The sequence below is a fragment of the Bacillus sp. FJAT-42376 genome (genome assembly GCF_003816055.1).
In the GTDB taxonomy this organism is placed as follows: Bacteria; Bacillota; Bacilli; order Bacillales; family Bacillaceae; genus Metabacillus_B.
The window spans coordinates 1-56,915 of sequence record NZ_CP033906.1; the positions used below are offsets into that span (position 1 = coordinate 1).

Below are 56,915 nucleotides of genomic sequence, written 5' to 3' on the forward strand. Positions count from 1 at the left end.
AGATTCCACGTCACCATGGACACCCTTGCGTTAAGCTAACTGCTACTTCTGCCTTCGCAGTTCGGGACTCCCACCCTATAGATTACACCCATGCCAGGCGCACAAAATAAGAGCAAAGCCGCAGCTTTGCTCTTTTCTATAATTCTTCTTTCTTCCCTGCTGTTAAGCGCGGAATCAGGATGAGCAGGATTAGGAGCAATCCAATTCCGATGATGGCGATGTATAGGATGGTAAGGCTGGATCCTTTTGTTTCTGCCGCCGCATCGGGTTCGAGTTCCTGGCTTCCGGTGTTTTGGAAGAGTTCTTCTTCGCTGTCCATGAAGAGCCCGGCTTCGACGGTTTGGACGGCAACATTGCTTACTTCAAATTGGTTTGGAGTGTAGGCAGTGAATAGTTCTTCCAGCTGCTTTTCTGTTTTATTGGGGTCCGGGGATAGATAGTCCAGATTCTTCAGTTCTTCCGGCGCGTTGTATTTCTTTTGGTATAAGGTTTCTTCATGAAAATAGTCGGTTTGCTTTTTGATTTCTTTCTTTTCATATACGTTTGGTGCAATGGTGTCGATATCGGGCGGATCTGGCACTTGTTCTTCGGCCTGGACGGCTGGTGCCTGGATGAGAAGGAGAAGAGCCGTTAACAGGACGGCTCTTTTTCTCATTTTTTTCGTTTGGTTCATTGTGTTCCACCTCATCAGGATTAGGCTTCGTGCGCTTCGTCTCGGGAGGCGCGGTTGTCCATGATGGCTTGGATGATGAATGGGATCAGCGTGACGAGTATCAGGATTCCGCCTAGTACGAGGACGCCTTCTGTAAATTGGTTGCTGGCGTCTTCCTGGATGGAGATGTAGACGGCTGAGATCGGATCGCTGTAATTAAAGTTCGGTACGGTCAGGGCAAGGAGCGGACTCACGAAGTAGGCGGTGAGTGCTACGCTTGCGAGCATGCCTGGTGTGTTGCCGAATAGGAAGGCGACGCGGATCAGGCTGGATGCTGTGAGCAATAACAAGATCGTAAAGATTGACCATTGGATAGCGCGGTCGTCAGCCAGGGAGTAGATGCTGGTTCCGAATAGGCTGATGAGCAGGCCGACGATGACGTTGAGCAGGATGAAAAGGGTTGCCCGCAGCCAGAATGGTGCTGTTTTGAAATAGACTCCGCTGAAGTAGCCGATGAGCAGGCTGCTTAGCAGAACAATGACAAGGATGACGACCGGCGGTACGGTTTTGGCTTTTTCGATTGGTTCTTCCCCGGAAATTTGAATCGGGTTCGCCAGGTGATCGTAAACAAATCCGTTATCCTGGCCGTCTACTCTTGCATTGCTGAGTACTTTGAAGACTTGGTCTCTGGATAGCTCGGTTGCGGCTACGTTGGCAGCCCATTTATTGTTTAGTTCGTCGGATTTTTGCTGGACTTCGTCTACTTTTTTATAGAGCTGGTCTGTGTTGGTGAGGACGTTTGTCTGACGCTCTCCAAGTGAATCCATCAGGCTGTTCATTTGTTCGATAGTGCCTTTGATGCTTTGAGTTCCGGATACGAGTCCTGTGCCGCTTGCAGGAACCTGAGATGGACCGGCTGATACATCAGGCTGCCCCGGTGCCGTTCCCCCCTGCAGCTGCTGCATGAGCTGGTCTGCGTTCGCCTGAACGGCTGTCAGGTCTTCCATCATGGCGTTTTGCTGTGTGTCGATGTTTCCGCTGTACTCTGAGATGAAGTTGGTGAATGATTCTTCGAGTTTTGACATTTCAAGCTGGGCGGATGGGAAGTTTCCTTGCATCGCATCTGTCGCACTGCTCTCTTCTTCTGTCGGAGTGAGTGCGGTTTTCATTTTTTCGTTTAATTCTTCGTTTGCCAGGACTGTATTTTTGATAGTGCTGTCTGTGCTGTTTAATCCATTCAGGGTTAGCTCGTATTGGTCTAATTTTGCATAGTAGGTGAAGACCGGTTCAATCGTTCCTTTAAGGATTGGTTCCCTGAAAATCGGCTCGAGCTTCTTTTTCCGTTCTTCGGAAAGGTTGGATGCGCTGAGTATAGCCTGTTCTTTTTTCTTAATGGCATCCGCGATTGGCTGAACGTTGCCTTGCAGGAACAGGATTTGATCGGATAGACGCTTAATTTCTTCTCTTAGTTTTTGCGTTTCTGTGATAATAGAGCTGTTATCCGCGAGAAGTTTCTCGTAGTCTTTTGCCAGCTGATCGTATTTCTTTTGCCATTCCTGATTATTGGCATCTTTTGCGGCTAGCTGTTTTTCAATTTCATCCGCTTTGACCGCAAGCTGGCCGAGGCCGTTTGCTGCATTTACCGCTTCATTCGGCTTCGGATCCGGGATGGCATTTAACGAATCCTGAAGCTGTTTCGCCTGTTCAGCTACTGCTTTTAGCGCGTTTTGCTGATCCAATAGACTGCCGATTGGATTTGGATTCGGCTGCTGTTCCGGCGTATCCGGGTTCTCAGGGTTATCCGGAACCGGCGGTGTACCCGGTTCGGTAGGTGTTCCTGGCGTGCCCGGTGTACCAGGTGTTCCAGGATCCGGTGTGTTCTGCAGCTCTTTTCTTAAGTCAGCAAAGCCGTTTTCAAGGGTAGTCAGTGTCGTTTCATCCATTGATCTTTTGTATAAATCGAGGTATTCGGACTGGACCGCTTTTAAGTCGTTCATTTGGCGTTCCATCTGGCCCTGGAGAATACGGTCGATTTCACTTGCATTGTCTGTTCCTTCCTGGAGGGTTGCCTGAATGGCGGACATTTCATTGTTGATTTGTCCAACCTGTTCATTAACTTGCTGGAAGGAGGTGGAGCTTCTTTCTGTCTGATTGGACATGCTCTGCTGGAGACCGGTGATGGTCTGATTTTGAACCTCTCTCATCAGTTCCATCTGTTTTTGCTGATACTGCTGGTATTGGTCGGTATACGCTACAAAGGATGCAAGGTCTTTTTGAAATTCTTCTGCGTTTTGAGTGCGTTCTGGCGCGGATTTTGATGCATCTTTCATCGTTGCCTGAAGCTGCTGAAGCATTTCCTTCTGATAATCAATTTCGCCTGACAGGTCTTTAGAGCTTGGTTTATAAAAAGCGAACATCGTTTTTTGGAACTGGTCCTCTTTATCGAGAATCTGATCGAACTTTTCTTTCACATCGTCCATTTCCTGGGCAATAGAATCCCAGTAGAAGACAGCCGTTTTTTTGTTAGCCTCTTCAGTGGCGTCATCAATGGTACGGAGGACCTTTTCTTTGTCTACGGCTGTCAGCTGTTCTTGGACTTTAAATTTGAATTCCGCTTTTGACGGCTGGGTTTCTTCATAGGTCAGAATGTTTGTTGTGAAGTCGGAAGGGACATAGATGATGGCATCTATTTCCTTGTTCTTCATTTCGTTTTCAGCGGCACCGCGGCCGAGCTCTTTCCAGTTGTATTCCGAGTTTTTGCTCATGACCTGGATGATGTTGTTGCTTAGTTTATCTTTTTCGTCGCCTGGAAACGTATCTTCATTAACGACAGCAATCGTTCGGGTTGCTTTATCCTGTACCTCCATCGGATTCTGGCCGATGGTCTGGAAAAACAGGGCAGGGACGGCAAGGATGAGAATGACTGCAAGGACCATTTTCACCATGTGTTTGGTTTGTTCCGTCATGAATAGATCTTCCTTTCAATTGCGCTTAGAGGAATTTGGATTTTCGTCACTCTGCCATTTTCCGCGTAATAGCCGAAGCCTGCGTTGATTTCCTCTTCTTTCCGGTCATATGGAAGAGTCAATATCGTCTGCTCGGATTTTTTCATTAGGATAATGGCTTGACGGATTTGTTTCAGCTCAGATGTCATTGTATCGTAGCCTTTTGATATTTCAGCATTGCTACCGGCGACAAGGATGTTGAATCCAAGGTGGCTGAAGTTTTTCATGAACTTCACGATCCGGTCATGGATGAGCGAATCGGTTGCCTGCAGGAATCGCGCATAGCCGTCGATGACGAGCAGCAGCGGTGTGAATGATGCTTCGCCTGCTTTTCCGGCATTGATGGCTTCCATGTACTGCGCTTCCCTTTCGGTCATGAGTGCTTCTACATAATCGAGCCATGCTGCAATGCTTTCTTTTGACTCTACATAGTCGATTTTTTCCTCTGCCGCGTAGCTTGACAGTCCTCGGTCAATGGAATCAAACAGAGCGATCTTTTCTTCCTGCTGGCCCATTACAGTGTTTATGATGACTTTAAGCACATTCGTCTTCCCTTTTTGCGACTGGCCGATGATGAGGCAGTGCTTGTTTTTCAGAAGGTTGAGATGGACCGGCTGCACCTGTTCCTCGTGAAGGCCGATTGGGATGATGCCCGGACGATGATGGCCTTCGATGTATTGCGAGAAGGTAATCGTCGAAAGATCGGTCGGCAGCATCGGCACCGGTTTTGGACGGGTATAGCTGCTGTATTTTTCCACGAACATTTGAATATCTTCTTTCAGCTGATCGAGCAGTTCATAATCATTCGCTCCATCTGCCGGCAGAAGCATTTGGGCAAAGTACGTATGCTCCTTCTTAATGAAGGCGCGTCCCGGAATGGCTTCCATCGCGTATGGCGGACGGCCGACAGTGGCATGAAGCTCAGAAGCGTCCAGCATATAGTGCGCGATTTTCGTCTTGAGGTTACTCATGATGGAATGACGGACGGCGTTTGCACGCGATGCCGTGATGATCATATAAATTCCGAGAGACTGGCCGTCCCTTAAAATCTGGTTCAGTTCGGTTTCGAGGTCATACATTTCATCTTTAATAATGTCGAAGTTATCAATGGTGATGAAAATGACCGGAAGCTTATCGCCGCTCACGTTGTTGTACATTTTGATGCTGCTGACTTCCTGCTGCTGGAACAGCCGTTTTCTTTTTGAAAGTTCGTCTTTAATAATGCTCATGAACTTTTCGATTTTTCTGGACTGATCGACGAGGAAATAATCCGCCGTGTGCGGCAGCTGGCGCAATGGCAGCAGCGCTCCGTTTCCAAAGTCGAGAATGTAGATATGAAGTTCTTCCGGACTCATTTTGGACGCCATGCCCATCAGTAGGGTCATAGCGGATACCGATTTTCCGTATCCGGATGTTCCAAAAATTCCGATGCTTCCGTCGTCAATCATGTTGTAGGCAAAGGCCGTTTGGCTTTGCTTTTCCGGTTCGTCGATGATGCCCATCACAATCTCGCCCTCTTGTTCGGACATGTGCCCGATTCTTGAGATGCGGTCTTCAAGCGGAGGCAGCCACGGACTTGGCAGCTTTTGAATGCCGAGTTTCTTTTGGGTTTCGGCGATTTTTTCAACGACGACGTCGATTTCGGTTTGGACATCCCGCTTCTTCTCTGTTGAAGCAGAGACGTCTGAGAGTGGGACAAATCCAAGATCGGTGACGAGCGCGACCTCGTCTTCGCCCTCACGCGTTTCTTCGTTGTAAGGTGCCCCGCTCCAGGCGGACTGGAACAGCTCATATACTTCGTTGTTTCCGACCTGCAAATATCCTCGGCCGGTTACGGTAATGGCGGCTGCGTCCCCGTTTTTCAGGATTTCTTTACTGTCGCTTGCGTCCTGTACTTTAAGAGCGACGCGGAAGCGGGCGTTACTCCAAATCTGGTTGTCGATGACACCGCCCGGCTTTTGGGTCGCGAGGATCAAGTGAACACCCAGGCTCCGCCCGATCCGCGCGGCAGAGACAAGCTCGCGGATGAATTCCGGCTCTTCGCTTTTCAGCTCGGCGAACTCATCAGAGATCAGGAACAGATGCGGCAGCGGGTCGCTTGCCTCACCCTTTTTGTACAGCTTCGTATAGTCGTTAATATGATTGACGGTGTGTTTATCAAACAGGCGCTGGCGGCGCTTCAGCTCGCTTTTAATGGAGGCAAGTGCCCGTGCGCTGAAGTTTTTGCTGCCTTCAATGTTTGTAATCGTTCCAAGCAAGTGAGGCATGTTTTTAAACGGCTGGGCCATTCCCCCGCCCTTGTAGTCGATTAAAAGGAACGCGACTTCATGCGGATGGAAGTGGGCTGCGAGAGATAAGATATATGTCTGCAGGAATTCACTTTTCCCCGATCCCGTCGTTCCGGCGAGCAGTCCGTGAGGGCCATGGGCCTTTTCATGCAGGTTCAGCTCGACGAGGTCTTCTTTTCCTTTTAAGCCGATCGGGACAGCGAGTGATTTGGCCGATTCTCTTGTCAGCCAGTTCTGTTCAATCGGAAGCTCGTCCACTTCCTTTGCCTGGAACATGCCAAGGAAAGAAACACTGTTCGGTATGGAGTTCGTCATACCGGTCAGGTGATCAAGCGTCCGAAGTGTTCTCGCGAAGGTTTCGTTCGTTTCAAGTGAGTGCTGGTCGAGATCGAATGGAATCTGAACGGCTTTTTTCTCCTGGATGAGAATGTCCCCTTCTTTTTCATTCACGTAGCGGATGAGCGTATGGATATGCTCTGTCAGGCTTTCTTTATTTTCCGCTGCGAAAATAGAAGAGATTCCAAGTTTTTGATGCTCGCCTTCCAAGTATTCAAGAATAATATGATCCGCAATCAGCTGCTGATTCGTGACAATAAAGACGATATGGGGGGAGAAAAAGATGCCTTTTTCATCCTTTTGAATATCGCGTTCGCGGATAAGCTCGTATAAAGAAGATAATAGCTGGTCTCTTGTCTGTTCATTGTAGATCAAGCCTTTTGCGTAGGCGTGAGGCAGCTGGAAATGCGGCAGCCATTTCACCCATTGCCATTCATCGTATTCCTTTTCATCAAAAATGAAGACGAAGCGGAGATCATGGTAGCTGTGGAAAAAAGCAAGCTGGCCAATGAGCTGGTGCAGCTCTTTTTTGACCGTTTTTTCTTTTCCGATCAGTCCCATTGCTCCTTCATTCAGATTGACCGGGATGGGAACCGGGCCGACTTCCTTGTACGTTTTTTCAAGCTCCTGGGACTGTTCGAGCAAATCGTCAATTTCCCTGTTCGCAAGGTCGGAGCTGCTTAAAGTGACGGTGTAGCTCGAGGGACTATTTCCATGACCGATCCGCAGCTGCAGGAAATCCTTGCTGTCGATGGTGCGCTCCCAGATCCGGTCGGAAATGTCCTGGGTTAAGTACTTCATTTTTTCAAAAGATGGAAAATGGTAGCGAAGGACCTTCTTTTGACGCTCAGACAGCTCTTGAAGCTCCTCACGGGAACGTTCGAGGTATGCTTTATACACCCGGACACGGCGCTCTTCCCTTTTTTTGCGCAGCTTGCGCTCTTTGAAGTATTGAGTGGTGGAGGTGATCAGCGTCATGGAAAACATAGCGACCGTGATGATGATGTAAATCCCTCTTGGCTGAACGAGGGCGACGATCCCCATCAGGATCAGCATCACGAGCGGAGGAAGAACGATGAGCCAAAGCCCTCTGTTCGTATCCTCAGTTTCCTGAACCGGCATGTTCAGGCTTACCTTTTCGTCCGGGAGATCATAAATCATCCGCGGTGTTCTGCGGTAGGCCGGGTATTTCTTTTTCATTTCGCTTTCCGGCTTTTCAACGGAAGGAAGCGTCGTTTTCAGTTCCTCCATATCGCTGACAGCCACAATATCTTCATCTATAAAGGTAATGGTCATGAAGCCCCACAGCAGAATATCCCCGATTTGCACATCTGTTTTTTCGGCGATGCTGTGGCCGTTTTTGTACAAACGCTGGCTGCCCGATTCGAGTGTCCAGCCTGTACCGGCCTTCACGAGTCGAAACCAGCCGTCTGAAGCGGGACTTGAGCTGGATACCGCTGCATTTTCTTCATTTGAGAATAGAATTTCATGCTCATATCCGGTGAACAGCTGCTTCGGATCAGCTGCTTCAGGAGTAAGGCATATAATGAGGCTTTGTCCGTTTTCCTCCCAGATATAGGAACCCTTTTCTGCAAGACTGCCCTTTTTTTCTCCATTTAAATGGATGGAAAATTCGCCTGTCTCTTCCTCTCTTGCAAGCTCTAAAGAGCCTGAGGAAAAAGGAAACGAGCGAACCGTGAGTGTATCACTGTAATCCGGTCCGATGGTCAGGGAGCGGGTTGTCGAATCTGAAATAGAATATGGCTGATAAGTCCGCTGATAAAAGACCCATAACGTGCTCATGCGAGGATCCCTCCTTGGTTTATGCCCATATAAGGCCCGCCTCCCGGTGGGTGAGGCGGACCTTCGTATTATTTCGGGTTAGTCTGGCCTGCCGGCGGAGCGGCCGGCTGTTTGCCCGCTGCCGGAGCTTGCGGCTGTTTCGGTGCGGCTGGAGTTCCCGCTGCCGGAGCTGCTGGCTGCTGAGGCTTAGTTTCAGCAGCTTCTTTTGCCTCTTCTTCTTTTACTTTATCGAGAGCCTCTTGTTTTTTCTTTTCCTCTTCCTCGGCTTGTGCTTTTGTTTCTTTTAATCTCTTTGTATTATCCGCTATTTCGGATTCAAGTTCTTTAATTTTTGCCTGTCTTTCTTCACTTTTCATCTCTTTATCGGCTTGAATGTCAGCCTTGTACTGGATAAGAGCCACCGTTATGGTGAATGGATCTCCAACGTTCCTTGCAATTTCAAGTGCCTTTTCACTTTCCCCGCGTCCCATTCTGATAAAGAACTCATAATAACGGTTATCCGTTCTTAAAGTCAGGTCCTTGCGGATGTTTTCCTTCTGTTGGTCCAACACAAAATCCCCCGTTACTACGTAGGAATGTGCAAGCTGGTATTTAACGATATCCGGCATATCCTCAACCTTATATTTCTCCAGACCGTTGATGACATCACTGTAATTGCTCGTCTGGTAGTCCTTTCCGCTTTGGACATATGCTTCCGCCCTCGGCTGAAGGAAAAATACAGAATAGGCGGTATAAATAATGGCGGGAATTAATAGAATGAGAAGCCCAAGGCCGACATAGCGGAACGTTTTCCACTTCTTCTCGGGAATATGTACAAGACTGCGCTCTTTTTCTTCCAGAAGGACAATTTTCCGGCTGATCAGCGCGGACAATTCTTCGGTTGTTTTCGTATCAAAAATCTCTTTAACAAGGGTGGATACCTGGAGTGTGTCGTGAAATTTGATGTATTGCTCAAATGTGAATTTCTCATCTACGGCTGCGGCAATCACCGCTCTTACTTCATGCCAGATCCGCTCTTCATCTTTTTCATACGGCGGGAGGCTTTCTTTTACTCCATAATGCAGGAAGGAAGGAGCCAAGCCTTTTGTGAGCACCAGATTATCCGGAGCCACGATTAAATGAAGTCTAGGGTACGTGTGGGATTTGACCTTCTCCACAAGCTGGTGGGCAAACACCCAGCGGCTGTGGCGGTCTTTTTTGTGAAGCTCGCTGAAATTCTGGTAAGACTCGGCAGGTTTTACTTTAATATTCAGTTCATCTTCCGTCATTTCAATCTCTCTATGAATATCCTGGTCCATTTTTGTGAGCATTGATATTTCAAGCGGATCGTCCAGCTTGATTTTCTCCTGCTGAAAACGAAATGTCCGTTCCAGCTTTTCTTTCGTGATCGTGCATTCCAGCTGCTGTTCCAAATAATCCGGATTCTTTTCTGCCATGTGCTCTGGCTCCTTTACAGTATTTCAAGTCGATCTCCAGTCATAATGCCGCTGATCCCAAGCTGATAATCCCCAGGAATCACCATGTGCTTGTTTGGAACGCGGACCCAGTGCCCTTCTCGAGGTGGGTCAGAAATGCATTTAGCCTGCCAGACGATATCAATCAGCTTCTTGACGGAATGATAGTCTGATAGGCGAAGGTCAAATACTTCTCCAGTATAATGTTTTAAATCTACGGTCACTTCGATATACATGCCTTTTCACCTCAAAAATGAAGAAGCGCCATAATCCGCGAAGAAAATGGCGCCTCCTAGCGTCCTTGCTGGATTAACTGGTTTAAAATTAGCCGCGGATTTGGTTTGCGATATCCTGGTCAGCGTTGCGCAATGCATCAGCTGTTTTGTTCAGCTGCTGGCTTACTTCCGCTAGCATTGTTTCCATTTTCTCAACAGAAGGTCTTAGCGTTTCCCACTGCTCGGAGAATGCTTCACTCGCAGAACCTTTCCAAAGATCACGAAGCTCGTCCATTTTTCCGTTCAAACGTGTAATCTGCTGATGTACGTTTTCACTCTCTGCTTTAAAATCGTTTGATTTCACTACAAGTTCTTCTGGTGTTACTTTAATAAGTCCTGCCATTTTTCAACATCTCCCTTACCTGAATTTACTTTAATTGTAAAATTAAACAGCCCCTAATTTCAATTGATACTTAGAAATTAGTAGAAAATTGGTTAATTCTATCTACTTATACCCGAAATTGGAAGTAATAAACCAGTTAAATAGAGTAAATATTTCTTATGTTAATTTCTTTTTTGAAACTATTGGCTTATTTCAACAGAAAATTAGGAAATCTATTATTTTCTAGTATGTGGAATTTATATTACGAGAATGACATTTTTCTACAGGAATTGTTATTTATTTAATACAGTTGTTATATTCTGGACATTCATCACCACCTGTATTTTTATCCCTAACCAAAGAGAAATTTCCCATGAAGCTAAGTAATTAAACCTATATTTGTCTTTTTTGTTACCTATTTACACTTAAATAAAAAGCTCTGTTAAACTTGGCTGTTGATTGCAGCTAGCAGTCGTTCGCTTTCCGCTCCAATCAACAGGTGTTAAAAATCAACATCAGGCTTTAACATAGCCAAACAAAAAAGAAGAGACTCCCGTCTCTCCTTCTCTTACTTTGTTTTAAATTTTTCCACTTCTTCTTTCAGTCCTGCTGCCAGGTCAGCGAGATGGCTGATGGATTGGCTGATTTCTTCCATAGAAGAGAATTGCTGCTGGGCGCCGGCTGCGACTTGCTGGGTGGAGCTTGCGGATTCGCTTGCGATGCCGGCCATTTCTTCGACGGAGGCGGTGACTTCTTCTGAGCTTGCCGACATTTGCTCGGCTGTCGCGGAGACTTCCTGAATCTGGGCGTTCACGTCGTCAACTGCTTTCAAAATCAAAGTGAAGTTTTCTCCGGTTTCTTTCATTAAATGAAGACCGCCTGCCGCCTGTTCTTTTTCTTTGTCCATTTGGGTGATCATGATATCCGTTCTTTTCTGGATGGAACGGATGAGGGCCGTGATTTGCTCGGCTGACTGCTTGGAGCCTTCTGCCAGTTTTCTCACTTCATCCGCCACGACCGCAAATCCTTTGCCGTGCTCGCCTGCGCGTGCCGCTTCAATGGCTGCATTCAGTGCAAGCAGATTGGTCTGTTCAGAAATTCCCGTGATGACATCGACAATTTTATTAATTTCTGCCGATTTGGCTCCGAGCTCTTTTACGAGCGTGGTGGTCTCTTCTACCGATTGATAGATTTCATCCATTTGCTTCACGGCTTTATCAATATACACACTGCCTTTTTGCGTCTGGACGGCGGCTTCTGATACAGAGTGGCTTACGGAGGATGCCCGTTCTGCCACATGCTGGACGCCTGATGCAATTTCCTGGATTGCCTTGGCTGTTTCTTCTGTGCTGACCATCTGCGTCTCTGCCCCATCTGACAGGCTGTCGACGGATTGGGCAATCTCTTTTGTAATGGCGCTCACCTGAACGGAGTGCTCCTGAACCTGCTCTGTTGACGCAACAAGAGTCTTGGAAGAATGCTCTATTTGGGTTAAAAGACTCCTTAGTGAATCAATCATGACATTGAAACCGGTCCCGAGCTGGCCAAGATCATCTCTCGATGTCACGTTCACTTTTTCTGTCAGATCCCCTTCGCTTACCCGTTTTGCGACCGCTGACAAATTGCGGATCGGCCGGACGATGGAGCGAATGGTAACATAGTTAAAGGCCGTTCCGACTATAATGAATAGTGCAATAACGACGATCATATTGATTAAAATCGGTTTTGACTGATCGGTAAACTCCGATGTATCAATGGTTCCAAGAATTTTCCACCCGGTTTGATCATTCGTTTCAAACATCATTGATTTTTTTGAACCATCAAAATCGTAGGTGAAGCTTCCTTTTTTCGACTGATAAATCGGATTGCTGATGGTTTTGTCGAGCGTTTCACCCGGCTTCAGCGTAGGGTGGACGACCACTTTGCCATCCCGGTCTATAATACTCGGGTAGCCTTTGTTTCCGATTTTTGTTTCCAGCACGTTTTTAGAAAGTACCCCCAAATCTATGTCCATGGCCATTACGCCGCTTCCATCGCTCAGCGAGCTTGCAATGGTCACGACCATTTTGCCTGTCGATGCATCCTTATAGGGACTTGTGATGACGGCCTCGCCTTTATTTTCCATCGCTTCTTTGTACCAGTTTCGTTCCGCTGGATTGTATCCGCCGGGGAATTCCGTTTTAGGGAAAGCGTACATAGACCCTTCACTCGTTCCTATATACGTAAGCGTGACTTCCTGAAAGGCATTGCTGATGTTGCCTAACCGCTCGTTCAGGTAGACTTCGTCTTTAAAAGCGCTGCTGTTGAGTGTCTTGGAAAACAGCTCCACAACATCGCGTTTGTTTTGGAAAAATTCGTCCGTCAGGCCGTTAAGAAGGGTAACCTGCTCTGCGGAAGCAATTTCGATTTGATCCTGCACTTCATTTTTTGCTGCCAGGTAGCCAAAAATTCCTATTGATAGAGTAGGAATGAGCAGCAGCACAAAGGAAAAAATAATTAAACGATTGCGGATTTTCATATTTTTAAACATAAGCATGCACTCCGATTCTTGATGATAGCGTACATGCTATTTATCGGATGGAAGGACGTAAAGTTGAGTTAAAAAGCCGGACTTTCCTTTGGAAAGTCCGGCTTCTTCGTTTAGCTATGCTTATATTTTTTCCGTCTCTTCACGTACCAGACAATCACCATGATCACGAGAATGGCCAGTACGGCATAGATGATATTGGAATAAACACTCATGTATTCGCCAATCTTCGGCCATGCCTGACCGAGCTTGGCGCCGAGTACCACGAGCAGTGTATTCCAGATCAGCGTCCCGAACGTCGTGTAGATCAGGAAAAGCCAGACGTTCATATTGGACATCCCGGCCGGAATGGAAATCACACTTCTTACAAACGGAACCATCCGGCAGAAGAAGACCGTCCATTTTCCGTATTTATCGAACCAGGCATCTCCCCGGTGAATTTCTTTTTTGGAAACGAGCAGGATGTGGCCCCACTTGTCCACAAACTTCTCCAGCTGTTCTACATCGAGCAGCCTGCCTACATAATAAAGAATCAGGGCACCGAGCACGGAGCCTGCCGTAGCGGCTAAAATGACTCCCGGTATCGTCAGTCCCGCTGTCGTTGTCATAAAGCCCCCGAACGGAAGAATGACCTCAGATGGAATCGGCGGGAAGACATTCTCCAAAGCGATCATTAAAAAGATTCCCAAGTACCCAAACTGCTCCATAAATTGCGTAATCCAGTTTTCCATGTATCCACAAGCCTCCTGTTTCAATCTACCCGTCCCCGAAACCAATAGTACGGATGGGAGCCCAAAAGGTTTCATATTCTCATTAAAAGACTTCCCGAAAAGAAGATGAAGCAAACCAGACACGCGCGGGCGTCCTGCTGCAAGATAGGGAAACATGAAAAAACCAGCCAAGGCGGCTGGTCAAGTGAGGGGGGATCGAGGCAGTTTGTGATTTTTTCTAATGAAGGGAAATGGAGGGGAAAATCAGGCTTCCTGTTCGGCGAGCTCGCGCGGGCGCCCGCTCATGAACCGTACCGAGTCTGCGACCACTTCGGTGACATACACCATTTTGCGGTCGGCATTTTCGTATTTGCGGGACTGGATTCGGCCGGTGACCCCGATGATGGAGCCCTTTTGGCAGTAGTTGGCGGTGTTTTCAGCGGTTCTTCTCCAGAGGGTGCAGTTGACGAAGTCGGTTTCAATCTCACCGGCATTGTTTTTGAAATTCCGGCTGACGGCGAGGGTGATATAGGCGACGGCCGCCCCGTCTTTTGTATAGCGGATTTCCGGATCCTTAGTCAGTCTTCCAACCAAGGTTACGTGATTGATCATCCTGATTCTCCTTTCTTCTTGGATTCAATCGTATTGTAATCGAAGAATACAGAAAGGGAAAATCAGGGAAAAACAATTTTCAGCGGGTATTTTGTAATCATTGCAGCTGATTCCATTGGATCAGGACATTTAGCGGATCTATTTCCCGATTTTCGTAAAACATAAGAAAAATGCAGCGCTGTGTTATAATGGGAAAAACGACTGGATAACAATGCGGAGGTGGATGATGATGAAGACGTTTAAGCTTGTTTCCATGAAAATTGCACGGAATGATGAATACGGACGCCATTATGATGAGATTCCTTTGAAGGACGGACTTGTGATTAATAAAAAAGACGGCGAGAATGACTGGCTGCTTGAGTCGCTGATCAGCCGCGAGCACCTCGGCCGTTTTCAAAAGCTGATGACAGACAATCAGGAACAGACACTCGTGGTCACCATTTCCAAGAAGACCAATACACCCGCCAAGCTAAAAGCGGCAGTGAGCAAGGTGGTAGAGCTTGAAAATGAACTGATTTCCGTTTTATTTTCCGGAAAAATGGCAGCAAACCGGCCGTTCGGCAATGCGGAGAAAATTTTAACCGAGCTTCTGGATGAGGGATTGGATGGAGAAGATCTTCTTCAGGCTTTTTCTGCCCAGCTTCATAAACAGCAGGATCAGCAAACGGTATCCTCTAAATAGAAAAAGCCAGTCCCCGGTGCGGCTGGCTTTCATTTTTTAATCCATTCGATCCTTTTTTATCTGTTTTTCTTTCTGCCGTTCCTTTTGGCGGTTCATTTCATCCGGATAGCGGCCGTGCTCCATGCCTCCCGGAACCATATTCCCGTCCCTGAGCTCCATGTTATAGCTCTCCTGCTCAACCGGCGGATTTTCATCCTTTTTTTCTTCAGGATCCGGATCGTCTGCGCATCCCGCCAGAACTGCCGTAAGGGTAAAACCGATTAGAAGACCGTATACTTTTTTCACGCTGCATGCCCCTTTCTTGATATTCTCAAGATTTAGCATGCCCATCGGAAAAATCCCCCATACGAAGGAGGAATGAGAATGAAATACGCAGCTGCCCTTTTAGCCGGAGTCGCCGTTCTATTTGCCGGAACGAAAAAAGCGAAGGCCCCTGTTAGAAAATAAGATTTTTTAAACGGATGTCACGCGCCAGGCTTCTTCCACTTGAATTAATTCTCCTGTACCCCATTGATCTTGTTCATTTTCCCAGCCCGTTAACCGCAGAAAACGGTTTGTGTTTTCGGAAAAGGCCAAGGTCCCGCCAAGCATTCCCTTGGCTCTTTGAGATTCATCAAAGCGGAAGTTCTCGTTCTGCGTAAAAGCCGCATGAATCGATCCTGCCTTCCTCAGCATCGCAACAGGGTCGGGAATACTCTGTAATTCCTGATACAGGCTGATCTGTATGGAAGTATAAGCAGCTTCTTGCTCAGAGCTTGCAAAAATCCGGTCATGTACCTCTTCCATGAAATGCTGATAGTCTGTCTGACCTGCCCAAAAGGAATAAATGCAGGCAGTCAATGGCTCGTTCTTGCTCCAGCCCCCTAACTGCCCTAAAAACCCCTTTACTTCTTTAAGCGGACTCCATTGTTTTTGCTGCTAAAAAAAGGCTTCCTTGCAGCTTTCTTCTACCTTGCACGTAATCTTCTTTATCATCATGCTTACATCCCCTGCCCGTATACAAAATAAAAACGCAGGCTAGGATGCCGGCGTCTCTTTTCTACTCTTGTTTTTCCCCTAGGGCAAACATAATTTCCGCTTCGCAGACAACTTGGCCTTCTACAGTGGCGGTCGCTTTCCCTTTTCCTAGGGCACCGCGGGAACGGATGATTTCCACTTCAAGACGAAGCTGGTCGCCCGGCTTGACCTGCTTTTTAAATCGGCAGTTGTCGATTCCTGTGAAGAACGCGAGACGGCCCCGATTTTCTTCCTTTTTCAGCATCGCTACTGCTCCAACTTGCGCAAGTGCTTCTACAATTAACACACCCGGCATCACCGGGTAATCAGGAAAATGTCCATTGAAAAATTCTTCGTTCGCCGAAACGTTTTTGATTCCGACAGCGCGAGCGCCTTCTTCTACTTCAAGGATGCGGTCCACCAGCAAAAACGGGTAGCGGTGAGGAATAATTTCTTTTATCTGCTGAATATCTAGCATATGGAGTTGGCTCCTTTCGACTTCTCTGTTTATGTATACGGCAAAAGGAAGGGAAATCCCTTCCTTTCGCTTACAGAGTATAGACTTATTCGGATTTTTTTTCAACTAAATCCACAATGTGCTGCCATGTAGAAGGCTTGAGCACGTCGATGGGGTTTCCATCTCCTATTACCCCATATCCGACCATCGCCCCAGTAATGGCCGCTATGATGAGCAGGACAAAAACGAGCACTAAACGCAGCCAAATTGGAATGAGCCGGATCCGGATTTTCCGGACTGCTTGTTCCTCTTCTCTTACAGGTGCGGCGCTTTTTTCTTTTTGCTCCTGCTTGTATTTTTCGCGGGTCATGGACGCGTCTTTGGAGGACATAGTGAAAACTCCCTTGACTTCATTAGCGGACTGAGTTGATTAACCCCAGCATCTGATCGCCGATTGTGATGGATTTTGCGTTAAATTGGTAAGCCCGCTGTGAAACGAGCAAATCGGTCATTTCCTTTGAGATATCGACATTCGACATTTCGAGAGCACCTTGCTCAATCGAAATTTGTCCGCGCTGTCCGCCCGTTAAATTCGTAACAGCGCCTTGATCATTCGGGTTCACGAGTGTATATAGATTTCCGTTTGTCTGAACAAGCGACTGCGGTTTATTAGCCTGGACGATTCCCAGGCTGAACGTTCCGGCGGGCCGGCCGTTTCCGTCAAGAGCCGTCACGGTTCCATCCGCGGATATTTTAATGGAGGAAGCCGCTCTGTCCAAAACAATCGGCTCATCCTTTTCATCCAGAATCCTTTGGCCATTTGCATTCACAAGACCAAGCCTGCCGTCTGCCTCAGCCGAAAGATAAAGCGCCCCATTTCTTGTATAGCGGGTTTGTCCATCTGCATCGACTTTTAAAAACTGACCGGGCTTCGTAAAGGAGAAATCCAGATTCCGGTCTGTTTTTTTAATCGTTCCCTGGCTGAAGACCACATTCTGCATCAGCTGGGCTCCGACGCCCTGACGGATTCCGAAATCCGTTGACCGGCCGATCTCTTTGCTTAGATCCTTTTGATTGTCATATTGCTGGCGCACAAGTTCACCAAAGGATGTCTCGGTCCGCTTAAACCCTTGAGTATCCACATTGGCTATATTATGCCCAATTGTGTCGAGCTGCTTTTGCACCTGGTTCATCGTATTGGAAGCGGTAATCATGGAGCTTAGCATTTCGTGTTCCTCCTCATTAGCTTAACCGGCCAATTTCATTCACAGCTTTATCCAGGCTTCGGTCGTATGCCTGCAGCACCTTCTGATTCGCTTCAAATGAGCGGTAGGCGGTCATCATTTCCGTGTAGGAACGGGCTGTATCAACATTGGAGCTCTCGACGAATCCTTGCTTAATGGAATATTGTGCGCTCCCTGCCGCCGGAGGCAATATCGAATTATCGGCTGTTCTGAACAGACCGTTTCCCTCTTTGACAAGATTGCGGACATCCCCTGCAAAACGGACGTCAATCTGAGCGGTTTCCTGATTGCCAATCCGGACGCGGCCGTCAGACGTAATCTCGTAATCGCTCCCTGTGATGGTAATCGGAGTTCCGTTTGTGGAAAGAACAGGGACACCCTGCGCTGTAAGCTGATTTTGATCATTGAGAGTAAAATGGCCGTTGCGTGTGTAGCGGATGTCACCGTTTGGAAGACTGACAGAAAAAAGAAGAAAGCCTTTCATTCCGGTTTCTGCATTGTTGGGCACCGCTTCTTCTATAAGAGCAATATCGGATGGCAGACCCGTTTCTTTTACATCACCTTGTGTAAACTGGGGGACAAGTTCCTGAACATAAGCACCTGTATTCAAAGAGCCGACTGGCGTCTGGGTTCCAAAATTCATGGGGTTCTTGGTTGGAGCGTCTTTTCCTTCCATTCTGCTGAGCAGCATTTCCGGAAAAGCACGGATGGCCGCCTGGTCTGATTTATAACCGGGCGTATTCACGTTGGCAATGTTATTCGACAGCATCTCTGTCCGTTTCTGTTGCGAAAGCATGCCGGCCGCAGCCGTATAAAGCCCTCGTAGCATATTCCACCTCATATCGGCGCATTGGAAGCGCCTTTTTTCCTATTTCTATTATAAATGACAATTCCATAAAACTCCTACTTTATTTTTTTCGACAAATTGCAACAAATTTTTACTTTAACCCTTCAAAAACCGACAAAATGTCGTATAATGTATGTGGGACATATCCTATATGTTCCCCTTTCAAATTGTGTTTGGTTCAGGATTTTGTTCCCGCTTAATCCCCGAACCGCATTTTAGGCACCAAGAGGCCTTGCTGATGGACTGGATCAGTGAGGTGCTCGGGTGTCTTTTTTTTGGTGGGTGGTTTTGGGGTGGCTTCGGCGGTGTACTGTTTTTTCATTGATTTATACTGGGGTTAATTGGTTTGCACTGGCCTTGGTTTGCTTTGCACTGACCTTCGTTTGGTTTGCACCGGCCTTCGTTTGCTTTGCACCGGCCTTCGTTTGCTTTGCACCGGCCTTCGTTTGGTTTGCAACGGCCTTTGTTTGCTTTGCACTGACCTTCGTTTGGTTTGCGCCGGCATTCGTTTGGTTTGCGCTGACCTTCGTTTGGTTTGCGCCGGCATTCGTTTGCTTTGCACCGGTCTTCGTTTGGTTTGCACTGACCCTCTCTCCTTTAAAGCAGCGGGGGTCAGAGGGAAGGTTGCTTTCTCTCATGACAATGGCAGGGTTGGGGCAGATGGGGACGGAGGTTTAGTGCTTTATCAGAGTGGGGGTCAGTGCATTGCACTGACCCTCACTGCGCTAAAGGAACGGGGGCCAGAGGACGAAAGCAGCAATGTGTTGATATCATTGGACCAATATAAGGCAGGGACGGAGGTTTAGTCCTTTACCAGGGCGGGGGTCAGTGTAAACAAACAAAACAAAACAAAACAAAACAAAACAAAACAAAACCAGCCGCCACAAAAAACCCGATATCCCATTTCCCACCCAGCACACCCAATCATTGCAAAATACCCAAATTTGAATATAATAATTTTAGCAGTTATTTTTTTTATCGGAGGGAGAAGCCGTAATGGTGACATCTGAAAAACATACTCGGTTTATTGTGGCTGGTTTGCTACTTGGGATTTTTATGGCGGCGATGGATAATACCATTGTTGCGACGGCGATGGGGAAGATTATTTCGGATTTGGGCGGGCTGGATATTTTTGTTTGGGTGACGTCCGCTTATATGGTGACGGTTATGGCCGGGATGCCGATTTTCGGGAAGCTTTCGGATATGTACGGCCGTAAACGGTTTTTTGTTTTTGGTTTGGCGGTTTTTATTTTGGGTTCTGCTTTGTGCGGGATTGCTCAGAATATTGTGCAGCTTAGTATTTTCAGGGCGATTCAGGGGGTTGGGGGCGGTGCGCTTCTGCCGATTGCCTTTACGATTGTGTTTGATATTTTTCCACCTGAAAAGCGCGGGAAGATGACGGGGCTTTTAGGGGCTGTGTTTGGTTCGGCGAGTGTGTTCGGTCCGCTTTTGGGGGCTTATATTACCGAGTATATTAGCTGGCATTGGGTGTTTTATGTGAATGTGCCGATTGGCATTTTGTCTTTGTTCTTCATTATTCGCTTTTATAAAGAGTCTCAGAGCCACAGGAAGCAAAAAATTGATTGGACGGGGGCGGCGACGCTTGTTGTGTCGGTGGTGAGTCTGATGTTTGCACTTGAGCTCGGCGGGAAGCAGTATGCCTGGGATTCTGTGCAGATTTTAGGGCTGTTCGGGATTTTTGTTGTGGCACTCGCGGTCTTCTTTTATGTGGAAAAGCGTGCGGAAGAGCCGATTATTTCGTTTTGGATGTTTAAGCGGAGGCTGTTTGCTGCATCCCAGATTCTCGCTTTTCTTTATGGCGGGACGTTTATTATTTTGACTGTGTTTATTCCGGTTTTCGTTCAGGCCGTTTACGGCGGATCGGCGACGAATGCAGGGCTTATTTTGACGCCGATGATGCTCGGATCGGTTGCGGGAAGTGCGATTGGCGGTATTTTCCTCACGAAAACGAGTTTCCGAAATTTGATGATTGTTTCTATTTTTTCTTTTGGAATTGGGATGTTTTTGCTCGGTACGATGGAGCCGGATACGGCGCGCTGGATGCTGACGATCTTTATGATTTTGACGGGTTTTGGGGTCGGATTCAGCTTTTCGCTGCTGCCGACATCGTCTACTCATAAGCTGGATCCGCAATTCAGGGGTTCGGCGAACTCCACAAACTCGTTTGCCCGTTCTCTTGGGATGACGCTTGGTGTGACGATATTCGGGACGATTCAGAGCAATACGTTTACGAGTGAACTGAAAAAAGGATTTGAAGGAATGGGCGGCGGCGGATTTTCCGGGGATCCAAGCTCTGTGTTCCAGGCTGGAGCACGCGACAGTATTCCGCCGCAGATTTTGAATAAAATTGTGGAGGCAATGTCGTCTTCCATTACCTATGCTTTCACGCTGGCGCTGATTCCGATTGCGATTGCCGTTATTGCCGTATTTTTGATGGGGAATGAACGGGTTGAGGTTCCCTCTGTTGCAAAGGAAAAGAAAGCTGCAGCACAATAAATAGGAAGCACGAGTTTTACTTCGTGCTTCTTCGCAATTGAGGTGGCCTTACAGAATGAGTGTTAAATTAGTGATTTTGGGATTGCTGCTGGAGGGGGATAAGCATCCTTACGAAATTCAGCAAATTATTAATGAACGGCAGATGAAGCATTATATCAAGCTTGCGAGCGGTTCGCTGTATTATGCTTTTGAAACGTTAGAGAAGGATGGATTTGTCAGAGTGGTTGATGTGATCAGCGATACGAACCGCCCTGAGAAGACAATTTATTCGATCACGGATTCGGGGAAGCAGGAATTCGAAGAGCTGTACTTTCAGCAGCTGCTGAAAAAAGAGCATATGGACCGTCCAATTTATGCGGCCCTTTCGTTTACGTCTTATATAGACCAGGAAAAACTGCTCGGTGCACTGTCAAAGAAAATAGACGAAACTGATGCGTACCTGGCCAAGATGAAAAGGCTCTATCAAATAAAAAAAACCGATCATACCATTGCCCATCTATCCATCATCATGCGGGTTATTATGCATTTAAAAATGGAGTTAGCCTGGTTTCGGAATTTGCATCAGGCGGCTGAAGAAGGGCGATTAACAGAGACGGACGAAACGTATTTTGAGCGGATTGAATCGCTCTTGGATGACGTGTAAAAAAAAGAAGCAGCTGCCTGCTTCTTTTTTTTAGCATATATTCTCCACTTCTCCGCCGGGAAGCGAGATGAAGGAAAAGTCATTGTCTCCGTACAGCTCCCAGCCTTCGAAGGCGGCACTGTTGTGAAAGATGTCCAAGACGGCTTCGTTGTCGGTTGTAATTCTTAAGATATCGGCTTCTTTCCACCAGCATATGCTGTGGATTTCATGGCCGGCCAGAAGTTCGTTCAGTTTGTCCAAATAGTCTCCGGATGTGTCTGCGGTTTGGAAATCAGTTTGGCCGACGATGATGCGGCCGTCTTTTTTTAGGCGCCACGGGCATTCTATGACGAGACCGCCGTTCGAAAAATGCAGGATTAAAGGAAGGGGCTTCCCGTTTTCAAGCTTGGTTATGGTTTGTCCTTTAAAATAAGGAAAATCAAGGCTTTCGTTCATGGTCTCTCCTCCGTTTGGCGTCATCCTGTTCTTTCTCCTTATCAATCGATAAGTAATATGCAAAATAAATCTTTAGTTTTTTGAGGATAATCCGTGCAGAATGACTTCTGTATATAATTTAGCCCGGTGATCAAGGGGCATTTTTTCCGGCAGCGGGTGGCTAAGCATGCTCATCAGCATATGGGTATACGAGGATGGATCGGTGTCCAGCCTTTCCGGGTCTTTGACGGTACCTTCGATTGCTGCCCGTTCAAATATCGATGAAATCGGAAGCTGGTAGGCAGCACTCCAGCTTTGATGGATCATCCGCTGGTCGTCAGGCGTCATCTCGTATTCGATGTCATGAAACATTTGGCTCAGCTTCTTCGGCTGATGCATTAAAATGTAGCGGATGACGCGGAATAGAGAGTCTTCGAGTTCCGGATGACGTTTAATGATCCGCTCGAGCCCCATTTGCATTTCGTATAGGTAGTTCTTTACGACTTCCATGTAGAGGCTTTTTTTATTGGGGAAATGATGATAAAGGGCTGGCTGAGTAAGGCCGCATGTGTCCGCAATTTTGCGGGTGGAGATGGCGCGGTACCCGAATTCCATGAATAAACCTTCCGCTGCCTTGATAATGTTTCTCCGTGTGTCCCCTATATCGGCTGCGGCATTTTGTTTGGGTGCCATTTCTTTGCCTTCCCTTCTGCTGCTTATCATATGATAAGATTGTAAGCCTTTGTTTTACCCGGTGTCAACCGCTATCCAAAAAATGGCTTGATTCTGTAATTGAATCAAGCCATTTCGTTTAGATTAATTTTCTTTTTGCGAGACGGTCGACGTTGTCGAGCATAATGCCTGTTCCAATCGCTACACAGTCCATTGGGCTGTCAGCCACGAGCACGGGCACCTTCAATTCTTCAGCCATCAGCTGATCCATTCCATTGAGCAGGGCTCCGCCGCCTGTGAGGATGATTCCGCGGTCAATAATGTCTGCGGACAGCTCGGGAGGGGTGCGCTCGAGGACGCCTTTTGCCGCTTGTACGATGACCGAGACCGATTCTTTAAGGGCCTGTTCAATTTCTTTGGATGTGACTGTAATCGTTCTTGGCAAACCGCTTACCATGTCTCGGCCGCGGATTGCAATTTCTTCCTGACGTGCGCCTGGGAATACCGTTGCCACTTTAATCTTAATATCTTCAGCCGTACGTTCTCCGATCAGAAGCTTGTACTCCCGTTTAATATGATTGAGGATTTCACTGTCGAACTTGTCCCCCGCCATTTTAATGGAAGAGGCGGTGACAATATCGCCCATGGAAAGCACAGCAATATCCGTCGTTCCACCGCCTATATCCACAACCATATTTCCGCTTGGCTGGAAGATATCCATGCCGGCCCCGATAGCGGCCACTTTCGGCTCTTCTTCCAGGAAAACATTTTTCCCACCGCTTTTTTCAGCTGCTTCCTTAATCGCTTTCTGTTCAACAGATGTGATGTTTGTCGGGCAGCAGATCAGCATGCGCGGCTTGGAAAAGATGCCTTTTACATTGAGCTTATTGATGAAGTGCTTCAGCATCGCTTCAGTCACTTCGAAATCTGCGATGACTCCATCTTTTAACGGACGGATGGCAACGATGTTCCCAGGCGTACGTCCAACCATTCTTCTTGCTTCTTCTCCTACTGCCAGCACCTTGCCGGTATTGCGGTCCATTGCGACGACGGAAGGCTCGTTCAGAACGATTCCTTTCCCTTTAACATGTATCAGTACATTGGCTGTACCGAGGTCAATTCCTATGTCCCTTGCAAACATTCTTCCGATTTCCTCCTTGCAAATCACGATTCCCGTGTATATCCATAATTGCACCTAATTACATATTGTATCACATAATGCAAATAATAGGTGTTATTTGGTAAAGAATCTACACATTTTTCAGGGGGTTGGATTTACAAAAAGATTCCGTTATTTCACCGTTTCTTCTTGAAGAATGTCTTCCTTGCGGTACTTCAATTTCGTCGCTTCTCCGCCTCTCAAGTGGCGTATGGATTTATGATAATCCAGAATTTCCTTTACCTCTGCTGCCAGTTCCGGGTTAATTTCAGGCAATCGCTCTGTCAAATCTTTATGGACAGTACTTTTGGAAACCCCAAACTCTTTCGCGATTACGCGAACTGTTTTTTTAGTCTCCACGATATACTTTCCAATCTTGATAGTACGCTCTTTGATGTAATCGTGCACACCACTCGACCTCCCTAAAATGGATGTGAGAAGTGTGAAATGAGACCCGCATATTAAGAGACATCAGCTGCTGGGATGGAATGTACTCTAAAGATGCTTCCGCTGGTGGATTCACAATAAACAGCCACGATCCTCACCTCAAACACTCTCTTTGTTAGGTTTGTAACATTCTATTAGCTTGGTTGCAGTAATATGCTAAAAAGTCAACAGGGACAAGGGATTGCATGAAATTTTCTGTTTGCTGCAAGAGCATATGATAAAGAATATGTGAAAGTTATGGGAATTTAGAATCGGATTTTCGTTTTTGGACAGAAAAAAGGAGCAGCTTTGAGGGCTGCTCCTTCGGGTATGATGGACTTTTATTTTAGTTTGAAACTTCGTCCGCCGGATACACAAGGCCAATCTGACGGCGGGCCAGGTCCATTATCTCCAGGGTGATCAGGGAATTTTCAAACGTATTCACACTGGATTCCGTTTTTCCTTCACGGATTAAGCGGGCAAATTCTTTCGCTTCATCAAACATGGTGTTCTCTTTTTGTTCCACATTGATGTCTTCTGTTTCCCCGCTGCGGTACTGGATGCGCACGTTTTCCATCGTGCTGAATTTATCAATAACGATGCTGCCCTCTTCCCCTTGAATTTCAGACGGAATATAGGAGTCTGTAATCTTGGAGAACATGACGACAGCGTCGTGTTCATCATATTGGAACAGGATGCTTCCTTCGCCGTCCACACCGGATTCAAGAAGGTGAGCAGTCGCCTGGATGGAGTTCGGTTTGCCGAACAGGGCGACCATAGGCGCGATGCAGTAAATGCCGATGTCCATCATGGAGCCGTTCGAGAACTCAGGCTTAAAGGCGTTCAGGATGTTTCCTTCTTTATACGCATCATAGCGGGATGAGTATTGGCAGTAGCTTGCTACGTAGCGGCGGATTTTTCCGATTTTGTTCAGGTTGCTTTGAATGGATGCGAAGTTTGGAAGCAGCGTTGTTTTCATTGCTTCCATAAGCAGAACTCCGTTTTCCTGAGCCGCTTCCATCATTCTTTTAAATTCTGCTGCATTCGAGGCTACGGGTTTTTCGCATAGCACATGCTTTCCATGATTCATGAGAAGAATGGCTTGCTCTGCATGATGGGAATTCGGGCTTGCGATGTAAACGGCTTCGAATTCAGGGCTTGCGGCAAATTCTTCAAGATTGGTATATGTATGCGGAGCACCGTGCTTTTCTGCAAATTCTGCTGCGCGTTCTTCTGTACGGGAATAAACAGCGGCAAGCTCCAGATCACCGGTTTGCGCGGCAGCGTCCAGAAATTTTTCTGTTATCCAGTTGGTTCCGATTACTCCGAAACGTATCATGTATCTCTCTCCTTTGACATTGGTCATTCCGAATTCATTTTACCATACCGCGGACCGGAAATAGAAAAGCCCGCCTGATACGGGGGTATCAGGCGGGCTTTCTTAAAGTGATTCAGATTAAGCGTTTTTAGAAGGAACGGAAGCTTCAGACTCTTTTGCCTCTTCTTGCTTCGCATCTTTCTTTTCCTGCTGCGGTGCAGCTTCTGTTTCTTTGCTGGCCGCTGCTTCATCCGAGATGGCAGTAGCAGGCTTTTCAAGAAGGTTTGCAGGGTTTAATGCTTTTCCGTCTTTACGGATTTCAAAGTGAACGTGTACGCCGTTCTTTTCATCTAATAGATTTTTCCCGGCCTTACCGATTACTGCATGCTGTGCGACTGAGTCGCCTTCTTCCACTGCAACTGATGCAAGAGATTGATAGACAGTTGTTACGTTATTTTCATGCTGAATTTCAACTACGTATCCGAGAATCGGATCTTTTACGGCTCTCAAAACAGTTCCGCTGAGAGAAGCTGTCACGTCGAATTCCTTACCGTCCTTTTGCGCAAGGTCAATTCCTTGGTTAGGACTGTACGTGTTATTATAGGATACGAGTGCCGCTTCTTGTTCTTCTTTGGATGCTTTGGCGTCATAGAATTTTTTCACGACTTGGACGGATTCTTTGTTCAGTGCAGGCGCTGCGATATTTTCCACCGGCTTTGATACTTCTGCTGCCTCTTTGCCCTTTTCTGTCTGGGGCTTGCCTGGCTGCTCGCCTACCGGATTCAAATCACGGGATGCCTGGTACCATAGAACACTAGTTAAAATCAAAGCTGCACTGACTAAATAGATTGCCGGAAATACCCAGCGTTTTCTAAAAAACTGCTGAACCTTTGATTGTTGAGAAGTACGATTTTTTTCTTCCTCTCTCATCTTCATCACCTCAGCAATCATTCTGAACACAATTCTGAAAATATATACACCGCCCGAAAAAAATTTATAAAACGCTTAGTATGCTCTAGTGTTTTCACATTATGCAAAAGAAAAGGATGTTTTGTTTATGAAGAAATTCCTCTACTGGGCACTGACCATTGCGCCCATCGCTTATATGTGGCTTATATGGGAGCTGTCGAGTATTCCAGGCGATCCAAATGCTCAGGATACGTTTGCAGCGGTATTTAAGGATTCCCTCCATTTCATCGAGTTCGGCATCTTGTTCTGGCTGTTTGCCTTCGCTCTTGCGGTTCATGGAAAATGGACGGCCGGCACAAGCATAGCCGTGGTCGCGGTTTGTCTGGCCTATGGGGCGATTGATGAGATTCATCAGATGTTTACGCCGTTCCGGACATCTACCTGGTATGACCTGTTTAAGGATGCCGTCGGAATCACGGTTTCCTATATCATTATGAGGGTTACTTATTTTGCATCGCGTAAATCACGGATGCACCGCTTTTTTCAAAGGCTTGAAATGCTTGATCGGAGGAATGGAATGTGAAACTTAGAGTGGCTCAGCGAGAAGACTTGAATCGAATTGTCGATATTTATAATACAACGATCGAATCCCGGATGGTTACGGCAGATCTAACGCCAGTTACCTATGAAAGCCGGGAAAAATGGTTTGACGACCATACCGGGAATTACCCGCTCTGGGTGGCAGAGGATGAGGCAGGCACAATCACGAGCTGGATCAGCTTCCAGCCTTTCTACGGGAGGGAAGCCTATAAGCATACGGCGGAGGTCAGCATTTATATAGACCCTGCAAACCGCGGAGCCGGTCTTGGAAAACAACTGCTGCAGGCCGCTCTTGATCAATGCGCTGAATTGGACATCCAAACCCTGCTCGGATTTGTGTTTGGCCATAATGAACCAAGCATCCGGCTTTTTGAACGGTTCGGATTTGAGCGGTGGGGCACTCTTCCGAATGTGGCGAACCTTGAAGGTACGGAGCGGGATTTGGTGATTTTGGGGAAACGGGTGGGATAAGAAATAGGCCGGTCTGGTGAGGACCGGCTCTTTTTTATAGGGGCGGGAGACGCGCAGAAGCAGAGCGGAAATCTGCTTATTAAAAAAACAGCCCCAAAATGAGGCTGTGTTCTATTGCTGTGCAGTTAATTTTGTTAAAAACGGATCGGCTGCCGCGAGTGTCGTTCCATTATAGTAGTAGCTGACGATGTCTTTATATGATTTACCATCCTGCGCCATAAAGTTTGCCCCGTATTGACTCATGCCGACTCCGTGCCCGTATCCTTTCGTTTGGATGACCACGTTGCCGTCTTTCAGGGTCCATGTGAAGTCGGTGGATTTGAGCTGAAGCTTATCACGGACATCACGGCCGGTTAAGGTTTTGCCGCCGATTTCCACTTTTGCGACACGGTGGCTTGAAGTCCGTTCCGTCACTTTTCCGACTGAATTTGCGCTTGTGAGCTTAACGCCTAATTTTCTTTGAAACTCGCCGACGGTGAAGATCTGCTGGCTGTAGTATTTAGGTGATTCTTTGTCCCACGTGCTTTTTACGCTTCTTAAATATGGAATGGCGTTTGGCCAGTAATCTTCCGAGTTCTCGGTATAGCCGTTGCTTGTTGAGAAGAAGGAGGCCGTAATCGGCTTATTCTCGTACGTGAGAATTTGACCGGCAGTTCCAGAGACAGCGGCCAGCACTTTTTCCGCACGCCATTTATAATCCTTCCCCCATATCTTTTTCAATTCTTCCTTGTTCCGGTAGACCTGATGGATCACGGTATCCGTGACGTTTGCCTTCGCACCTGACGGCGTTGAAATTCCATTTCCTGCTGTCAGCGATTTGACAATGACCGTTCTTGCCGCAAGGGCCTGCGCTTTTAACGCCTCTTCTTCAAAGTCAGCCGGCATTTCGGACGCGACCACTCCAAATACATAATCCTCAAGCGGCACATTTTCTACCTTTTTTTCTGCTGTCCGGTAAACCGATACGGTCACATTTGATTTCGATTCGAGCGGTTTCTCCTGTTTTTCCTCCTGCTTCAGTTCCTCTCCCAGCTGTCCACTTGACTTGCTGACAAACGGGGAAACAAGCAGAGCCGGAATCATCAGAACGATAACAAAAAGTCCGGCTAGTACGACCAATAGCGGTTTCATAGATTTCATCCACTGAGCCTCCTGATTGAATGATGCGTATACTCCATCTTATGGGCTTGGACAACCTTTTATGACTGTTGAAAGACAGATAGGGAGACTTGCTAAATTCGTGAACTCATGTTTCAAACACGAGCCGGGTTATAGAGGAAGTTCGCGAAAATTGTTTCCCGTCAGACAGGAATGAATTTCCTTGAAAGAAGGTATACTGGAAGTGATACCTGCTGAGGAAGATTCGGAGGGTATTGGTTCGTGTTTGATTGAGGAGTTGGGCGTCTGGATGAAGGTTTTGCGGGTTTATTTGAAGGTTTTGCAGTCGGAAAGGCGGTTCGGTGTGGTTGGTTCCGGTCTGAGATCAAGGTATTGCTGACTTTTTACATCTAATTGCTGACTTTTTTCATTAATTGCTGACTTTCCTGACCTAATTGCTGACTTTTTCCGATAAATGCTGACTTTTAAGAATGAATTGCTGACTTGGCCCTTTCCCCCATTGATGACTTTATATGTAGGGCAAGATATTTCAACAGCACGAAAAGCTTATGATGAATTTCTGAAATTTATAATGAATTTCTCGAAGGTTATAATGAATTTTTCAGGTTTTATGATGAATTTTCGAAATTTATGCGGAATCTGCCGCAAATCTCCCTAAATTCGCAGCCATTCGTATTCTGACTCGGGGGCATTCAGTTTTCTGTATCCAGCACACATCTTATAAACGCCATTAAAAAGAAGCCGCCCAGTTGGCGAGTCCCGTTTGGATGAATTTTTGAAATTTATGCGGAATCCGCCGCAAATTCTCCTAAATTCGCAGCCATAAGTATTATGCACCGAGGGTGTTCAGGCTTAATGACTCAGCACACATCTTATAAACGCCATAAAAAAGAACCCGCCCAGATGGCGAGTCCCGTTTGAGAGTATAAAATTATGCATTTAAGTCCGATACAGCCTGCTGCGCCGGAATGGATTGTTCGTCGGCTGTGATGCGTTCGATGTCGGCTCCGATTCCAGCAAGTTTGCCGTGGAAGTTTACGTATCCGCGGTCGATATGCTTCAATTCCGTTACGCGTGTGTAGCCATCAGAGACTAGACCAGCCAGAACAAGAGCGGCACCTGCACGAAGGTCGGTTGCTGCTACTTCTGCTCCTTGAAGCTCGCCTGGTCCGTTGATGATCACGGAACGGCCTTCAATTTTAATTTCTCCGTTCATGCGGCGGAATTCTTCCACGTGCATAAAGCGGTTTTCAAAGACGGTTTCTGTAATCATGCTTGTTCCCTTTGCCTGAAGAAGCAATGCCATCATTTGAGATTGCATGTCTGTCGGGAAGCCCGGGTGAGGCATGGTTTTAATGTCCACCGCTTTTAATTCATCTGGTCCAATGACACGCAAACCATCTTTTTCTTCGATGATCTCTACGCCCATTTCTTCCATTTTCGCTACCAGTGATGCTAAATGTTCTGGTACAGCGCCTTGAACGAGTACATTTCCTCCAGTAATCGCTGCAGCCACCATGAAGGTTCCTGCTTCAATACGGTCAGGAATGATGTTATGCTGAGCGCCGTTTAATTCAGCTACCCCTTCAATACGGATTGTGCCGGTTCCGGCACCGCGGATTTTACCGCCCATCGCATTGATGTAGTTCGCCAAATCAACGATTTCAGGTTCTTTTGCACAGTTTTCAAGAGTTGTTGTACCTTCTGCCAATGCAGCTGCCATCAGAATATTTTCAGTGGCGCCGACACTTGGGAAGTCCAGATAGATTTTGGCTCCGCGCAATCTGCCTTTTACTTCGGCGTCAATAAAGCCATTTCCAACCTTGATCACAGCACCCATGGCTTCGAAGCCTTTTAAATGCTGATCAATTGGACGTGAACCGATTGCACATCCGCCCGGCAGTGCTACACGCGCGCGGCCAAGTCTTGCAAGCAGCGGTCCCATTACAAGAACGGATGCCCGCATTTTACGTACATATTCAAATGGTGCTTCGGTACTGAGCTCTTTGGATGCATCTACAATTACTTGATTGTTCTCAAAATGGACATCTGCACCGAGATGGCGCAGAACTTCATTAATCGTATATACATCAGAGAGCGTAGGTACATCACAAATAATGCTCTTTTCATTACTAGCTAATAAGGATGCAGCGATAACCGGCAAAACGGCATTTTTGGCACCTTCTACCTTTACTGTGCCGTTCAACTTTTGACCGCCGCGGACGATGATTTTTTCCAAGGTATTCCCCTCCGCGTCCCAAATTCTCTATATTAATATTCAGTCGTGATGATTGGTGTTCCTGCGACTACAGTAGTATTTTCGCCCAATCCGCCGTGTCTAACGGCCACTTGCATGTTCATGCTGCCTTGTTCAGCCGGGATTTTCTGATCCCAGCGAGCTGTATATGCCGATACCGATACGAACGCCTTTTCTTTAAGCTGTTCAAGCGGCACCGCGTTAAATTCTTTGAGCAAAGCATCAGCTAGATGCAAAACACCTACCATCTTATCATCTTCACTGCCTTTAATACAAGAGAAAATTGTGGGATATTCATGAAAAATGTCGAATGATTGCTTTTTAAATTGATTAATAATGGAGGTCCAGTCCCTGGAATTTCCACGGCCGTGAACCTGATACAGGATATACGAATTCAATTGCCCGTTTGTGTCGGTTGAAACGATTTGCAGCGTTTCCGTGGCGCCTGATTTTTCATTCCATCTGGTGCCCGCAGCCTTCCAGCCACTGCTGGTCCGTTCAGTCGACCATTTAAAAAGACGATGCTGCTCTGTAAAACGTTTCACATTTTCCGAAAATTTTTCGCTTGGGAATGAAATTTTTTTCTTTGAATAGACCGTCCATTCGTTTATTTCAATTCCCTGTTTTTGAAAAGCGCCGGCCAATTGTTCAATTTCCGGCTTTACTTGTGCAGCTTCACTGATTTTTCCGCAGGCAGCCGTGACGACAGCAAACACGATTGCGATCCATAGCATCTGTTTTATTTTATCCATTCCGTCCACTTCCTCTCCTTATTACCATTGTTGCCGGAGAGAGGATGGACATACGTGGAAAAAGTCGTCATTGTTCTACAGAATCATGCCGTTTGCAAGGCCTTTTGTCCTGAATGGCGATGAGGTTATAAAGAATCTCTTCTTAAAAGAAACTCCATGGCCAAACTCATGCCCGCCAGTCCAATTTACGCCGCTGGGATTACTCCGCTGCAACCCCTTCTCCACCTATATTCCCAGAGGAAAACAGGCGTAAACTTAAAATAGGGAAGGAAGTTCCTTTGACCAGAAAAAATAATCGAGAAAAAAGCTGCTGACCAGGTATGCGATACTGATTGTGAGCAGGATGAGAAGGACCCGCGCCTGCACCACACGCCCGCTCCGGATGAATTTGTCAAAATTTAAAGCCTGAAGCGCCCACCAAGTTACGGCGATGAAAAAGAGGTGGGAGATTAATCCTGTTAAAGCCTGCGTTGAGAATTCAATCATTCTATCCCTCCGTTTTCCCTAATCTTCCGATGTATATAGTGCTTCCACTGAAAGCGTGATTCCTGCTGTGACATGATTTTTTTTCGTTTGCGTCTTGCCCTATGTATAGACCGTTCACACACAAAAAAGAGAGGTTTTCACCTCTCCTATTATATCGCCCGCGGGTTAGAAAATGTTAGGGATTAAAGAATGTTCGGAAAAATGCCAAAAAGAATGGTGCCGGCCGTGCATATGAGCAGAGCGGCTGCGGCTGCCGGGTGAAACCGGAGTTTTTTCTCCGTTTCCGCTTCGCTTTGTTTGAAAAACATATAGGAAAACACCCTGAAGTAATACACGTAGGAGATGACCGTTGCCCCAATCATGACCGAGGCGAGAATCAGAAGCGGTACCTGCCCCGTAAACGCGGTGAGCAGGATGTTTACCTTCGCCATAAAACCGGCTGTCCCGGGGATCCCCGCCAATGAAAGCAGGAAAATTCCCATTAGGACCGCAAGCACCGGCGATCGTTTGTACAGCCCCGAAAATGAACGGACATCGGCAAATCCCGTTTGCTGCTCAACAGCCATAAGAATGGCAAAGGCCCCTGCATTCATAAACAGGTAAGCGAGCAAATAGAACCAGATGGCATCGAGCATGAGCGGGGATTCCGGGGATGCAAAGGCAACGAGCAAATATCCCGCATGACCGATAGACGAGTAGGCAAGCATCCTTTTTACGTTGCGCTGTTTCAGTGCCGTTACATTTCCGGCAATCATCGTTAAGGCCGCCAGAACGGCAATGTATGGCTGCAAGTTTAGTATAAGCGGCTCTCCTCCGGAAATGGGTGAATAGAGGAACACTGTGTAAAACAGCCTGATGATCAGGATGAAGCCGGCTGTTTTCGAAACGACACTCAAAAAGGCCGTGACAGAAGTCGGAGCGCCTTCGTACACATCCGGCACCCACATATGATAAGGGGCCGCCGCGATTTTAAAGGACAAGCCGGTCAAGAGGATGAAAAAAGCGAGACCAAGCAAAAAAAGGTGGTCCGCATTTTCCGGACTTTGCAGCTGCTCGCTCATGGCCGTCAGTGAAACCGTTCCGGTTATTCCATATAAATAGCTCATTCCGAAAAGCGTGATTGCCGTTGCCACTCCTCCATTGATGACATACTTCATCGCAGCCTCGTTTGATTTCCGGTCTCTCTTTTTCATCCCGGCCATGATGTAGGAGGAAATCGAAAGCAGCTCAAGACCAACAAAGAGCGTAATTAAATCACGGCTGGAGCTCATAAACATGGCTCCAAGAAGGCCGGTCAGCCACAGAGTGAAAAATTCACTTCGTTCCGGCACTTCCGATTTTCTCTCCTGAAACACAAGCAAAAAAAGCAATGCGGCTCCGGCAAGGAGAAGGATTTTGAACAGTTTCGCAAACCCGTCAAGCACAAAACTGTCTCCCAGAATCCCCTCTGGCTGGGGCGTTAACAGGAGGAGGACCGTTCCTGCTGTGAGGATGGCGGCAAAACCGAGCCAACCGAGCCATTCCTTGCCCTTTTTTCCGGGAAGGAGCAGATCGAGGACCGAAATCAGGATCGCTCCGCCGAGCACAATTAACTCAGGGGCCATCAGCATCCAGTTATAGGACAATAGCGTCTCTGTATCCATTCCCTTATCCCCCAATCCCTTTTAAAATGGTATCAATGGCCGGCTGCAGCGGCAGGGCGAGCCCGTTCGGGAACAGGCCGACCGACAGGATGAGGAGCAGAAGGACCCAGGCAGGACCTGCTTCCCGAACACTGATATCAGGCAATTTTGCCCCGGTTCCTTTTTCATTCCCAAACGTAATAGAAAGAATGGCCCTTAATACGTATGCGGCAGTCAGAATTAACCCGATCGCTGCCACTGCCCCAAGTTCCGGTACCTTAAGGAAGATTCCCATAAACGCCATAAATTCGCTGATAAATCCCGACATACCAGGAAGACCTAGAGAAGCCATTCCGGCGGCAAGCAGCACGCCGGATAGCTTCGGCCATTTTGCGGCAAGTCCTCCAAGTTCTCGAATATCCGTTGTCTGAAAGCGGACCGCCATCATCCCGACGAGCAAAAATAAGAGAGCTGAGATAAACCCGTGAGATACCGTTTGAAAAATAGCCCCCTGTATTCCCGCTTCATTCATAGCGCCAAGACCAATCAGGACAATTCCCATATGGGACACACTCGAATAGGCGAGAATTCTCTTGAAGTCCGTCTGAATCAGCGCGAGGAGGGCCCCGTAAAGAAGGTTAACCGTTCCTAAAATCATCAGCGTCATGCCAAGCGTCTGGAACGCTTCCGGGAAAATTCCGAGCCCGATCCGGATCAATCCGTAAGCCCCGATTTTCAGCAGAACCCCTGAATGAAGCATGACGACGGGAGGCGGAGCCTGAACATGGACGTGGAGCATCCATGTATGGAGCGGAACAATCGGCAGCTTGACCCCAAAGGAAACGAGGAGGGCAAGGGCCAGACCGAGCTGGAGCGGCTTCGGAAAACCAGCCGCCAAATCCGCTAACTCACCCATGTTCACGGTGCCCGTCATCCCGAATAGATACACAATGACAAGGAGAAGGATGGCTGAGCCGATTCCATTATAGATGAGGTAGTACCAGGCCGCTTTTTCCCGCTCGCGGAAGCCCCATTTTCCAATCAGGAAAAACATCGGCACAAGCGTTAATTCGAGAAAGATAAAAAACAGGATTAAATTTTCTGCAGCGAATACTCCGAGCATGCCCGTCTCCATGATGAGAAGGAGGGTAAAATATGCTTTCCTTCCGGATTGAATGAGGTCCGACGATACGGCAGCCAGGAAGGCGAGGACCGCGGCGAGTGTCATCATGACAAGGGAAAAGCCGTTTATCCCAAGCTCATAATGGACCGTAAAAAAGGCTTCGCCCCCAAAACTTACATTCCCCGCCCTAATCCAGGGGACAGAGACGCCGAACCGGTCAATCCCTGCCCCGAGTGCATATTGAATAAAGATAATCCCCGACAGCAGAAGCGCCGGCAGTGTCGCAGCCCATCCCGTAAGCTTGAGTGCCTGGTTATTTTCCTTCGGTATCATTAAGAGGACAGCTGCTCCAAGAAGCGGGGAAAAGACGAGCAGTGTCAGGACCAAACTATTCATTTCTGCATTCCCCCTGTCAGCATCCATACAGCTGCAAGCAGTGCGAGTCCGAGAAAAGCTGCAGCTGCATAGCTTTGGGTCTGTCCGTTCTGAAGCCTTGAACCTGCTGATCCCAGTCCCTGTATGAAGGCGGCCGTTCCTTTTACAGCGGTCTCGACAACAAACCGTTCAATCATCTGGCATGTGTATGAAAAGACCCGGACTGCCGCAAGAACCGTCATTTGATAACATTCATCAATGAAATACTTTTTCAGAAGCACTTGATGGATCATCGGAATTCTCCGGCTAAAAGCATCCCGCCTAATCCAGGCTTTTTCATACACCGCATACGCCAGGAACATTCCGGCAAGCGAGACGAGCACCGACATGAGCATGATCCAGGCAGGGGCCGCAGCGTGAACTTCATCAGGCTGAAGCCATTCGCTTAAATAAGGCATCCAAGGGGTGTTAAGGAAGCCTGCAGCAACAGCCAGGATGCCGAGAACCGCTATCGGGGCGACCATGAACACACCGGATTCAGCGCTTCTGTTTATCCGGACCTCAGCCTGCGTGTCAGGACTGATTGCTGCAGCCGTCTCCTCCGTTCTTTTTCCAAAGACGAGGAAGAAGAGACGGAACATATAGAAGGCGGTGAAAAAAGAAGCGATGGCAGCAAGCCAGAAAAGATAGGGATTTCCATGAAGCCAGACAGAGGCAAGAATTTCATCTTTGCTGAAAAACCCGGAGAAGAGCGGGAATCCGCTGATCGATAAAGCTCCTGTTAAAAACAGGGGCCCCGTCCACGGAAGCTTTTTCCACAGTCCCCCCATTTTCCGGATATCCTGTGTATGAACGGCATGAATGACACTCCCCGCAGCGAGAAAAAGAAGAGCTTTAAAGAAAGCATGTGTAAACAGATGAAAGACGCCTGCCGTGTATCCTCCCGAGCCAAGGGCAAGCATCATAAACCCAAGCTGACTGACCGTTGAATAGGCGAGAACTCTTTTTATATCATTCTGTACCAGTCCAATGCTGGCAGCGAAAATAGCGGTAAAACCGCCGGTTACCGCTACAACGGTGAGTGCCGTGCCGCTCGCTTCAAACAGCGGATACATAAGAGCGGTCAGATAGACGCCGGCCGCCACCATAGTAGCCGCATGGATAAGGGCGGAAACCGGTGTCGGCCCCTCCATCGCATCCGGCAGCCACGTATGAAGCGGAAATTGTCCGGATTTCCCAACCGCACCGGCGAAAATCAGGATAGCGATAAGGGTAAGCAAATCAGCCGGGATCGAGCCTGAACCGACAAATTGGAAGATGGCATCATATTCGAAGCTCCCGGTTTGAGAGAAGAGCAGCAGCATGCCGGTCAGCAAGCCGATATCCCCGATCCTTGTCATGATAAACGCCTTTTTCGCCGCTCTTTTCGCCGGCTCTTTTTTAAAGTAAAACCCGATCAGCAGGAACGAACCGAGTCCGACAAGTTCCCAGAACAGATAAAGCTGCAGGAGATTCGTCGTGATGACAAGCTCAAGCATCGCAAAGGTAAACAATCCCAAATAGGCAAAAAACACATGAAGCCGCTCATCATCCTCCATGTAAACCCTGGAATACATATGTACAAGAAGGCTGACAAGGGTTACGGTGATCAGCATAAGTGCATTAAGCGGTGTAATTTCAAAGCCTGCGGTGATGTGCAGGTCGCCAATGGTCAGCCACGTGCCTTCGGCTTTATAGGTTCCGTGCTGCAGCCGGGCGGCCAGAACGAAAATGGATAAGAGAAAGGAAACGAGCATTAAACCTGTTCCAAGCCAGGCACTGCCGGTTTTCAGCCTTCTGCCCGCAGCGAGCAGGATCAGGAAGGAAACGAGCGGAAAAAGCGGGATCAGCCAGGCGAATTCCATCATATTCCGTACCCCCTTTTTTGAGGTTCTGTTTTCTAATTTTTCATTGAGTCGTACTCATCCACTAATACGGACTTCCGGTTCCGGTAAAGGGCAAACAGGATGGCCAGTCCGACCGCTGCTTCCGCGGCGGCAATCGTAATGGAAAAAAGGGCGAAGATCTGGCCCGTGACCGCAGGAGCTGCACCGAGCTTACTGAAGGCCGCGAGATTCAGGTTCACAGCATTCAGCATCAGTTCCATGCAGATCAGGACAATCACCGTATTCCGTTTCGTAAGGGCTCCATATAAACCGATGCAAAAAAGAATCAGGGCCAGAACCAGGTATCCGGAAAGCGGAATGGAACTCATGACTTCTCCTCCTCCTTTTCCTCATCCTTTTTCGCTAATATAATCGCCCCAATCAGGGCGGCCAGAAGCAAAACAGAGGTTAATTCAAACGGAATGATATGCTCCGTGAAAAGAGCGATTCCAATCTGTTCTGTATTGTTTTCATGAAGGGCTGCCGGTTTCCCATTTAAATCAAGGCGGTATATTCCGGTGTACATCACAGCGGCAAACAGCGCGATCCCGGCAAACACGAGCCATTTTTTCAATCGGCGTCCGTCCGGTTCCTCTTCATCCGCCTTCCGGGTGAGCATAATGCCGAACAGCATAATGATGGTGACGGCACCCGAGTAGATCAGGACTTGCACAACCGCGATAAATTCCGCCGTGAGCAGAATATAGAGTCCCGCTATACTAATAAAGGTAAGGACGAGCGAAATCAGCATATGAACCACCTTCGTCACGTTGAGCATGAGAATTCCGCCTGTAATGGCCATGAGCGACAGGATGGCAAATGCGGCAAACTCTCCTGACATCATTCGGTTTTATTCTCCTTCCGGACATGTGTATCATTTTCATCCAGCCATTGCATGTCTTTAAAAAGGTTGTCGCGGCTGTACTCCGCAAGCTCGAAATGATTGGTCATCACAATCGCTTCTGTCGGACAAACCTCTGTGCATAAATCACAGAGGATGCAAATTTCAAAATTAATGTCATACGTCTCAATCACTTTTCCTTTTTTCGCCGGATCAGGATGCTTTTTCCCCGTTAAAGAAATACAGTCCGTCGGACAAATATTCACACACTGATTGCAGACGATGCATTTTTCCGGATAAAACTTCTGAATGCCCCGGAACCGGTCCGGGAGCTGCAGGGCTTCATTCGGATAATCGTATGTTACTTTTTTCTTTGTCAGATTTTTCAGCGTGTAGGAAAGCCCTTTTCCTAACCCCCGCATGGTCTCACTCTCCTTCTGATTTTTCCGGCTTCAGCGGAGTTTCCGCTAGATCGGAAAACTCTGTTGAACCCGGCTGCTGATTGGAGTCGCGCTTTTCGTCCTTTGTGTTTGACCTGTCCCGCTGTGTCGCCCATGTTTAAAAACCTACTGGCGAAAAAATAATTCCTTCACGATCGCCGTGATAAAAATGTTGGCCAGCGCCACCGGGAGCAGTACCTTCCAGCCGAATTCCATCAGCTGATCGGCGCGAAGTCTTGGAAAGGTGACCCGGAACCAAATGAGGATGAAGATGATGATGCTGAATTTCAGGGCAAACCAGACGGCGCCCGGAATGAACCCCAGCAGCGGTACTTCATGCCAGCCTCCAAGGAAGAGAACGGTCGTCAGGGAGGCCATAGCGAAAAAGTAAACGTACTCCGAGAGCATAAAGAAGGCCCACCTGAAGCCTGAGTATTCAACATGGTAGCCGGCTACAAGCTCCGACTCTGCTTCCGGCAGATCAAACGGGGTCCGGTTCAGCTCCGCAACGGATGCGATCAGGAATACGAGAAAGCCAACCGGCTGAATGAAAATAAACCAGACGTTCTCCTGCGCTGCGACAATTTCATTTAAATTGAGGCTTCCTGATAACAAAACAACTCCGATGACACTCATTACGAGCGGAACCTCATAGGAGATCATCTGCGCCGCTGCCCTCATGCCGCCGAGGAGTGAATACTTATTGTTCGACGCCCATCCTCCGGCAACGACGCCGACCGTTGTCAGCCCGGAAACCGCAATGTAATAAAGCAAACCGACCCCAATGTCCGCAAACTGGAAGGCATCCGTAAAGGGAATGACCGCCAAAACAAGAAAGGCAGGCGCAAACGCAATGACCGGTGCAAGGATAAAAAGCGGCCGGTCGGCAAGCTTTGGAATGGTGTCTTCCTTTAAAAGAAGCTTAAGGACATCGGAAACCGTCTGAAGCAGCCCCCATCTCCCGCCCACCTGGTTTGGTCCAATCCTTCCCTGCATGAATCCCATTACCTTCCGTTCAGCGAGAATTCCATACGTAACGAAGCCAAGGACCACAAACAGAAACAGCGTGGCAAGCAGGAAAAAGTACAGGAAATTCAGCCAGCCCGGCTGTGCATAAATCAGATCCTGCATCATCAGCCATCTACCTCCCCAAGCACGATATCAATGGCACCCAGAATGGTGATCAGGTTGGCCATGTTTTCGCCTTCCAGAAGCTTCGGAAGGATTTGCAGATTATAAAAGGAAGGGCGTCTGAATTTTAGCCGGTACGGCTCTTTTTTCCCTTCTGACGCAATGTAGCAGCCAATCTCTCCTCTTGGCGATTCGATCCGGACGTATGCTTCCCCCTTGGGAGGCTTGATAATTTTTGGAACCTTGGCCATAATCGGGCCTTCCTCCGGAAACTGTTCAACCGCCTGCTCAATGATTTTCAGCGATTCCTCGATCTCTGCCATCCTGCATTCATAGCGGGCAAACGCATCCCCCTTCGTTCTTACAGGGATATCAAAATCAAACCGGTCATAGATCGAATACGGTTCATCTTTGCGCAAATCCCACTCTACTCCGGTGCAGCGGAGGTTGGCGCCGCTCAAGGAGTAGTCAACCGCCTCTTCTTTTGAGTAGATGCCCACGTTTTTCACGCGGTTCAGGAAAATTTCATTTCCGGAAACAAGCTCGTGATATCCCTTCAGCTGCTCCCTCATATACGGGACGAATTCCGCCACCTTTTCAAGCCAGCCGTCCGGCGCATCCCATTTCACCCCTCCTACTCTCATATAGTTAAAGGTTAACCGGGCACCGGACAGCTCGGTTAATAGATTGATAATCATCTCCCGCTCCCGGAATGCATAAAGGAATGGACTGACCGCCCCGATATCCAGGAGATACGTTCCCCACCAGACGAGATGGCTCGCCACCCGGCCAAGCTCCATCGCGAGAATCCGCAAATACTCAGCCAGGTCCGGGGGAGTGATCCCCGCCATCGTTTCCACCGCATGGCAAATCACATAATTGTTCGTCATCGCCGATAAATAATCCATCCGGTCGGTATAAGGGATAATCTGGGTGTATTGCAGATTTTCCGCAAGCTTTTCGGTCCCGCGGTGAAGATACCCCACCACCGGTGTTGCCTCTTTAATGATTTCACCGTCAATCTTAATGACAAGGCGAAAGACTCCGTGAGTGCTCGGATGCTGCGGACCGACGTTCAAGAGCATTTCTTCCGTACGCATCACGCTCTACACCTCCACATCATACGGTTCATAATCTTTCCTGAGCGGATGACCGACCCAGTCATCCGGAAGCATAATCCTTTTTAAATTGGGATGATTCGCAAATTGAATCCCAAGCAGGTCATACGTCTCACGCTCCGGCCAATCGGCTCCCCGCCATAAACCGGCCACCGATTCCACCATCGGCTGGTCCCGGTCGATTTTCGTCTTCAGCACGAGCGCATGCTTGTGGGTGTAAGAATATAAATAGAGGAAAATCTCCATGTGGGTCTGAAAGTCCGTTCCATGCATTTCCGATAAAAAATCGTAAGCGGTCGCTTCATGGTGCTTTAAAAGAGTGGCCGCTTCTAAATAGTGCTCTTTTTTCACCACAATCGTCGGCACTTCTTTAGACAAACGATTGATATAGACCTGCTCAAGACAGCCGCTTCCAAATGCACCGGTCAACAGTGCAGCCGTCTGATCAAGCCTCGGCTGGTGAACAGAAGGCGTTTCTTCTGTGACTTCTTCAGGCACTTCTTTTACAGCAAGCCTGGCTTTCGCTGCTTCTTCCTCAGAAAGGGGCTCTGCATGTGCACCGGAAGCCTTCGCCTTTGCGGCGGCCGCCGCTTTCGCTTTTGCTGCCGCCGCGGCTTTTTTCTTCGCCATAGTCTTGGCATCTTCTTCTGGAGAGCTCTCTTCGTTTATCTGCTGATCCTTAGCTTTTGCAGCAGCTTTGGCTTTTGCTGCGGCGGCGGCTTTTTTCTTCGCCAGTGTGAGAGCATCCTCTTCTCCTGACTCCTGACCAGAGTCCGTTTGCTTCTGCTTTGCAGATGCGGCCGCTTTGGCCTTTGCTGCCGCTGCCGCTTTTTTCTTCGCAAGGGGGAGGGCTTCCTCTTCTCCTGACTCTTGACCAGGGTCCGTTTGCTTCTGCTTCGCAAGTGCGGCCGCTTTGGCCTTTGCTGCGGCTGCGGCTTTTTTCTTCGCAAGGGCGAGGGCTTCCTCTTCTCCTGACTCTTGACCAGGGTCCGTTTGCTTCTGCTTCGCAAGTGCGGCCGCTTTGGCCTTTGCTGCGGCTGCCGCTTTTTTCTTCGCAAGGGGGAGGGCTTCCTCTTCTCCTGACTCTTGACCAGGGTCCGTTTGCTTCTGCTTCGCAAGTGCGGCCGCTTTGGCCTTTGCTGCGGCTGCGGCTTTTTTCTTTGCAAGGGCGAGGGCTTCCTCTTCTCCTGACTCCTGACCAGGGTCCGTTTGCTTCTGTTTAGCAAGTGCGGCCGCTTTGGCCTTTGCTGCGGCTGCGGCTTTTTTCTTCGCAAGGGCGAGGGCTTCCTCTTCGATCTTGTCCTTCTCAATGGACACAGCGGCTTCTTCATTAAGCCTGCGTTCCTCCATTTTCTTTTGAGCGGCAAGCTTTGCTTTTTCAGCTGCTTCTTTTTTCAGCTGCTCCAAGTCTTTTTCTTCTGGCATGTATTAAAGCACCCGCTTTCCGGTTTTCGCCTCGTAGCGGATTTTTTCTTTCAATTTATTGATACCGTAGATCAGCGCAGCGGGATTCGGGGGACAGCCGGGAATATAGACGTCTACCGGTACGATTTGATCGACGCCCTTCACAACGGCGTAGGATTTAATATAAGGTCCGCCTGCTGTTGCGCAGGAGCCCATCGCAATTACCCATTTGGGTTCCGGCATTTGATCATAGAGTCTTTTGAGGATGGGCGCCATTTTTTTCGTCACGGTTCCGGAGACGATCATGACATCTGACTGGCGGGGAGATGTCCGGAAAAAAGAACCGAAACGGTCGAGGTCATAATGGGAAGCGCCGACTCCCATCATTTCGATGGCACAGCAGGCAAGGCCGAACGTCAGCGGCCATAAGGAATTGCTTCGCGCCCACGCTTTCAGTTCTTCGAGCGTGCTTAAAAAGACACTTTGCCTGATTTCCTCCAGCTCCCCGGGAGGCAGGTTTTCGAGTTTTAAATCCATTTGAGCACCCCTTTTTTCCATGCGTAAAGAAGACCGATGAGCAGCATAACGACAAAAATCAGCATTTCAATCAGTGCAAAAAGACCAAGCTTTTCATAGGCAACGGCCCACGGATACATAAAAACGGTCTCCACATCAAAAATCACAAACAGCAGGGCAAATATGTAGTAGCGGACATTAAATTGAATTCTGGAGTCATGAAAGGGTTCGATCCCGCTTTCATAAGTAGTCATTTTAGCTTGTGTGGGTGCATGAGGACGAAGAACCCGTCCGATGGTAAGGGCGATGGCAGGAAGAAGTAAACCGAGAAGAAGAAACACAACAACAATCAAATAATTATTCCAATATGGATAAAGTGATTCCATAATCCCCCTCCAATAATCGGATTTTGTTGAAACCTTCTAAATATTCTAATAATGTAACCGCTATCATTATAGCAAACATATACTGGAAGTGTCGATACATACTAGAGAGCCCTGTCCGGCCGCAATCCTTTCGATAATTGTCGATTATTGAGGGTTCGACCATATTAATAGTTTTTGTACATTATAGTATTGGCGGCTGCGGCTCGTGGATGGCCGTACTTATTTTGGCTGTGCTAAAGGTTTGTCAAATATAGTCGAAAAGTCGATATCCCTCCCGTTTCGGTCGATAAAATAAAATAATAGCCGATATATTAAGATTTCGGTCGATATCTTTACATTTCGGCCCATATCGGCGTCCGATACCGGTTCAGCCACCTCTGGGTTATAGCCAATTAACCGGTTTTCCTGGCTGGACAAACCGAATTGTTCTATAAATATGCTCGCAGGATTTAAAAAAGCACAAAAAAAACCATCCGCTAGGCAGATGGTTCGGCTATGGCTTTTGAGTGAAGCCTCTTATATGGTTTGCGCAATCCGTACACTCTTCTCTTAGTCAGCAGCTGATAGATGGATAGCTTTGTTTCAAAATCAATATGACGGCTATTCAGAATCACAAAATAAGCCTCCTTAAGCCCGATCCAAAGATGCGGCTTATTAGGGACAGACCAAACCATCTTCATCTTTTTAAGAAATATAGCCGATCGTTCCTCATTCGGATCCTCTTTGATGCGGTTCACATGGAATGTAATGGTTCCGGACCAGATAAAGCGAACAATCATCCGCAGTAAAAAAAGCCCCGCAATTAGGGAAATGATCCAAACCGCCATTCCGTTCTCTCCTTGAAAATCGAATATGTTTCTTTCATTTTACCTAAAACGATACCCATTTACTATAATTTTCTTGTATTAGGTAATGCTTTCTATTCCCTATTTTTTTACATATTTCGTGTTATACTGTCCCTATTGAAAAGGAGATGATCGTAATGCATGAATCATTTCATATAGAAGAAGAGTATGGCCGGAACCTTCCGGAATTCACGAGTGAATTTGAAGCGATCGCTTATTATTTTGACTATCGTTTTGAACAGCTTTCAATGCTAAATGAAGCTGCTGAATATATGAGATTGCGAGAATTGGACTATTCACCGGAGAGTCTGATCGACCTTGAAAAATTGTATTTTACCTGTTTCCGGACCAATGGATGGAAGGAATTGCAGCTGACCATCCACGAGTTTGAAACCATGATGTCCATTTATTTCGGCGAAGTGGTAACTAGGAATATACCGAACACAGACTGGGCAGTCCAGCCTTATCCATTTGATGAAAAAAAGTATGTGCTTGGACTTAACCGGGGTAAACATACGGATTTCTTTACAAACTACTTTGAAGACCATTACTTAATGGTTAAAAACGAGGATGAACACTATTTATATGGCCGGTATAAGAGGATTGAGAAGAGAATGAATAAATAGCTGATTTCCGCCGCTTTGCCCCTCCGATTGAGGACAATGGGGCGGTTTTTTAATAAGGACAGGGGATCGATTTTGGAAATACGGATAATTGCTGACTTTCTACAGGTATTCTGACTTTGGCCGAGTAATGGCTGACTTTCCGATGATTTCAGATCCGCTATAAATCCACATAAAAGAACCCGCCCAGTCGGCAGGTGCTTTAAGGTTGATTCGATTCCAGCTTGCGGGACAGGGCTTCATAAAACAGCTGAGGTTCATCTGGACGAATGTGTGCTTTCGTTACTTTTTTCGTAAAACCATAAAGGAGTTTTGCCTCCACCGGATGAGTAAACTCTATTACGATAGCCGGATCCTCTTCAGCGAATTCTTTAGGCATGCCGTCGAAAACGCGAGAATCACCGGCATTCTCTGGCTTCTCATAGTAAGAAACGGCCAGGATATCCTTTAGGTTTACGGTAAGCCGCTTCATCACCCCGACCTGTAAATGCAGCTCCTGATCGGTTATAGCAAAGGGGGTTAACCGGAAGGATTGCATCTCCGCTAAAAACAGTAAGATGGTATAGATATTGAGAATAAGAAGGATCCAGGATAGAACAGGGTTCCATGAATGAAGCAAAATGTGAAAGCCTATTGATTCGATGAGCAGTGCATGAATCAGCATGATATTGAAGGCAATCACACTTGTTTTTTTGTGGAAGGTAAATAGATTTGGAGCTTGTACAGGCTTCTTTTTCCACGAAAAGAGACCGTAGTACATTAACGCCACTTCACTCATTAGGATTGAAAGCAGGCGTGATGGTTTCATTTCCTTTGAAACGGCTTTTTCCATTCTTTCATAAAATGATGTACCCGGCCTGGACCGGTACTCCTTCAGAATGGCAGCTGCTTTTAACAAGACCTTGGTCATGATAAAAACTTCAAGTCCGATTAAAACCGTTATCCCGGCTGCCGGCAAATACTTCAGGTATAAGAATTGATCGATATATTCTATAGGGATAATCAGCCAGGAAGCAGCGAGACCCGCTATGATAACCGGAACGATCCAGCGCAGCGAATACCTTCTGCGGATAATGAGAAAATAGGCAGCAAGCGGAAAAATCAGGATACAGTCTAACAAGGATCCAATGGCAGCTGCCGGTGTCATGATGGACACGACATTCGGAATCCTGTAAATGAGTGTATTGCTTCCAAGAATGATGGCAGACAAAAGGATCATCCAGCCCCATCGCGGTTTATTGAGTGCAGTCAAGTCCATCCCCCCTTTTCTTATAGTATAAATCTTCCATATGAGTCATCGCCGTAAGGATATGTCTATTTATTGAAGGCTCTGATAAAATTTAATTTTCATATTATCTATAGGAAGTTTCACAAGTGAGGTTGGATGGTATCAGTTACGCTAAAGTCAGGCATATTCTATATAAATTATTTCTTCCCTTTTAGTTCTAATAGTACAGGTGCTATATTTAGCAAGATAGAAGCGATTGTCAAAAACCATAATGCCCTTTCCATACTAGGTACTACATCGCCTAGAGCGGACCAATCTTCCACTTTTACCCACTGTGATACAAGACTATATTCTGAACAAAGTGTGATCGCTGTAAATGATAGTCCTATTGCCATTGCAAGCTTATAATCTTTTCCTGCTATATATCTATAAAGATTCATAAAAGTAGCTGCTATTGCAATAACCCCAGATATGATAAATAACATGACTAGCCTCCAAATATTTTATTTATGTCAGATGAACAAACTTGCTCGTTAGTTAAATTTTTATTGTTAATCTAACTAACCTTACTGTATCATAAATTTCCATATATTGTATCAAAATAGACGTCCGCTATTTCGACAATGCCTTCAAAATTTGATATGTCCATTTGTTTTTTATGCTAGAGTGGGTGCTTTTTGAAACGGAAGGAACATTCCCAACTGATTAATCAGATTTCAAGTATCCTTCTACTATAAAAGGGCCATATGCCAAAAAAGGTTTCATCTTATCTAAAAAAGGGAATATATATGTATGGTCTTTCAATTTTCTCTGAGGGAGCTCTAAAGGAGAAGTGATTGTATTTTAATCCTAATTAATAACCGGCATTCCATCATTCTCTACAAAGTGAAAAAAGCCGTGAATGATGCGAAGAAACGCGGACGTACAATCCCGCTAACCATTCCAAAAATCAGTCAGCTTATTGGATTTTCCGAGGAAAATATACTTGAGGCAATGGAGCTGGGAAAAGATCCCGTCACTGTCTGATGACTCCGGCTTCCTTTTTACTGCAAAAGGCAAGTTCGTGAGAGGCTAATATACTTGCTCCCAATAGGAGAGCACCTGAGATTGAACACACATATTTGACCGATAGATGATTTAGAATTCCTTCCTCGGGGAGGAATTTTTTTATGCAAAAACCCCCCGGTTTAAGACCCGGGGGGTTTTCATTAGATCCGATTGTTTTTTATGTCAATTCGGTTAATCGCTCGGCTTAGTGCCAGCTGGGCACGATGAGAGTCCATATCCGCTGTCTTCTGATTCAGACGGCGTTCGGCGCGCTCTTTTGATGCTTGAGCACGATCAAGATCGATATTCTCAGCGGCTTCTGCAGCCTGAGCTAAAATCGTTACGTTATCCGGGCGGACTTCAATGAATCCCCCGCTAACAGCCACGAGTTCCGTGCTGCTTCCTTTTTTCAGGCGAACCGCTCCTATTTTAAGGGGAGCAACCATCGGAACGTGTCCAGGCAGGATTCCAAGCTCACCGCTCTGAGCTTTTACACTGACCATTTCCACTTCCGCATCGTAAACTGGGCCATCAGGAGTAACGACATTGACTTGTACTGTCTTCATACTCATACCCTCCTAAGGACCAGATTAGACTTCAACACCCATGCCTTTAGCGCTTTCCACAACTTCTTCAATGCGTCCAACAAGGCGGAAAGCATCTTCAGGAAGGTGGTCGTACTTGCCGTCAAGGATTTCTTTGAAGCCTTTAACGGTTTCTTTAACCGGCACATAGGAACCTTTTTGTCCTGTAAACTGTTCAGCTACGTGGAAGTTCTGAGAAAGGAAGAACTGGATGCGGCGCGCACGCTGTACAACCAATTTATCTTCTTCAGAAAGCTCATCCATACCAAGAATCGCGATGATATCTTGAAGCTCTTTGTATTTTTGAAGTGTCTGCTGAACTTGACGTGCCACGTTGTAGTGCTCTTCTCCAACAATCTCAGGAGAAAGCGCCCGTGAAGTGGAAGCAAGCGGATCTACCGCAGGGTAGATACCCATCTCAGACAATTTACGCTCAAGGTTTGTTGTTGCATCCAAGTGAGCGAACGTTGTAGCAGGAGCCGGATCCGTGTAGTCATCGGCAGGTACATAGATCGCTTGGATGGATGTTACAGAACCTACGTTAGTAGATGTGATACGCTCTTGAAGCTGACCCATCTCTGTTGCAAGTGTGGGCTGGTAACCAACGGCAGAAGGCATACGTCCAAGAAGGGCGGAAACCTCAGAACCTGCTTGCGTGAAGCGGAAGATGTTATCCATGAAGAAAAGAACGTCCTGTCCTTGGTCATCACGGAAATATTCAGCCATTGTTAAACCAGTCAGGGCAACACGCATACGTGCTCCAGGCGGCTCGTTCATTTGTCCGAATACCATGGCCGTTTTCTTGATAACGCCGGAATCCGTCATTTCATGGTAAAGGTCATTTCCTTCACGTGTACGCTCTCCAACACCGGCGAATACGGAGATACCGCCGTGCTCTTGAGCGATGTTGTTGATTAGCTCCTGGATGAGAACGGTTTTACCTACACCCGCTCCTCCGAACAAACCGATCTTACCACCCTTGATGTAAGGGGCAAGCAAGTCTACAACTTTGATTCCTGTTTCAAGAATTTCTACTTCTGTAGAAAGATGTTCAAACGTTGGTGCCTGTCTGTGAATTGGATCACGGCGGGATTCAGCAGCAATCGGAGCATCCAAGTCGATGTTTTCTCCAAGTACGTTGAATACACGGCCAAGCGTGATATCCCCAACAGGAACAACGATTGGTGAACCTGTATCTGTTACTTCTGTGTTACGCTGCAATCCGTCAGTCGATGCCATTGCGATCGTACGTACCGTATCGTCACCAAGATGAAGGGCAACCTCCAGCGTAAGTGAGAAGGATGCATCAGCTTCGCTTTTCGCATCTTGCTTAATTGTAAGAGCGTTGTAAATCTCCGGCAGGTGTCCGCTTTCGAACTTTACGTCAACGACGGGACCCATAACCTGTATAACGCGTCCTTTCATGATCGCTTTCCCTCCTATCGAGCTTAAATAAAACAATGTATTTTTTCCGGTCTATTCGAGCGCTGCGGCTCCGCCGACAATCTCGGTAATTTCCTGAGTGATGGCTGCCTGGCGCGCGCGGTTGAATGTAAGTGTGTAGCTGCTGATTAATTCCTTGGCATTGTCCGTTGCATTTTTCATCGCTGTCATACGGGCAGCATGCTCAGACGCTTTACTGTCCAGAAGCGCTCCGTAGATCAGGCTTTCTGCATACTGAGGAAGAAGCACTTCAAGGATTTCGTCCTCATCCGGCTCGAATTCGTAAGAAGTACGTTTGCCTTCGGCTGAAATGTCAGTCAGCGGCAGCAATTTTTTCTCGGTTACGTCCTGCTGAATCGCACTGACGTAGTGGTTGTAGAAGAGATACAGTTCATCGAATGTCTCATCTTCATACATACCTACCGTTTCGCTTGCAATGTTCTTGATATCGGAAAAGCTTGGCTCATCCCCAAGGGACACGATGTCACGGGCTACCGTAATACCGCGGCGCTTAAAGAAATCACGTCCGATTTTTCCGATCGCAATCACTGCATATTCATCACTGGATGAATGACGTTTTTGGATGGTTTGGTAGACAGCGCGCAGAACACTGCTGTTGAATGCACCTGCAAGTCCGCGGTCAGACGTAATCACAAGATAGCCCGTTTTCTTAACCGGACGTGAAAGAAGCATGGAATGGCGGGCACCGGAAATTCCGTTTGCCACATTCGATACAACTTCCTGCATCTTGTTCATGTAAGGAACGAAAGATTTCGCATTGTTCTCAGCACGGTTAAGCTTCGCAGCTGAAACCATTTCCATTGCCTTTGTGATTTGACTCGTCTTTTTCGTCGAAGTGATTTTTGATTTTATATCACGTAATGATGCCAAAGATACTCACCACCTTGTTTTTAAACTCCGGTCTTACTCAAATTATTCAAAAGAGAGGGGAAGCGCCGAACGGCGATCCCTCTAAATTTCATTAAAATTAACATCTTTAATATTAATTTTTATCAAGGTCATCTTCGTCCAGCTCCAGCGCCTAGCCCCTCGAGGTCATAAGCCCATCAGCCTGCGGAAGGGAAAAACGCCTTCCTCCGGCTGATTGTCTTATGCTTGTCGGAGGCCTGCAGGAGGCAGGTCAGTTCTGCGTTGCGACAGGACGTCGCGCACCTAGCAGAACATCCCCCCTAAAAAGGCGCTTCCGCTTTTGTTATTTATTCAGAAATGATGAAAGTCTTTTTAAATCCAGTGATCGCAGAAACGATTGCTTCGTCAGCAGGAAGTTTTCCGGAAGTGCGGATTTGTTCAAGAAGATCAGCATTGTTTTGATCAAGGTATGCATACAATTCGTTTTCGAAGCGGTTGATATCCTGTACAGGAATGTCATCCAGATGACCTTTCGTAAGGGCATAAAGAATCGCAACCTGCTTTTCAACTTTAAGCGGTTTATGAAGATCCTGCTTCAGCACTTCAACTGTACGCGCTCCGCGGGCAAGTTTTGCCTGCGTTGCTTTATCCAGATCAGAACCGAATTGGGCAAATGCTTCAAGCTCACGGTAAGATGCAAGGTCAAGACGCAGTGTACCTGCAACGCTCTTCATCGCTTTAATTTGTGCGGATCCTCCAACACGGGATACAGAAAGACCGGCGTTGATCGCAGGACGTACGCCTGAGAAGAACAGGTCAGACTGAAGGAAGATCTGTCCGTCTGTGATGGAGATAACGTTCGTTGGAATGTAAGCTGAGATATCTCCCGCCTGTGTTTCAACGAATGGTAGAGCTGTCAGAGAGCCGGCGCCTTTTGCATCGCTAAGCTTTGCTGCACGCTCAAGCAGGCGTGAATGCACGTAGAATACATCCCCTGGATAGGCTTCACGGCCCGGAGGACGGCGAAGGAGCAAGGAAAGCTCACGGTAAGCGGCTGCCTGTTTGGAAAGGTCATCGTAAACAACCAACACGTGCTTGCCATTGTACATAAATTCCTCACCCATTGTTACACCCGCATAAGGAGCAAGGTATAGAAGAGGAGCAGGCTGGGAAGCAGATGCCGTTACTACGATTGTGTAATCAAGAGCTCCGTGCTTGCGAAGTGTTTCCACAACACCGCGGACAGTGGATTCTTTTTGGCCGATTGCCACGTACACACAGACCATATCCTGATCTTTTTGATTAAGGATTGTATCGATCGCAACAGATGTTTTACCTGTTTGACGGTCTCCGATGATGAGCTCACGCTGGCCGCGGCCAATCGGAACAAGCGCATCGATCGCTTTAATACCGGTTTGCAATGGCTCATGAACGGATTTACGATCCATTACGCCAGGAGCCGGTCCTTCGATTGGACGGGTTTTCGTTGTTTCAATCGGACCAAGTCCGTCAACAGGCTGTCCAAGCGGGTTTACTACACGCCCGATAAGCGCTTCACCTACAGGAACCTCCATGATGCGTCCTGTACGTTTTACTTCATCGCCTTCACGGATTTCTTTGTAAGGTCCAAGAATAACGATACCAACATTGCTTTCCTCTAGGTTTTGGGCCATTCCCAAAACGCCGTTTGAAAACTCAACAAGTTCTCCAGCCATGACATTGTCGAGGCCATGAGCACGAGCGATACCGTCACCAACCTGGATAACCGTACCTACATCACTAACTTCGATTTCAGACTGATAGGTTTCAATCTGCTTTTTTATCAGAGCACTAATTTCTTCAGCTTTGATGCTCATGAGTTTCACCCCTATCTGTGATCTATTTTGTAACGAGCTGTTTCTCGATTCGTGCAAGTTTTCCGCTAACGCTTCCGTCAAAAATACGGTTGCCGATTTTCAGCTTCACGCCGCCGATCAGAGTTTGATCGATGACATTTTTCAGCCTTAATGACGTTTTCCCGATTTTTTTCGCAAAAGCTGCGGATAATTCGGATAGTTCAGTTTCACTTAACAGACGTACAGAGTAGACAACAGCTTCCTCTGTTCCGCGGGCTTCGTTTGCAAGCTTTGCAAATTCATCCGCAACTTCTGGAATGCTTTCTGTACGGTGGCGTTCAACTAACAGGTAAAACGTATTTAGAACAGGTGCCGTTAAAGTTCCGAATCCTTCTTTAACAAGCTCTTTTTTCTTTGTCATGTCCAATTTAGGATGCTGAAGCAGAACCATCAGCTTAGGGTTTTGCTTAAACACTTCTTTGACTGTCTTCAGGTCATCTTCAAATTGATCAAGCATTTTTGTTTCCTTGGCAATTTCAAAAAGTGCTGATGCATAACGTTTGGAAACAACGGTTTTGCTCATCGGTTATCCCCTACTTCTTTAAGGTAATCGCTGATGAGTTTTTCCTGAGCCTGCTCGTTCAATTCTTTTTCAATCACTTTAGAAGCAATCATGACAGATAGAGAAGCAACCTGATCGCGAAGCGCGGCCACTGCCTGGTCTCTTTCCTGCGCGATTTCTTTGCGCGCACTTTCTTTAAGGCGTGCAGCCTCATTGCGTGCGGTAACAACAATTTCTTCTTTTTGCTGTTCCCCGATTTTCTTCGCGTTCTCAATCAGATTCTGTGCTTCCTGACGAGCCTGCTTCAGCAATTCACGCTGTTCTTCAATCAGTTTTCCGGCTTCGAGGTTTTTCTGCTCGGCCGCCGTGATTTCGTTAGAAATATGGTCAGCACGCTGTTTCATGATATTCATGATCGGCGTCCATGCGAATTTTCTTAAAAGGGCAAGAAGGATCAGGAACGTTACAAGCTGAAAAAGAATATCCCCGCCATTGAAATGGCCTTCTGCAGCTTCTCCTGCACCTGCTGCACCTAATGCGAATAAAGTAAACATTGCTCGAATTCACTCCCTTCAAGGGTTACGGTATACGTTTCAGAGGAGTATGCAGAAGCAAATTCCCCGTTCATTCCATTTTTAGACAAAAAAAGAGACGGCCTATTCAGATAAGAGAATGGCGAAGGTTCTGTTTAAGAATGCTCTTCGCCACCTTCTTTTCACATCTAATCAGACGGGTTAATTATTGACCCATTACGATGAACGCGATAACTACTGCGATGATCGGAAGTGCCTCAACTAGTGCGATACCGATGAACATAGTTGTTTGAAGTGTTCCTCTTAGTTCCGGCTGGCGCGCGATCCCTTCGATTGTGCGACCAACGATTAGTCCGTTACCAATACCTGCACCAAGTGCACCTAAACCTACTGCGATTGCAGCTGCAATTAAACCTAAACTCATTTGTAAATCCTCCCTTATCTTATGAAAATAATAGTTTTGCTATTAGATAGTGCTGATTATAAATTAATGGTCCTGACTCACTTTGTGAGCCATATAAACCATTGTAAGCATAACGAAAATGTAAGCCTGGATGGTACCTACGAAAATACTGAATCCCTGCCATGCAAGCATCGGTATAATTGCACCGATTGTTCCGAAGATTCCTCCTGCGAAACTGTGGGTATAGCCGTTTGTTGCAAGACCTGCAAGCAATCCAAGCAGGATTTCCCCGGCAAAGATGTTTCCGTAAAGACGAAGGCCGAGTGTAAGGGTGTTCGCGAATTCCTCGATTATTTTAATAGGAAACAAAAATTTCATTGGTCTAACATAATCGCGTGCGTATTCGCCAGCACCTTTCATTTTGATTCCGTAGTAATGAGTCAGACCCACTACCATCACGGCCAGTGTCAAGGTAATGACCGGATCCGCTGTCGGCGATTTCCACCATAGTTCATGGCCGATAATCACAGAGAATGGCAATCCCAGCATATTCGATACGAAGATGTACATAAGGAGAGTCATTCCAAGTGTTAAGAAACGTCCTCCAGTCTGCCAGTCCATCGTGCTGCTGATTATGTTCTTGACAAAGTCCATAATCCACTCAACAAAGTTCTGAATACCGGTTGGTCTTAGAGCCAATGTACGAGTGCCCGCAACAGCCAGTATAAATACGATGACGCTGGCAATTGTGATCATCATCATATTTGCCAAGTTAAAATATAGTCCTAAAAACTCTACGACAGGTGCTTCGTGCTCCAAAAATATTCACCTCTCTTCCAGCTATGTGCGTAAATGTTGTATTAGAAAATCTATCATAATAACGACATAAATCGTCATTAATCCAATAACCACGGAAATAAGATTGATAGTGTCGGGGTATCTCATTGCAATGAGCACAGCAAGACCGGCTGCTGCCATCCTGGACAGCATCCCCATTGAGCGGATTGTTTTGCCTTCCTGAAAAGCTTTTTCGAACTGTTTCTGCTTCCGCACCATTGTCCATAAGTTGAAAAGACTGAAGACCGTCCCGGTTATCAGACCGAGAAAAATCTCCCTGTAATCTGTAAACCCCCAGCCAATCACATATATGGCAAGCAAATATAGTATGTATTTTAAATAGCGCTGGTTCATGAGATGCAGTTCAGGCATGAGGTGCTCAGTCTCCTGGAAAGTAGTGGCGGATCAGTTTCAGCATGCCGTAAACGCCTGCTGACAGTCCTAAAAGAAGGCCGGTAATCAAAAATAGCGGTACCGTGTGAAGATAGCCGTCAAGCCACCTTCCGGCGAAAACTCCTACTAAAACAGATCCTACCAAATGTGATAGAATGCCAGACATAAGGGCCATTGCCTGTAATGGATGACGATTTTTACCGTTCATTTTACAGCACCCCGCAATCACGGTTTTAAAGGGCATTTTAGAGGATATATACAAGTAATTGACAAGTTTTGAAAACCTTATCATTACCCTCGTATAGCATAACAATAGGCACTGGGCTGTGTCAATGTGATTCCTTGCTAAAAGTTCACAAAGACACCACCCCGGCACAAATTGTTCACATTTGTCAAATAAATTAGCGTTGACTCGAAAAATCGATTGTGATTGAGGTTTCAATCACATCTTCCACCTTGCCTTTTTTAGCAAAAACAACAGCTTTATACGTGCCTTCGGGCATGTTCAAATCCTTGTTTATCAGCACTCTTTTCAGCCGGCCTCTTCCAACATTTTTCTTCCAATCCAAATATCCAATAAAATGATACGATGCGGGTTCGTATAAAGCAATGCCAATTTCATCCGCCCCTCCCGGAAGGTAAACTTCATATTGGCTTGTTCCCGGTTCTTCCCCCGGATGGTAGCTGAATCCCATTAAACGCGGATAATCCGGTTCATTCATCATATAAAGGTATGGAAGGCTGAAACGCTCTTTCCCCGCTCTTACCGCGACCCATCCCTGATGCGTACCGTCCGTTAAGTGCATCGGAGTCCCTTCCAGGATGATTTCGGCCGTTTTGGAAGAGTGGGGCGGCACGTATTGCGGAGCCGGAATTTTCCACGTTATCCCCTGCGCCCTCACAGGATAGTCAAAAGAAAATTTTTCCGTTTCAGCTGAATGATTGACGAGTCTGATTGTCGCTTTCTGGACCGTTCTCCGCTGTCCTGATGAAAATTGGGAAAATACGAGGGATCCGGGGACAGCCAATACCTCGGTACGGACCGCTTTATAGACATCCATTCTCCCCGCCCCCTGGCCAATCGGTTCATACAGACGGGAGTGGGGATCTTTTATGGGGATGGCTGTATTCATCAGGACCGCTTTTATTTCTTCCGGCGTCCAATCCGGATGAGCCTGCTTCACTAAGGCAGCCGCCCCTGCGACAAGGGGGGCAGCCATGCTCGTTCCCTGGAGCGCTTTGTACTGTTTATCCGGAATCGTGCTCATGATCGCCACACCCGGCGCGACAATATCGGGTTTGATCGCCCAGCTGCCTGTCACGGGACCGCGTGAACTGAAGCCTGCAAGTGTGTCTTCTTCTTTTATTTGTTCGATATCTACTCTTTGCTGAAGAAGTCTTCTGAGCTTTATTCCATCCTGCCTGGACAAAGAAGCAGCGGGAATGCGGATGTTTTTCATTGAGCCCGAGTAATTTCCCTTTTCATTGTTATATACAAGGATGGCAGCTGCCCCTTTCCGCTCTGCCGCCTCAGCTTTTTCAGAAAAAGAAATCTTGCCGCGCTGGGCAATCACCAGTTTCCCTTTTGTATCTTTCGGAAATTCGCTGTCCCGTCCAAATCCGGCATCCGCTATTTCAAGCCCTCTAAACGGTTTCCACTCCGCTGCACCCTGAAACGCATTAAGGCGAATCGGTTCCTGAATTCCCGCGATTTTTAGAATGAATCCTTTCATTGGCGGGGTAGAAGCCCCCACCGAAATCGCTTTTTCCGCTGTTCCGGGAGAACCAAGCGTCCACTTTTCAGGACCGGAATTTCCGCCTGCGGCCACGGCAATGATCCCTTTGTCCACCGCCCGGTTTAAAGCAAGACTGGTCGGCCAGTCCGGCCCGTTCACATCGTTCCCGAGAGATAAATTCAAGACATCGACTTTATCTCTCACAGCCCGGTCTATTGCGGCAATAATCCATTCCGATGTGCCCATCCCGCCAGGTCCGAGAGCACGGTAAATATAAAGACTCGCCTCTGGGGCGATTCCTTTCACTCTTCCATTCGCTGCAATAATTCCCGCGACGTGGGTTCCGTGCAAGGTGGCGAGCTCTTTGTTTCCCCTTGTTTCCATCGGATCCCGGTCATCATCGACCAAATCATAGCCGCCTGCATAATTTCTGCGGAGGTCAGGATGCAGATAATCCATCCCCGTATCAATCACCCCGACTTTTATGCCTTTTCCCGTAAGCCGCTGATTTTTTTGATCGTATATGCCTCTTACCTTGTCGCCGCCCACGAACGAAACATGATCCTCCGCTTCCGCTTGATAAACGGTCACAGGCCCGAGATCCTCCACCTCCGGCAGGGCCAAAACCGTATGTAAATCACGGACTGAACCTTCTACTGAAAATCCTTCAAACACCGCATTGTACTGATGCCTGATTTTAACCGCAGGGAATTGAGTTCTCAGCTTCGTTTTAAACGCGTTCCCTTTTCCCGGGGTAATCATTAGAATGCGTTTCTCGTGCCTTGCGGTATCCTCCGCCGGAAGGGGAGGACGTTCCGGATAGGAATATGAGCCTGACGAAGCGCTCGATACGGTTTGGAAACATAAAATGACGAGCAGAATCATGATTTTTTTCATAGCTGGCTCCACCTCTTGCGGATTAGGATTTACTGAGGAGGGCCAATCTATGCCACTATGGGCGGGCCATGAGACCGCTCCCGGCGCCAATAAAAAAAGACCTGAACCCGTATTACAGGGTTCAGGTCTTTTTGATTATTTCGTTCCGAACATTCTGTCGCCTGCGTCACCGAGACCAGGGACAATGTATCCTTTTTCGTTCAACTTTTCATCCAGGGCTGCAATGAAAATATCCACGTCCGGAT

Annotated in this window: 58 protein-coding genes and 2 pseudogenes (1 of these 60 running past the window's edge); 7 read left to right on the forward strand and 53 right to left on the reverse strand. The window is 47.2% G+C overall.

Annotation, left to right across the window (positions count from 1 at the left end):
- Positions 1-136: 136 nt before the first annotated feature.
- From essA to ssb, 10 genes and pseudogenes are all read right to left on the reverse strand, one after another.
- On the reverse strand, positions 137-673 hold the full coding sequence (gene essA / locus CEF21_RS00005) for a type VII secretion protein EssA (RefSeq protein ID WP_164462050.1): 537 nt from the start codon (positions 671-673) through the stop codon (positions 137-139).
- A 20-nt stretch (positions 674-693) separates the two neighbouring features.
- Positions 694-3,618, reverse strand: a complete 2,925-nt coding sequence (gene esaA / locus CEF21_RS00010) for a type VII secretion protein EsaA (RefSeq protein ID WP_123912839.1) — start codon at positions 3,616-3,618, stop codon at positions 694-696.
- Positions 3,615-8,084, reverse strand: coding sequence for a type VII secretion protein EssC (essC, locus tag CEF21_RS00015; RefSeq protein WP_123912840.1), 4,470 nt, complete (start codon positions 8,082-8,084; stop codon positions 3,615-3,617). Before essC ends, esaA begins: the two co-directional genes overlap by 4 nt.
- A gap of 68 nt (positions 8,085-8,152) precedes the next feature.
- Positions 8,153-9,520 carry a type VII secretion protein EssB gene (gene essB / locus CEF21_RS00020; RefSeq protein WP_123912841.1) on the reverse strand — a complete coding sequence of 456 codons (1,368 nt, stop codon included), beginning with the start codon at positions 9,518-9,520 and terminating at the stop codon, positions 8,153-8,155.
- A gap of 14 nt (positions 9,521-9,534) precedes the next feature.
- Positions 9,535-9,774 carry an ESX secretion system protein YukD gene (gene yukD / locus CEF21_RS00025; RefSeq protein WP_123912842.1) on the reverse strand — a complete coding sequence of 80 codons (240 nt, stop codon included), beginning with the start codon at positions 9,772-9,774 and terminating at the stop codon, positions 9,535-9,537.
- Positions 9,775-9,862: 88 nt separating this feature from the next.
- Complete coding sequence (locus tag CEF21_RS00030; protein WP_035408135.1) at positions 9,863-10,156, reverse strand: WXG100 family type VII secretion target; 294 nt, start codon at positions 10,154-10,156, stop codon at positions 9,863-9,865.
- A gap of 547 nt (positions 10,157-10,703) precedes the next feature.
- Positions 10,704-11,654, reverse strand: coding sequence for a methyl-accepting chemotaxis protein (locus CEF21_RS21815; protein WP_481747690.1), 951 nt, complete (start codon positions 11,652-11,654; stop codon positions 10,704-10,706).
- Positions 11,649-12,671: pseudogene (locus CEF21_RS21820) on the reverse strand (HAMP domain-containing protein); the annotation flags it as partial. The gene CEF21_RS21815 and the pseudogene CEF21_RS21820, both read right to left, overlap by 6 nt.
- A 104-nt stretch (positions 12,672-12,775) precedes the next feature.
- Positions 12,776-13,393, reverse strand: coding sequence for a DedA family protein (locus CEF21_RS00040; RefSeq protein ID WP_123912844.1), 618 nt, complete (start codon positions 13,391-13,393; stop codon positions 12,776-12,778).
- Positions 13,394-13,636: 243 nt separating this feature from the next.
- A complete protein-coding gene (ssb, locus tag CEF21_RS00045) occupies positions 13,637-13,984 on the reverse strand; it encodes a single-stranded DNA-binding protein (RefSeq protein WP_123912845.1) in 348 nt (115 codons plus the stop codon).
- Positions 13,985-14,210: 226 nt separating this feature from the next.
- On the opposite strand from ssb, the gene CEF21_RS00050 reads away from it, so the two are divergent.
- Positions 14,211-14,666, forward strand: coding sequence for a YwpF family protein (locus CEF21_RS00050; protein WP_164462052.1), 456 nt, complete (start codon positions 14,211-14,213; stop codon positions 14,664-14,666).
- A 36-nt stretch (positions 14,667-14,702) separates the two neighbouring features.
- On the opposite strand, the gene CEF21_RS00055 is transcribed toward CEF21_RS00050, so the two are convergent.
- From CEF21_RS00055 to CEF21_RS00085, 7 genes and pseudogenes are all read right to left on the reverse strand, one after another.
- Entirely contained in the window at positions 14,703-14,996 is a 294-nt protein-coding gene (locus tag CEF21_RS00055; RefSeq protein ID WP_123912847.1) for a hypothetical protein, read from the reverse strand.
- A gap of 123 nt (positions 14,997-15,119) precedes the next feature.
- Positions 15,120-15,569 (reverse strand): annotated as a pseudogene (locus CEF21_RS00060) (DUF4937 domain-containing protein); the annotation flags it as partial.
- A 136-nt stretch (positions 15,570-15,705) separates the two neighbouring features.
- Entirely contained in the window at positions 15,706-16,140 is a 435-nt protein-coding gene (fabZ, locus tag CEF21_RS00065; protein ID WP_123912849.1) for a 3-hydroxyacyl-ACP dehydratase FabZ, read from the reverse strand.
- An 85-nt stretch (positions 16,141-16,225) separates the two neighbouring features.
- Entirely contained in the window at positions 16,226-16,510 is a 285-nt protein-coding gene (locus CEF21_RS00070) for a DNA-directed RNA polymerase subunit beta (protein WP_123912850.1), read from the reverse strand.
- A gap of 22 nt (positions 16,511-16,532) precedes the next feature.
- Complete coding sequence (locus CEF21_RS00075) at positions 16,533-17,345, reverse strand: flagellar hook-basal body protein (RefSeq protein ID WP_123912851.1); 813 nt, start codon at positions 17,343-17,345, stop codon at positions 16,533-16,535.
- A gap of 16 nt (positions 17,346-17,361) precedes the next feature.
- On the reverse strand, positions 17,362-18,192 hold the full coding sequence (locus tag CEF21_RS00080) for a flagellar hook-basal body protein (RefSeq protein WP_123912852.1): 831 nt from the start codon (positions 18,190-18,192) through the stop codon (positions 17,362-17,364).
- Between the two features lie 344 nt (positions 18,193-18,536).
- Positions 18,537-18,848 (reverse strand): hypothetical protein, encoded by a 312-nt coding sequence (locus CEF21_RS00085; RefSeq protein ID WP_123912853.1) that lies wholly within the window; start codon positions 18,846-18,848, stop codon positions 18,537-18,539.
- Between the two features lie 358 nt (positions 18,849-19,206).
- Between CEF21_RS00085 and CEF21_RS00090 the strand changes: the two genes are divergently transcribed.
- Positions 19,207-20,727 (forward strand): MDR family MFS transporter, encoded by a 1,521-nt coding sequence (locus CEF21_RS00090; protein ID WP_123912854.1) that lies wholly within the window; start codon positions 19,207-19,209, stop codon positions 20,725-20,727.
- A 55-nt stretch (positions 20,728-20,782) separates the two neighbouring features.
- Entirely contained in the window at positions 20,783-21,370 is a 588-nt protein-coding gene (locus CEF21_RS00095; RefSeq protein WP_123912855.1) for a PadR family transcriptional regulator, read from the forward strand.
- 30 nt (positions 21,371-21,400) lie between these two features.
- Here the strand turns inward: CEF21_RS00095 and CEF21_RS00100 are convergent, their stop codons facing one another.
- From CEF21_RS00100 to spoIIQ, 6 genes are all read right to left on the reverse strand, one after another.
- Positions 21,401-21,829 (reverse strand): DUF6188 family protein, encoded by a 429-nt coding sequence (locus tag CEF21_RS00100; RefSeq protein ID WP_241156736.1) that lies wholly within the window; start codon positions 21,827-21,829, stop codon positions 21,401-21,403.
- Between the two features lie 48 nt (positions 21,830-21,877).
- Positions 21,878-22,477 carry a TetR/AcrR family transcriptional regulator gene (locus tag CEF21_RS00105; protein ID WP_164462053.1) on the reverse strand — a complete coding sequence of 200 codons (600 nt, stop codon included), beginning with the start codon at positions 22,475-22,477 and terminating at the stop codon, positions 21,878-21,880.
- Positions 22,478-22,595: 118 nt separating this feature from the next.
- Positions 22,596-23,597 (reverse strand): rod shape-determining protein, encoded by a 1,002-nt coding sequence (gene mreB / locus CEF21_RS00110; protein WP_123912857.1) that lies wholly within the window; start codon positions 23,595-23,597, stop codon positions 22,596-22,598.
- A gap of 150 nt (positions 23,598-23,747) precedes the next feature.
- Positions 23,748-24,023 carry a sporulation transcriptional regulator SpoIIID gene (gene spoIIID, locus CEF21_RS00115; RefSeq protein ID WP_123912858.1) on the reverse strand — a complete coding sequence of 92 codons (276 nt, stop codon included), beginning with the start codon at positions 24,021-24,023 and terminating at the stop codon, positions 23,748-23,750.
- Between the two features lie 364 nt (positions 24,024-24,387).
- Positions 24,388-25,380, reverse strand: a complete 993-nt coding sequence (locus tag CEF21_RS00120; RefSeq protein WP_123912859.1) for a Gfo/Idh/MocA family protein — start codon at positions 25,378-25,380, stop codon at positions 24,388-24,390.
- Positions 25,381-25,497: 117 nt separating this feature from the next.
- Positions 25,498-26,289: a stage II sporulation protein SpoIIQ gene (spoIIQ, locus tag CEF21_RS00125; RefSeq protein ID WP_123912860.1), complete on the reverse strand. Its 792-nt coding sequence runs from the start codon at positions 26,287-26,289 to the stop codon at positions 25,498-25,500.
- A gap of 127 nt (positions 26,290-26,416) precedes the next feature.
- Here spoIIQ and CEF21_RS00130 point away from each other — a divergent pair, with 127 nt between their 5' ends.
- The gene (locus tag CEF21_RS00130; protein ID WP_123912861.1) at positions 26,417-26,851 is read left to right on the forward strand and encodes a VanZ family protein; all 435 of its coding nucleotides are present in this window, start codon (positions 26,417-26,419) and stop codon (positions 26,849-26,851) included.
- A complete protein-coding gene (locus CEF21_RS00135; protein WP_123912862.1) occupies positions 26,848-27,339 on the forward strand; it encodes a GNAT family N-acetyltransferase in 492 nt (163 codons plus the stop codon). Before CEF21_RS00130 ends, CEF21_RS00135 begins: the two co-directional genes overlap by 4 nt.
- Before the next feature lie 111 nt (positions 27,340-27,450).
- Here the strand turns inward: CEF21_RS00135 and spoIID are convergent, their stop codons facing one another.
- The 16 genes from spoIID to CEF21_RS00215 all read right to left on the reverse strand — a co-directional run bounded on the left by spoIID (position 27,451) and on the right by CEF21_RS00215 (position 43,661).
- Positions 27,451-28,479 carry a stage II sporulation protein D gene (gene spoIID / locus CEF21_RS00140; RefSeq protein WP_123912863.1) on the reverse strand — a complete coding sequence of 343 codons (1,029 nt, stop codon included), beginning with the start codon at positions 28,477-28,479 and terminating at the stop codon, positions 27,451-27,453.
- A gap of 910 nt (positions 28,480-29,389) precedes the next feature.
- Positions 29,390-30,697, reverse strand: a complete 1,308-nt coding sequence (gene murA, locus CEF21_RS00145) for a UDP-N-acetylglucosamine 1-carboxyvinyltransferase (RefSeq protein ID WP_123912864.1) — start codon at positions 30,695-30,697, stop codon at positions 29,390-29,392.
- A 32-nt stretch (positions 30,698-30,729) separates the two neighbouring features.
- Entirely contained in the window at positions 30,730-31,467 is a 738-nt protein-coding gene (locus tag CEF21_RS00150) for a YwmB family TATA-box binding protein (protein ID WP_123912865.1), read from the reverse strand.
- A gap of 255 nt (positions 31,468-31,722) precedes the next feature.
- Positions 31,723-31,953, reverse strand: a complete 231-nt coding sequence (locus tag CEF21_RS00155; RefSeq protein ID WP_123912866.1) for a DUF1146 family protein — start codon at positions 31,951-31,953, stop codon at positions 31,723-31,725.
- A 182-nt stretch (positions 31,954-32,135) separates the two neighbouring features.
- The gene (gene nuoN, locus CEF21_RS00160; RefSeq protein WP_123912867.1) at positions 32,136-33,596 is read right to left on the reverse strand and encodes an NADH-quinone oxidoreductase subunit NuoN; all 1,461 of its coding nucleotides are present in this window, start codon (positions 33,594-33,596) and stop codon (positions 32,136-32,138) included.
- A 4-nt stretch (positions 33,597-33,600) separates the two neighbouring features.
- Entirely contained in the window at positions 33,601-35,094 is a 1,494-nt protein-coding gene (locus CEF21_RS00165) for a complex I subunit 4 family protein (protein WP_123912868.1), read from the reverse strand.
- Positions 35,091-36,980: an NADH-quinone oxidoreductase subunit L gene (gene nuoL, locus CEF21_RS00170; RefSeq protein ID WP_123912869.1), complete on the reverse strand. Its 1,890-nt coding sequence runs from the start codon at positions 36,978-36,980 to the stop codon at positions 35,091-35,093. The genes CEF21_RS00165 and nuoL overlap by 4 nt, the downstream gene beginning before the upstream one ends.
- A 32-nt stretch (positions 36,981-37,012) precedes the next feature.
- On the reverse strand, positions 37,013-37,327 hold the full coding sequence (nuoK, locus tag CEF21_RS00175) for an NADH-quinone oxidoreductase subunit NuoK (RefSeq protein WP_123912870.1): 315 nt from the start codon (positions 37,325-37,327) through the stop codon (positions 37,013-37,015).
- Entirely contained in the window at positions 37,324-37,839 is a 516-nt protein-coding gene (locus tag CEF21_RS00180) for an NADH-quinone oxidoreductase subunit J (RefSeq protein WP_123919853.1), read from the reverse strand. The genes nuoK and CEF21_RS00180 overlap by 4 nt, the downstream gene beginning before the upstream one ends.
- On the reverse strand, positions 37,839-38,261 hold the full coding sequence (gene nuoI, locus CEF21_RS00185; RefSeq protein WP_123912871.1) for an NADH-quinone oxidoreductase subunit NuoI: 423 nt from the start codon (positions 38,259-38,261) through the stop codon (positions 37,839-37,841). The genes CEF21_RS00180 and nuoI overlap by 1 nt, the downstream gene beginning before the upstream one ends.
- 144 nt (positions 38,262-38,405) lie before the next feature.
- Positions 38,406-39,413 (reverse strand): NADH-quinone oxidoreductase subunit NuoH, encoded by a 1,008-nt coding sequence (gene nuoH, locus CEF21_RS00190; RefSeq protein ID WP_123912872.1) that lies wholly within the window; start codon positions 39,411-39,413, stop codon positions 38,406-38,408.
- Complete coding sequence (locus CEF21_RS00195; protein ID WP_123912873.1) at positions 39,413-40,513, reverse strand: NADH-quinone oxidoreductase subunit D; 1,101 nt, start codon at positions 40,511-40,513, stop codon at positions 39,413-39,415. The genes nuoH and CEF21_RS00195 overlap by 1 nt, the downstream gene beginning before the upstream one ends.
- 3 nt (positions 40,514-40,516) lie before the next feature.
- Positions 40,517-41,953, reverse strand: a complete 1,437-nt coding sequence (locus CEF21_RS00200) for an NADH-quinone oxidoreductase subunit C (protein WP_123912874.1) — start codon at positions 41,951-41,953, stop codon at positions 40,517-40,519.
- 3 nt (positions 41,954-41,956) lie between these two features.
- The gene (locus CEF21_RS00205) at positions 41,957-42,469 is read right to left on the reverse strand and encodes a NuoB/complex I 20 kDa subunit family protein (protein ID WP_123912875.1); all 513 of its coding nucleotides are present in this window, start codon (positions 42,467-42,469) and stop codon (positions 41,957-41,959) included.
- Positions 42,460-42,834, reverse strand: coding sequence for an NADH-quinone oxidoreductase subunit A (locus tag CEF21_RS00210; protein WP_123912876.1), 375 nt, complete (start codon positions 42,832-42,834; stop codon positions 42,460-42,462). Before CEF21_RS00210 ends, CEF21_RS00205 begins: the two co-directional genes overlap by 10 nt.
- Positions 42,835-43,310: 476 nt before the next feature.
- A complete protein-coding gene (locus CEF21_RS00215) occupies positions 43,311-43,661 on the reverse strand; it encodes a hypothetical protein (protein ID WP_123912877.1) in 351 nt (116 codons plus the stop codon).
- Positions 43,662-43,816: 155 nt separating this feature from the next.
- Here CEF21_RS00215 and CEF21_RS00220 point away from each other — a divergent pair, with 155 nt between their 5' ends.
- Entirely contained in the window at positions 43,817-44,305 is a 489-nt protein-coding gene (locus CEF21_RS00220) for a hypothetical protein (protein WP_123912878.1), read from the forward strand.
- 199 nt (positions 44,306-44,504) lie between these two features.
- Here the strand turns inward: CEF21_RS00220 and CEF21_RS00225 are convergent, their stop codons facing one another.
- Positions 44,505-45,554: a hypothetical protein gene (locus CEF21_RS00225; RefSeq protein WP_123912879.1), complete on the reverse strand. Its 1,050-nt coding sequence runs from the start codon at positions 45,552-45,554 to the stop codon at positions 44,505-44,507.
- Between the two features lie 173 nt (positions 45,555-45,727).
- Positions 45,728-46,015 (reverse strand): hypothetical protein, encoded by a 288-nt coding sequence (locus CEF21_RS00230; protein WP_123912880.1) that lies wholly within the window; start codon positions 46,013-46,015, stop codon positions 45,728-45,730.
- Between the two features lie 412 nt (positions 46,016-46,427).
- Between CEF21_RS00230 and CEF21_RS21685 the strand changes: the two genes are divergently transcribed.
- The gene (locus CEF21_RS21685) at positions 46,428-46,556 is read left to right on the forward strand and encodes a hypothetical protein (protein ID WP_277423917.1); all 129 of its coding nucleotides are present in this window, start codon (positions 46,428-46,430) and stop codon (positions 46,554-46,556) included.
- 182 nt (positions 46,557-46,738) lie between these two features.
- Here CEF21_RS21685 and CEF21_RS00235 read toward each other — a convergent pair whose 3' ends face one another.
- The 12 genes from CEF21_RS00235 to upp form a co-directional block, all read right to left on the reverse strand.
- Complete coding sequence (locus CEF21_RS00235) at positions 46,739-47,143, reverse strand: F0F1 ATP synthase subunit epsilon (protein WP_035408062.1); 405 nt, start codon at positions 47,141-47,143, stop codon at positions 46,739-46,741.
- Between the two features lie 24 nt (positions 47,144-47,167).
- Positions 47,168-48,589 (reverse strand): F0F1 ATP synthase subunit beta, encoded by a 1,422-nt coding sequence (atpD, locus tag CEF21_RS00240; protein ID WP_123919855.1) that lies wholly within the window; start codon positions 48,587-48,589, stop codon positions 47,168-47,170.
- Positions 48,590-48,637: 48 nt separating this feature from the next.
- On the reverse strand, positions 48,638-49,495 hold the full coding sequence (gene atpG / locus CEF21_RS00245; protein ID WP_035408059.1) for an ATP synthase F1 subunit gamma: 858 nt from the start codon (positions 49,493-49,495) through the stop codon (positions 48,638-48,640).
- A gap of 326 nt (positions 49,496-49,821) precedes the next feature.
- Positions 49,822-51,330 carry a F0F1 ATP synthase subunit alpha gene (atpA, locus tag CEF21_RS00250; RefSeq protein ID WP_123912881.1) on the reverse strand — a complete coding sequence of 503 codons (1,509 nt, stop codon included), beginning with the start codon at positions 51,328-51,330 and terminating at the stop codon, positions 49,822-49,824.
- Between the two features lie 22 nt (positions 51,331-51,352).
- Positions 51,353-51,892 (reverse strand): F0F1 ATP synthase subunit delta, encoded by a 540-nt coding sequence (locus CEF21_RS00255; protein WP_123912882.1) that lies wholly within the window; start codon positions 51,890-51,892, stop codon positions 51,353-51,355.
- Positions 51,889-52,425 (reverse strand): F0F1 ATP synthase subunit B, encoded by a 537-nt coding sequence (gene atpF / locus CEF21_RS00260; RefSeq protein WP_123912883.1) that lies wholly within the window; start codon positions 52,423-52,425, stop codon positions 51,889-51,891. Before atpF ends, CEF21_RS00255 begins: the two co-directional genes overlap by 4 nt.
- A gap of 184 nt (positions 52,426-52,609) precedes the next feature.
- The gene (atpE, locus tag CEF21_RS00265; protein WP_123912884.1) at positions 52,610-52,828 is read right to left on the reverse strand and encodes a F0F1 ATP synthase subunit C; all 219 of its coding nucleotides are present in this window, start codon (positions 52,826-52,828) and stop codon (positions 52,610-52,612) included.
- A 63-nt stretch (positions 52,829-52,891) separates the two neighbouring features.
- Positions 52,892-53,626: a F0F1 ATP synthase subunit A gene (gene atpB / locus CEF21_RS00270; RefSeq protein WP_123912885.1), complete on the reverse strand. Its 735-nt coding sequence runs from the start codon at positions 53,624-53,626 to the stop codon at positions 52,892-52,894.
- Positions 53,627-53,647: 21 nt separating this feature from the next.
- Complete coding sequence (locus CEF21_RS00275) at positions 53,648-54,016, reverse strand: ATP synthase subunit I (protein ID WP_123912886.1); 369 nt, start codon at positions 54,014-54,016, stop codon at positions 53,648-53,650.
- Positions 54,017-54,023: 7 nt separating this feature from the next.
- Positions 54,024-54,245, reverse strand: coding sequence for an AtpZ/AtpI family protein (locus tag CEF21_RS00280; RefSeq protein WP_123912887.1), 222 nt, complete (start codon positions 54,243-54,245; stop codon positions 54,024-54,026).
- 193 nt (positions 54,246-54,438) lie between these two features.
- Positions 54,439-56,670: a S8 family serine peptidase gene (locus tag CEF21_RS21690; RefSeq protein WP_123912888.1), complete on the reverse strand. Its 2,232-nt coding sequence runs from the start codon at positions 56,668-56,670 to the stop codon at positions 54,439-54,441.
- Between the two features lie 135 nt (positions 56,671-56,805).
- Positions 56,806-56,915 carry the end of a uracil phosphoribosyltransferase gene (gene upp, locus CEF21_RS00290; RefSeq protein ID WP_123912889.1) on the reverse strand. It continues 520 nt past the right edge of the window, so the window shows 110 of its 630 coding nt (coding positions 521-630); the start codon falls outside the window, past its right edge; its stop codon occupies positions 56,806-56,808.

What these genes read in the sequence shown, in the direction of transcription:
- essA (WP_164462050.1), bottom strand. Translation starts at nt 673, where the DNA reads ATGAACCAAACGAAAAAAATGAGAAAAAGAGCCGTCCTGTTAACGGCT.
- esaA (WP_123912839.1), bottom strand. Translation starts at nt 3,618, where the DNA reads ATGACGGAACAAACCAAACACATGGTGAAAATGGTCCTTGCAGTCATT.
- essC (WP_123912840.1), bottom strand. Translation starts at nt 8,084, where the DNA reads ATGAGCACGTTATGGGTCTTTTATCAGCGGACTTATCAGCCATATTCT.
- essB (WP_123912841.1), bottom strand. Translation starts at nt 9,520, where the DNA reads ATGGCAGAAAAGAATCCGGATTATTTGGAACAGCAGCTGGAATGCACG.
- yukD (WP_123912842.1), bottom strand. Translation starts at nt 9,774, where the DNA reads ATGTATATCGAAGTGACCGTAGATTTAAAACATTATACTGGAGAAGTA.
- CEF21_RS00030 (WP_035408135.1), bottom strand. Translation starts at nt 10,156, where the DNA reads ATGGCAGGACTTATTAAAGTAACACCAGAAGAACTTGTAGTGAAATCA.
- CEF21_RS21815 (WP_481747690.1), bottom strand. Translation starts at nt 11,654, where the DNA reads ATGATTGATTCACTAAGGAGTCTTTTAACCCAAATAGAGCATTCTTCC.
- CEF21_RS00040 (WP_123912844.1), bottom strand. Translation starts at nt 13,393, where the DNA reads ATGGAAAACTGGATTACGCAATTTATGGAGCAGTTTGGGTACTTGGGA.
- ssb (WP_123912845.1), bottom strand. Translation starts at nt 13,984, where the DNA reads ATGATCAATCACGTAACCTTGGTTGGAAGACTGACTAAGGATCCGGAA.
- CEF21_RS00050 (WP_164462052.1), top strand. Translation starts at nt 14,211, where the DNA reads ATGATGAAGACGTTTAAGCTTGTTTCCATGAAAATTGCACGGAATGAT.
- CEF21_RS00055 (WP_123912847.1), bottom strand. Translation starts at nt 14,996, where the DNA reads ATGGGCATGCTAAATCTTGAGAATATCAAGAAAGGGGCATGCAGCGTG.
- fabZ (WP_123912849.1), bottom strand. Translation starts at nt 16,140, where the DNA reads ATGCTAGATATTCAGCAGATAAAAGAAATTATTCCTCACCGCTACCCG.
- CEF21_RS00070 (WP_123912850.1), bottom strand. Translation starts at nt 16,510, where the DNA reads ATGTCCTCCAAAGACGCGTCCATGACCCGCGAAAAATACAAGCAGGAG.
- CEF21_RS00075 (WP_123912851.1), bottom strand. Translation starts at nt 17,345, where the DNA reads ATGCTAAGCTCCATGATTACCGCTTCCAATACGATGAACCAGGTGCAA.
- CEF21_RS00080 (WP_123912852.1), bottom strand. Translation starts at nt 18,192, where the DNA reads ATGCTACGAGGGCTTTATACGGCTGCGGCCGGCATGCTTTCGCAACAG.
- CEF21_RS00085 (WP_123912853.1), bottom strand. Translation starts at nt 18,848, where the DNA reads ATGAGAGAAAGCAACCTTCCCTCTGACCCCCGCTGCTTTAAAGGAGAG.
- CEF21_RS00090 (WP_123912854.1), top strand. Translation starts at nt 19,207, where the DNA reads ATGGTGACATCTGAAAAACATACTCGGTTTATTGTGGCTGGTTTGCTA.
- CEF21_RS00095 (WP_123912855.1), top strand. Translation starts at nt 20,783, where the DNA reads ATGAGTGTTAAATTAGTGATTTTGGGATTGCTGCTGGAGGGGGATAAG.
- CEF21_RS00100 (WP_241156736.1), bottom strand. Translation starts at nt 21,829, where the DNA reads ATGACGCCAAACGGAGGAGAGACCATGAACGAAAGCCTTGATTTTCCT.
- CEF21_RS00105 (WP_164462053.1), bottom strand. Translation starts at nt 22,477, where the DNA reads ATGGCACCCAAACAAAATGCCGCAGCCGATATAGGGGACACACGGAGA.
- mreB (WP_123912857.1), bottom strand. Translation starts at nt 23,597, where the DNA reads ATGTTTGCAAGGGACATAGGAATTGACCTCGGTACAGCCAATGTACTG.
- CEF21_RS00120 (WP_123912859.1), bottom strand. Translation starts at nt 25,380, where the DNA reads ATGATACGTTTCGGAGTAATCGGAACCAACTGGATAACAGAAAAATTT.
- spoIIQ (WP_123912860.1), bottom strand. Translation starts at nt 26,289, where the DNA reads ATGAGAGAGGAAGAAAAAAATCGTACTTCTCAACAATCAAAGGTTCAG.
- CEF21_RS00130 (WP_123912861.1), top strand. Translation starts at nt 26,417, where the DNA reads ATGAAGAAATTCCTCTACTGGGCACTGACCATTGCGCCCATCGCTTAT.
- spoIID (WP_123912863.1), bottom strand. Translation starts at nt 28,479, where the DNA reads ATGAAATCTATGAAACCGCTATTGGTCGTACTAGCCGGACTTTTTGTT.
- CEF21_RS00150 (WP_123912865.1), bottom strand. Translation starts at nt 31,467, where the DNA reads ATGGATAAAATAAAACAGATGCTATGGATCGCAATCGTGTTTGCTGTC.
- CEF21_RS00155 (WP_123912866.1), bottom strand. Translation starts at nt 31,953, where the DNA reads ATGATTGAATTCTCAACGCAGGCTTTAACAGGATTAATCTCCCACCTC.
- nuoN (WP_123912867.1), bottom strand. Translation starts at nt 33,596, where the DNA reads ATGGATACAGAGACGCTATTGTCCTATAACTGGATGCTGATGGCCCCT.
- CEF21_RS00165 (WP_123912868.1), bottom strand. Translation starts at nt 35,094, where the DNA reads ATGAATAGTTTGGTCCTGACACTGCTCGTCTTTTCCCCGCTTCTTGGA.
- nuoL (WP_123912869.1), bottom strand. Translation starts at nt 36,980, where the DNA reads ATGATGGAATTCGCCTGGCTGATCCCGCTTTTTCCGCTCGTTTCCTTC.
- nuoK (WP_123912870.1), bottom strand. Translation starts at nt 37,327, where the DNA reads ATGAGTTCCATTCCGCTTTCCGGATACCTGGTTCTGGCCCTGATTCTT.
- CEF21_RS00180 (WP_123919853.1), bottom strand. Translation starts at nt 37,839, where the DNA reads ATGTCAGGAGAGTTTGCCGCATTTGCCATCCTGTCGCTCATGGCCATT.
- nuoI (WP_123912871.1), bottom strand. Translation starts at nt 38,261, where the DNA reads ATGCGGGGGTTAGGAAAAGGGCTTTCCTACACGCTGAAAAATCTGACA.
- nuoH (WP_123912872.1), bottom strand. Translation starts at nt 39,413, where the DNA reads ATGATGCAGGATCTGATTTATGCACAGCCGGGCTGGCTGAATTTCCTG.
- CEF21_RS00200 (WP_123912874.1), bottom strand. Translation starts at nt 41,953, where the DNA reads ATGCCAGAAGAAAAAGACTTGGAGCAGCTGAAAAAAGAAGCAGCTGAA.
- CEF21_RS00205 (WP_123912875.1), bottom strand. Translation starts at nt 42,469, where the DNA reads ATGGATTTAAAACTCGAAAACCTGCCTCCCGGGGAGCTGGAGGAAATC.
- CEF21_RS00210 (WP_123912876.1), bottom strand. Translation starts at nt 42,834, where the DNA reads ATGGAATCACTTTATCCATATTGGAATAATTATTTGATTGTTGTTGTG.
- CEF21_RS00215 (WP_123912877.1), bottom strand. Translation starts at nt 43,661, where the DNA reads ATGGCGGTTTGGATCATTTCCCTAATTGCGGGGCTTTTTTTACTGCGG.
- CEF21_RS00220 (WP_123912878.1), top strand. Translation starts at nt 43,817, where the DNA reads ATGCATGAATCATTTCATATAGAAGAAGAGTATGGCCGGAACCTTCCG.
- CEF21_RS00230 (WP_123912880.1), bottom strand. Translation starts at nt 46,015, where the DNA reads ATGTTATTTATCATATCTGGGGTTATTGCAATAGCAGCTACTTTTATG.
- CEF21_RS00235 (WP_035408062.1), bottom strand. Translation starts at nt 47,143, where the DNA reads ATGAAGACAGTACAAGTCAATGTCGTTACTCCTGATGGCCCAGTTTAC.
- atpA (WP_123912881.1), bottom strand. Translation starts at nt 51,330, where the DNA reads ATGAGCATCAAAGCTGAAGAAATTAGTGCTCTGATAAAAAAGCAGATT.
- CEF21_RS00255 (WP_123912882.1), bottom strand. Translation starts at nt 51,892, where the DNA reads ATGAGCAAAACCGTTGTTTCCAAACGTTATGCATCAGCACTTTTTGAA.
- atpF (WP_123912883.1), bottom strand. Translation starts at nt 52,425, where the DNA reads ATGTTTACTTTATTCGCATTAGGTGCAGCAGGTGCAGGAGAAGCTGCA.
- atpE (WP_123912884.1), bottom strand. Translation starts at nt 52,828, where the DNA reads ATGAGTTTAGGTTTAATTGCAGCTGCAATCGCAGTAGGTTTAGGTGCA.
- CEF21_RS00275 (WP_123912886.1), bottom strand. Translation starts at nt 54,016, where the DNA reads ATGCCTGAACTGCATCTCATGAACCAGCGCTATTTAAAATACATACTA.
- CEF21_RS00280 (WP_123912887.1), bottom strand. Translation starts at nt 54,245, where the DNA reads ATGAACGGTAAAAATCGTCATCCATTACAGGCAATGGCCCTTATGTCT.
- CEF21_RS21690 (WP_123912888.1), bottom strand. Translation starts at nt 56,670, where the DNA reads ATGAAAAAAATCATGATTCTGCTCGTCATTTTATGTTTCCAAACCGTA.